This window comes from Bacillus sp. AFS059628 (assembly GCF_002571225.1).
Lineage (GTDB): Bacteria > Bacillota > Bacilli > Bacillales > Bacillaceae_G > Bacillus_A.
On the sequence record NZ_NVEC01000004.1, the window covers coordinates 115,343 to 157,120 of the forward strand.

Consider the following 41,778-nt stretch of genomic DNA (forward strand, 5'->3'; position numbering starts at 1 on the left):
ACGTCTCTCTTCTCGCTCCCCATAATTATATCTTTTTCAAATACTGACTCCTTATGTTTTGGTGTGAGTCTATGTATGCGAGAAGTAAATGGCTCCATATAACCATCAAACAGGCCATCAATTGTAATCTTCACATCGTTCTTCACTTCACTCCACAAAGCTTTTGATACGCCTTCAATAATGCATTGGTTAAGATAGTATAGAATCTCCTTTAACCTAACGTCTCCGTATTCTTCTTTATATGTGTTAATTAAATCAACATGAGAGTCCAAACGAGCCTCCCCGCGTATATACTGCCCGATTAATCCATGTGTTCTAATTAAATCTCGAATAAACAAATACTCAGTAGAGTTTAAGTTTGTCTCTACATGTTCAATAAACTGAATATCACTAAAGATATCAGCAGAACCCTCGTTATGTACGAATAGATTAATCCCGTTTTTCTTCCATTGCTCCCGCTGTTTTAAAGATCCTACCTTTGCAAGCTCACTATACGTTAGTACCTTTTCAATAATACGATATGCTTCTTCATCTAAAGGCAGTCCATCTAACACTTGTAGCGTACGGTGCACATAGTACAACACCGCATCTGTTTTTAATGTTCCAAGTACTTGTACATTCTCATAGTTTTGATGTATCTCCTCTGCCTCGATTAAATACTTTAACCACGTAGGGAGAGTATCGGAAAACCCTTTAATGTATTTATTTAGAATCTCAATGTTTTTCAACTTATTTACCCCCATATATAATCAATATCTGTAGTAAAGTCTGAGACACCTTCTCTAAAAAGATCATCACCCTATGTCCCCCTTTACCATCTAGAACTCTTTCAAATACAAACGCTTCAAACCCAGTCTTTTGCTCTTGTAAAAAAGAATTATCGGGTTTGTAACACATTCTTTTGTTCATCTCTTATTGTAACTTCATCAGGAATTTCGGCGGAATAAACAGTAGGACTCAGCGGATCACTTCTTACATTGATAAACATATGTTGTGATAGAATCAACCGAAAATGGAAACGGCAAGCGGGTGCACTCCACTTGCCGTTTTTTCATAGCTTAGTATGTATTTGAATTTCTTTTGCTTTCTCTTTTTCACTTTTCACGCGTACAATTAAATCATATGATCCGGATTTTGGAGCTTCAAAAGAAAGCAAACCTTCTTTTTGAGAAGTGATTTCTTCTTCATAAATTACCTTATCATCTTTTGTAACTTGTAATAAAATTGTACCTTCTTCAACAGCTGCTTCATAAGGAATTTCCACATTTCCTTTTTCAGCTTTAACCGTTTGTACATCGTAATACCCTTGCAACGAACCAATTTTCAAAGTCGTTTCGCCATTTTTTTGAACCTTTGTGACTTGTGTTGCTGTATTGCATGCACTTAACAATACAACAAGAGTGAGAACCATAAATAAACGTAGTAATTTCATAAAAATTCTCCTTTTTTATGTACATGAATTAAAATTCTAACTCTAAATTTTGTACCATCTTATTTCCCACCTCTTAAAATAGCTTTTTTTACAATCAAATACATAATAGAGAATAGTAAACAAGCTCCCATTGTACCAAAAACTACAATTGAAATTTTACCTGCTAATGTTTCATTTGGATCTAATGCATTAGGTAAGATTGTACCAAAAATTGCAATACCGGCTAATACAACCATAAAATATTTAAATCTTTTTACTTTCTTATTCATACTAATTATCCCCTTTATTCCTTAAACCAAATCCCCATAAACCTACACCAGGACCTAATAGTACATGAAATTTGACTCTACTTTTTCTAGCTTCAAAGAATCCCCCGAGATTCCCAAATTAATATCGCCCAAGTATTATACATACCAATTCATTCATATAGAAAAAGCCCCGTTCAAATCAAACACTTAAACTCCTCTTTTTTATAATACTCAAATAATTCCACACAAACATCTCTATCAATTCATCTTAATACCTCAATTACCTTTTAAGTATATCAATGACAAAATAAATAATCTAATATTTTTTATAATTAAAAACAAACATAGTTACAACAAGAAAATGTTTGTATGCTGATCTGTACTGCATTCCCTTATTCCATGTACTCTTTAAAAAAACCTTACTTTTTAAAAAGTAAGGTTTTTTTGTATTTATTCATTAGCAATATAAGCATTCTTATAAGTATAAATACCACCAAATTGATGCTTTTCAATTCCTTTTACATAATCTTTTTGTACGTAAGCTGAGCCCATTTGATAAAGCGGTGCGACCGCAGCATCCTCTAATAGAATGCGCTCGGCCTCTTGCAATGCTTCCCATCTTTTCTTCTGATTTAATACTAGATCGCTTTTCGCTTTCTTTATTAATTCATCGTAGTGACGGTTAGAATAATTCATTTTGTTATTTTGATTATCCGTTGTAAAGAGTTCTAAATAACTAATTGGGTCTTTATAATCCGGTCCCCAATTTCCCATAGATATATCGTAATCTCCTATTTGTTCTAACTGTAATTTTTGCTTAAATGGCTGTTGTTTAATTTGGATCGCGAGTCCTTGCAAATGCTTTTCTAAGTCACCTTTTATATATTCTGCCATACGTTTTGCATTATCTTGTTCAAATGTTAAAAACTCGAGATTTACTTGTTCTACTCCAAGCTCTTTTTTCGCTTCTTCCCAAATCTTTTTCGCATTTTGCAAATCATATGGAGAAAGATCTCCGTTTTCTTTTCTAAAATCTTTACCAGTCTCTTCATTTATATGACCAGCCGGTACAAGTCCGCTTGCAGACTTTGCCCCGTTATTAATAAAATGAGCAACGAAATCTTCTTTATTTAACGCTAATGAAATAGATTGACGCACCTTTTTATTTGCTAACGCATTATTTTTCTCATTAAAACGTAGCATAGCAATTGCAGGCTCGCTCGACATATGCAATTCCTTACTTCCTTTATACTTGTCTACAAATTGAGAATTAATAGGCACCCGGTCCAAATTACCAGCTTCGTACAAATTAACAGCGGTCATTGTATCCTTTACAATTTGAAAGTTTATTTCGTCTAATTTCACTTTCTTTTCATCCCAATATGTAGCATTCTTCTTTAATTGAAACTCTTGTTCATGCTTCCATTTCTCTAATACAAATGGCCCATTATATATGAGATTACTAGATTCCAATGCATAATTCTTTCCTTGTTCTTTCAAAAATGATTCATGCTGCGGTAAATATATAGGTAGTGCTAACAGCTGTAAAAAATACGGGATTGGCTGTTCGAGTTCCACTTCTAACTTATAATCATTTATAACTTTAACCCCAAGTTCATCAAGAGGCATTGTTCCCTTATTTATTTCTTTCGCATTTTTCACGTAAAAAAGCATGTACGCATATTGAGACGCTGTTTCACGGTTAATTGCACGTTTCCATGCAAACATAAAATCATTTGCTGTTACATTGTCCCCATTTGACCATTTTGCATCTTTACGCAAATCAAATGTATATTTTTTACCATCTTCACTTCTTTTAAACGATTTTGCTACCGCTGGAATAGGCTGATCTTGATCATCTAATACATACAACCCTTCAAATATGTTTTGCATAACGTGTGCTGATGTACCATCCATCGTTTTCGCAGTATCAAGAGAAGGGATCTCTTCTGATACCGTTACATTTAATACTTGTTCTTTTGCCTCTGTGTCACTTTTATTCGCTTTATTATTACAAGCTGTTAATAATAAAGATGTAACAAGTGCCATTACCATTAAATGGCTCTTCTTTCGCTTCATGAGTTGTTCTCCTTAAATATAAAATATTATAAAGCGTAATATATTATAGCAGAAATAATAACAGAAAGATGCGACATTCTTTTGAATATTTATTCGTTCAAGAAAAAAAGCTATCCTTTTAAAAAAAGGATAGCTTTTTCAATTATCTATCTTTGCAAACCTCGTTTATAACGACTTGCTTCAAATATAATACGCTCTTCATCTAACGTTTTACATTCGCTATTCCAAACAACACGTTTTCCGTTAATGATTACATCGCTTATATCTTTTCCACTAGCAGCATATACAAGGTGCGATAACACTTCATCTGCTGGTTGTAAATGAGGCTTATTAGATGGATCAATCGTAATAAAATCGGCACACTTTCCAATCTCAAGTGATCCGGTTTGTTTCATTCCGATTACTTCAGCAGCTCCTTTAGTCGCAAGTGTAAGAGCTGTTTCAACTGGTAGTGCTGTTGCATCTTGGTGAATACCTTTTTGTAGTAAAGTCGCTATACGCATTTCTTCAAACATATCTAAATTGTTGTTTGATGCCACACTATCTGTTGCAATTCCTACTTTCATTCCTGCTTCTAGCATCGCTTTTACATTCGCTATACCAGAACCTAGTTTTAAATTACTATTCGGGTTATGAGCTACTCGAACATCATGTTCTGCTAAAAATGCACGCTCATTTTCATTTAATACTACACCGTGTGCAATAACTGTTGGACGTTTAAACAACCCGCAACTTGCTGCATATTCTACTGGACGTTTTCCGTACTGTGCTTCAATATCACGTACTTCACGCTCTGTTTCCGAAAGATGAATATGAACCATCGTTTGATTTTCTACTGCAATACGTGCGCATTCTTCTAATAATTCTGTGGAACATGTATATGGACTATGCGGTGCAACCATCGTAGTTAACATGCCACTTTCGTTATAGTAACGCTTTACATACTTTTCAGCTTCTTCGATTGCTTTCTTTTCGTCATCTTTCGTTCCGAAGCTAAATAAAGTTCTTGAAACAGCAGCTCGCATCCCACTTCTTGATACCGTTTCCATAATTGCATCTTGATCTACTCCAATTGGATTAAACATGTCAGAGAATGATGTTGTACCACTTTTCACCATTTCAAGTAATCCTAATTCCGTACTAGCGACCGCAAGCTCTGGAGTAAACTGACTTTCAAGTGGCCAAATTCTCGTCTCAAGCCACGGCTGTAATAACATATCATCGCCAATACCTCTTAAGAGACTCATTACAACGTGTGTATGTGTATTGACAAGCCCTGGTAAAACCCACTTTCCTTTCATATCAATTACTTCATCTACTTCAAAATCATTAGCGAATTCTCCGCTCTTTACATGTATAATTTGATCATTTTCTACAATGATATATCCATTTTCTATCACTTCATTTTGTTCATTCATCGTTACGATTGTAGCGTTTACATAAGTTGTTTTCAAAAGTATTTCCCCTTTCAACTCTATGAAGTTCCCTTTAATAAGTTACCACCATTATAGTAACTTATTAAAGATTAAGAGTCAAAAGGTAATTTGAATTCTTTCATTATCTTTTCCTTCAAAATGCTATATTGTTTTTCATTTGTATCTGCAAATGCTTCTTCTCGATTTGATTCCACATCCAAATAATTCAACCTTTCATTGAACTGAGTCTCTGTAAAATCAAACCTCTGTCCAGCTATACAGTTATAAAAATGCCACACCTCCCCTACTTTTGTCTTTTTAATTTTTCCTCCGTATATATCTTGAACGACTAAAGCAGTTACACCACACTGTCCCTTTGCCGGATTCTCAATCGTCCACTTTGAACTTGTTTCAATCGACCATGATTTTATTAGTGATTCATATATCCTTTTTATCTTTACATCATCCATTCTAATCTTCTCCCACTATTAATAGTTTTACACATCATATTTCAAAAGAGGCAGTAAACGATCCTCAAAAACCGTTGATGGTGTCTCTCCTATTAACTTCGCTCCCATCTTCAAGTAAAACCCTTTTGCATTTGGATCACTATCAATCGTAAAACTTTTTATTCCTAATTCATTTGCATGTTGTATTACATACTCCCAAAGTATTTTCCCGTATCCTTTCCCTTTGTAGCGAGGATGAATATATAGAAAATCAAGAGCATTTTCATTACGTAAAAATGAGAAAAATCCAATCATCGTATTATCGTTTTCTAAAACATATACAAAATTATTTTTTATGTACTCTTCGGTAATTGTTAAATCTTCCTTACAAGCAAGTATGAATTCCTCGCTATAGTTCCACGTTGCTTTTGAATGTAGTGCGAATTCACTTAATTCATTTGCTTCACTCAATAACGCTTTTCTTATCTTCATGATCCTTTCTCCTCACCTTCGATATATAAACTCTTAAAATGATTCGAAAAGTAATTTAAAAAACCTCCTATTTCCGTAAATAAGAGCTTACTTTTATAATTCTTCATAATAGGTAACAATTTTTTAAAAGAAAAAAACGCCATTCCTGAAAATTGGCGTTCTTTTCTTTCAATCTTTATAGCATATTCTTTTAAGAATCATTTTTACATTTCTATACAGTTTCTAATACCGTTTCAAGCATTGTTCCATTTTTAGCATAATTCGTATGCCAAGAAAAAGCTTTTTCTAAAACATGAGGGGTCTGTCCGCCTCTCGTTTTAGCTTCTTCGTAATAAGCTCTTAGCTGATCACGATACATTGGATGTGCGCAATTCTCTATAATTAATTCCACTCTTTCTCTTGGCGCCAGTCCTCTTAGATCAACATACCCTTGTTCAGTGACGATAACATCTACATCATGTTCCGTATGGTCTACATGAGATACGAAAGGAACGATACTTGAAATGTTACCGCCTTTCGCAATCGATTTCGTAACAAAGATAGCTAGACGTGCATTTCTTGCAAAATCACCAGAACCACCAATACCATTCATCATTTTCGTACCTAAAACATGAGTAGAGTTAACATTTCCGTATATATCTAATTCTAAAGCGGTATTAATTGAGATTAACCCAAGGCGGCGAATAATTTCAGGGTGATTAGAAATTTCTTGTGGGCGCATCATTAATTTATCACGATATTTTTCAAAGTTAGAAAATACTTTTTGCATTTTCTCTTCAGAAAGCGTGATCGAGCAGCAGGAAGCAAAATTGACTTTCCCAGCATCCATAAGATCAAAGACCGCATCCTGTAAAACCTCAGAATATACTTCTAAATCTTCAAACTCAGAATCTAACATTCCATGAAGAACTGCATTGGCAACTGAACCAATTCCCGATTGTAGCGGCGCTAAACGATTTGTTAATCGGCCTACTTCGACTTCTTTTCGAAGAAACTCTATTAAATGCTGTGCCATAATAACAGTTTCTTCATCTGGAGGGACAATTGTTGATGGCGAATCTAATTGGTTTGTAAATACAATCCCCTTCACTTTTTCAACATCAATCGGAATGCCAAACGTTCCAATTCGATCATCCGTTTTCACAATCGGAATTGGAAGCCTTTCCCCTTGTTTACCTGGTTCATATAAATCATGTAGCCCCTCTAGTTGCGCGGATTGGGCCATATTCATTTCAATAATAATGGACTTAGCATTCAAGGAAAATGCTAATGAATTACCAATTGAAGTCGTTGGAATAATCATTCCGTCTTCAGTAATCGCAACCGCTTCCAAGATAGCGAAATCTATATCCATAACGTCAGCACGAAGTAATTCTGCTGTATGAGATAAGTGCTGATCTACAAATAAAAAGTCTCCGTTATTAATTCCTTTTCGCATAGTCGCATCGGCTTGGAAAGGCAATCTTTTCCCTAAAATTCCTGCCTCAGCAAATAATTTATCTACATCCGAACCTAATGAAGCCCCTGTATAAACATTTACTTTAAAAGATTTATCATTCTTTACTCGGTTCACCAGCGCAAATGGGACTGCTTTTACATCCCCAGCTCGTGTAAATCCACTTAAACCTAATGTCATTCCACTTTCAATCCATGAAGCTGCCTCTTCAGGTGTCACTACTCGATCTTTTAATCGTTGATCCCTAATTCTATCTAAATTATTCTCCATATGTACTCCCTCTCCCAATGAATATTCATAATTATTTTACACATTAACACTATCAAAATAGGGATTTCGGTATACAATGCCGAAAATTCAGATAAAACAGCAAATCTAGGTTCTAAAGCAGAACATTTTAGAATCCTAGAAGCTTACGAAAAAAGCTAGCATATGATTGACTCACTGGTACCCTCTCCCCGTTATCCATTGAAAGTAAAAAAGTAGAGTGGGTATCAGGATAAATCGCCTTAATATGATTCACATTTACTATAAAGGAACGGTGGCATCTAATAAACGAATCTTTCGGAAGTAAGTATTCAAATTCTTGTAGAGAGTACTTATGTGTTCCTGTTAACTCTTCTGAATTCACATACGTTTTTTTATCTTTAGCCTCTAAATACATCACCTTTGAAAAAGGAACTGGAACCCATCCGTCTGTTGTTTTTAAAGTAACGACTGACTTTCCATCCGTTAAAGCTGGATAAATTGCCGTCACGCAACCTTCAATCTTGTCATTATTTGAAAATGGTACCGCCATTCCATGATAAGGAATACCGAAAACATCTCGGTTAATAAACTCGGAGGCTTTTTGCTTCGTTACCATTGCTTTATGAGCAATCGTTCCTTCCTTAATAGGATCCCCGGCGCTAATCTTTAAATCAATACGTTTACTTGGCCGATAGTAAATATATTCTTCCTTATTCGAAACGGCGATTGATATTTCATCTGAAAATAATTCCCCAACAACATCTAGTAGTATACCTAACGTTTTATCTTCCATAGTATGAACACCTCATTTACTATTATAATTTATAAAACCGTTCAACAATTTGAACAGTTTTATAAACAGTTTAGTTCACCTTAGCCCCATAGCATCTAGCTACTGCAACTGCCTGTGCTATATCTAATTTTACATTTTTTAAATCGAAACTTGTAAAGTCAATTCTATCAACTATCGCTCCTTTTAAATTTGCACCGCTAAGCTTCGCCTTCCCTAATTGTGCACCGGTTAAATCCGCTTCACGTAAATCTGCTTTTTCTAAATTACATTCATATAAATCAGCTTCAATTAAACGTATACCTTTTAACATTTGTTTACTTAAGTTCACGAACCTTAAATTCGTGTATGACCAATCACCCGATATGATAGTTATTCCATCTAAATTCGCCTCTTCAAAATCAGAGCCAGTCATTTTACATTCTTCAAACTTCGATACGAATAAATTCGTACCAACAAACTTACAATTTGCAAATGTAGTTCCTTGATGGATAGAAGCGTTAAAAAGAGCGCCGGTAAAATCACATTCGATGAAATTACAATTTTCAGTCGAAACTTCCGATGCATCTATCCCTCTAAAACGGCATTTTATGAATGTACTATTCTTCAATTCCTCTTCTTTAATCAAGACATCTTGAAAATCTATTTCTACATATTCTTTATTTACAAATGCACTCATAACTATTCCTTCATCTCCTTAAAGAAACCTCACTTCAAAAAAGTGAGGTTTCTTCTCATACAATATGCTTATCTAACCAAGAAATCAAATCTTGAAATACTTCATCTCGATTTACTTCATGGAACATTTCATGTCTTCCATTTTCATATAAACGCAGTGTTACATCTTTCACGCCACATTTTTTATAATTCTCATATACTTCCTTTACACCTTTCCCCATATCCCCCACAGGATCACGATCTCCTGAAAAAATATGTATTGGAAGGTTTTGCGGTGTTTTCTTGAACTCTTCTAGTTTATTTACTTCTAATACACCAGAAAATAATTCTCGATAAAAACTAGTCGTACAAATGAATCCACATAATGGATCCGCAATATATTTATCTACTTGATTATTATCTGAAGATAACCAATCAAATTTTGTACGATTTGGTTTAAAGTGTGAATTGAAGTTTCCGAAAGATAAAAAGTTTAGCATCGGACTTTTCGTTTTTTCTCCGCGTAATTTCATCTCAATTGTCGCTACTTTATGACCGATACTTCCTAAAAGTCCTGGATTTCCACCAGTTCCTGAAATAAGAAATCCATCATACAATTCACCCTTCAGTTGTACAGCACGCCTTGATAAAAAAGAACCCATACTATGTCCAAGTAAAAATAACGGGCATGTCTGCTCTTTTCTTATCGTTTCAGATACAAAGATAACATCAGATACAGCCTCATTCCAACCTACATTGGGTTTAAAATGACCATAATCTTCTTCTCTCTTCACCGTTTTCCCATGACCTTTATGATCATGCGCATAAACACCATAGCCCGCTTCTAATAACGCATCAATAAAGTCTGTATAAACACCTGCATGTTCTGTCATACCATGTGCAATTTGAATAATCCCTTTCGGTTCACCTTCTGGTAACCACTTACGTAAATAAATTTCTGATCCATCCTTTGCCGTAACGAAACTTGCCTGTACGTTCATTTCGTCAGCTCCCAACTCTATTATGTATCTCAAAAAATGAATATCCATTCATTATTCTTATTATGTATTATATGCAATTGCCTTCATTATGACAAATGACTCACTTTTCTAATTAGCTCTTAAATTAATATGTTGACGAACCGTAGATGAAATTATATAGTTACTTACATAAAGTAATTATTATATTTTTGGGAGGTTTCTATGATGATGCCATCATTATTTTTAGCACATGGATCACCGATGCTCGCTATACAAGATACAGAATATACAAGTTTTTTAAAAATCCTTGGAGAAACATATAAACCGAAAGCAATTGTTATTTTCACCGCTCACTGGGAAAGCGAAGTATTAACGATTTCTTCATCAGATAACGAATATGAAACAATTTATGATTTTGGAGGTTTTCCCCCTGAGTTATACGAAATCAAATATCGTGCGAAAGGCTCTTCTAACATTGCATCTATGTTAGAAACAAAATTTAAAAATAAAGGTATTCCAGTCCATCATAATATGACGAGAGGTTTAGACCACGGCTCATGGACACTCTTGCACCGTATGTATCCAGAAGCAAATATTCCTGTCGTACAAATATCAGTCAATCCATTCCTTCCTGCAAAAGAGCAATTTAAGGTTGGAGAAGCATTAAAAGGACTTGGACAAGAAGATATTTTAGTAATCGGTAGCGGTGTTACCGTTCATAACTTACGAGCACTGAAATGGAATCAAAGTACACCCGAACAATGGGCAATTGAATTTGATGATTGGATTATAAAACATATGCAGACTAACAATAAAGATGCATTATTTAATTGGGAGAAAAATGCCCCTCATGCTCAATTAGCTGTACCAAGAGCAGAGCATTTTGTTCCTTTATTTATCGCTATGGGAAGTGGTGAAAATAGTGGTGAAGTCATTCACCGCAGTTACGAGCTTGGTACGTTAAGTTATCTTTGCCTCCAATTTTAAATAAAAAGGATGAAGCAATCATTGCTTCATCCTTTTCTTTTTCATTTACCTAGTTAACTAACTTCCAAATGTCGTTTCTCTGATACCTCTTCGTTCTTATTATGAAAATAAACCCAAATGCACGCAATAAATAATAGTGATGATGTAGAGAAGAAAACATATTGGAAGCCTGCATGTGCTGCAATTTGTCCACCAAGTACGGGTCCAATCATATTTCCTAAAAACTGAAACGATTGATTATACCCAAATATTCGTCCCGTTACATGGGTTGGTGTATGTTGTTTTAGTAGAGTTTGTACGGAAGGTAATAATCCTGCTTGTGCGATACCTAATAAAAATCGAAGAATTAATAGTTGCCAAGCTGAGGTTACAAATGCTTGCGGGATAAAAATAATTCCTGCAGCAAACAACGCTACAACTAACGTTTTTTGAGGACCAATTTGATCTGATAATCGTCCGAGTCTTGGTGCTGCCAAAATAACTGCTAACCCTGTCGCTGACATAACTGCACCCGCAATTGTTTCAATATGTGCAGTATGAGGGCCTACTAAATTTTTTACGTATAATGTAACAATTGGTTGAACAGACATATTAGCAAGTTGAATAATAAATGTTGTTACAAACAAACTAATAATTAAATGCTTCGCTGGAACCATCGTCCATACTTTTTTCGGTTGTACTTTTTTTGCTTGAGCGGAGTGATTCTCTTCATGTAGGAAGAAAAAAACGATGAGAAAAGAAAGGAATAAAAAAGCTCCTGTAACAAGAAAAACATGGCGCATTCCAATTAACTCAGACAAATATCCTCCAAGTAATGGACCAAGTAAAGAACCGCTCACTCCACCAGTTGAAATTGTAGAAATTGCCCAGCCTGAATGCTCTTTTGGAGTTTCTGCTGCAATAAATGTCATAGCCGTTGAAAGGAAACCAGATACTGCTCCCATTAAAAATCTTAGTGCGACTAGTTGATATACATCCGTTACAAATCCCATAAGCGTCATAATAATCGCCATACCTAGGCTCGCACGAATAAGCATCAATTTCCGTCCATGTATATCACCAAGTTTTCCCCATATTGGTGATACGATCGCACCCATTAAAAATGTTATACCAAATGCAAGTCCCGACCACTGTGCAATACTTGAAGTGCCAGTTACTCCTAATTCCTCAATATAAAAAGATAAAAAAGGAATTACTAAACTCATACCGGCTGCAGTGGTAAAACAACCTAGCCAACAAATCATTAAATTTCGTTTCCAGCTGGCCATTTTCACACCTTCTTTCTTTAGATACCCATTCTACACCCTTTCTTGTAAAAAGTTTAGTAATTTGCTTTATTTGTAAGATTTACTACAAAACCCGCTATTTTCTAGTAAAAATCACTACATTTCCACATTGTTTTCATAATAAAACCAACTCCACTTAAATGAAGTTGGTTAGTTATCCATTATTGGTATTAAACGCGCATTACAACATCGCTCATAAAACTCAACCGGACCCGCTTGTCCAATAATTGCATATTCATATCCATCTTGCTTCATACTATGTAAACAACGATGCAACAATTGCTTCCCTACACCTTTCACACGATTTTGTTTCGCTGTGCCCATTGGACCAAACAATCCTTTCTTTCCTCTCACTACATCATAGCAAGCGAAACCTACTATCCCTTCTTCTTGTTCTGCTATATAAATAGGTAAATTTTCTTTATATGTACGAAATCCATATTCTATTGAACGTAACCAACGTTCACCAAATTCTGCTTCAACAAAACTTGCTAATTTTTCAAAATCAGAAAGGTTAGCCTTTCTGACAGTACAAGTTAAATCATTATAAGTAGGAACAAAACATTTTAGATCAACCGCTAAATCTCTTGGTTCAGCTATAATATGTAATATACCTTTTTGTATTTGTGCATTTTCAATAAACGTATCCGCGCGAAATAGTGCATACATAACATGCCCTTCATTCATTATTACTTGCTGAAAACGTTCCATACGTTTCTTCGCTATTTGTAAAATTTCTAACACCTTATAAGATAACTTATATTGTCCTATTTCTTTATACCCTTGATCCGTTAAATCGTACTCTTTTCGTATTGAAAGCTTTTCTAAAAAGTCCGCACCAATGTGACGAAACAAATACATATACAACTCGCTGCAAACTCCAGTACCCTCTTTACACATCCCTATAAACAGATGAACTGGTTGAATGATATTATTTTCCGCCTCTTTTGCCCCAATCTTCAATATGCTATGAACACGTTTTGTAAATTGAAATTCCTCCATATGTATCTCCATCCCCCCTACTACTTTACTATTAAACCGTAACCATAAATAAGTGAAACGATTATTCCAACTACCAATATACCTGGCAGTAAATTTGCCACTTTAATTTTAATAATACTAAGTAAGTTCAATCCGATAGCAGCTATCATAATACCACCTGTAGCTGTCATTTCTACTATAAATTGATTCATTAATTCTTTCGGGACCAAACTATTAATTTGTGTTGCAAAAACCGCAATACCTCCTTCGTATAAAATAACTGGAATTGCCGAAAATACTACACCAATTCCTAGGGTTGTCGTTAATATAATAGAAATAAATCCATCGATAATTGCCTTTGTAAATAAAATATCGTGATTTCCACGAATCCCACTGTCGAGTGCACCAAGTATGCCCATCGCACCAATTGCAAATATTAAAGTAGCTGTTACAAAACCTTCTGATATGCTCCCTTTCCCTTTCGATCCAACTTTATTTTCTAGCCAATCTCCTAACTGTTTTAACTTTCCCTCTAATTGTAGCCATTCCCCGATGACCGTACCAATCACTAAACTTAGTATGACAACAAGAAAATTTTCACTTTTCAATGCCATTTGAAGTCCAAGCACAGTAACCGCTAAACCGATTGCATGCATAATTGTTCCCTTCATACTTTCTGGAATCCTACTAAATAATTTACCTAGTAAAGTACCAAGTATTATACAAACCCCATTTACAACTGCTCCTAATATAACCATTTCTCATTCTTCACCCTTCGAATTCTTTATTTCTATATTTTGGTTTATTCATTGATTTACAGGTTATCTATATGTTAACTTAATATTGAGAATATTAACAAATATTTTTTCGCAACATAAACGCAATTTTTTGTAGTTATACATAATGTGAAACTTTAATTAACGTGAGTTTTATTGCCTACAAATTGCGGTATAAATTCAAAAGGGAAGGTATTTATGAAAACTTTACTAAAACGATTTTTGTTAATAGCCTTTTGTATTACACCAATTGTTGTATTAATTAACCACTCTTTTACTTCAAAAGCGAAAGACAAACCCGATTTGCAAAACAAATCTAGTAAAACCGCTTCAACAAGTGAAAAGAAAATAGAGGACCCGGAAATTACACTCACCTTCTCTGGTGATACAATGTTCGATTGGCAGTTACGTCCTGTAATCGAAAAAAATGGGGCTGATTATCCATTCCAACATGTGAAAGAAGAAATAACAAAAGCTGATATTTCTTTCGTGAATTTAGAGTCAGCATTTACAACGAGAGAAAAGAAAGCCCCTGGACAACTGTTTTGGATTAAAAGTGATCCATCCACGCTTCAAGCTATAAAAAACACCGGTTATGACATCGTAAATATAGGGAATAACCATACACTTGATTATGGGCAAGAGGGATTATTGGATACAATCTCCCATGTAGAAAAATTAAAGTTCCCTTACATTGGAGCTGGAAAAAATGCAAAAGATGCATATACCGCGAGAGAAATGACTGTAAAAGGAAAAAAATTCAAATTCCTTTCCTTCGTCCGATTTATGCCTGATTTTACTTGGGTTGCTGATGACAATAAACCTGGCGTTGCGAATGGGTATGATTTAAACCTTGTAACAAAAACAATTAAAGAGCAAAAGAAAGATGCAGACTATTTAATTGTCTATATGCATTGGGGCGTTGAAAAATCAAACCGTCCGGTAGATTATCAAAAACAATATGTAAATAAAATGGTTACAGCCGGAGCCGATGCGATTGTCGGAAGCCATCCACATTGGTTACAAGGGTTTGAATATTATAATAACGTTCCTATCGCTTACTCATTAGGAAACTTTTTATTCCCAAGTTATGTGAACGGAAAAAGCGCTGAAACTGGCGTATTAACTTTAACTTTTAAAGGAGAGGATGTCCAAATGTCATTCAATCCTTACATCATTCGCAACAACCAAGTTTCCCCTGTGAATGAGGAGGAAAAGAGAAAAGCTCTACAATATTTACAAACGATTTCAACTGATGTAGAAATTGATGATGCAGGGAACATAAAAAATAAACGAAGCTAGATAGAACAAGATCGATTTCTCTGTCACATACTTTACAGAATAGGTGATGAACATGCTGAAAGATTTATTAGAAAATGTAAGTTTGTTAGAAAACATTTATAAAATATCTATAGCCGTTCTACTTTTATGTTCATTTTTCTCTGTTAGACTTCTAAAAAAACTAAAACGCGAGCGAAAACTTACTACCTTTGAATTTACTATGTATGTAATCATTCGTATTGCGATACTCTTTTGGTTAACTAGCTTTATCCTTCTTGAATATGGAAAGTATCTCGTTTAACTATAAAAAAGATAGAACAAGCAGCATTTCCCTTGCTTGTATCTATCTTTTTTTATTTGGATGCTAACTCTTTCCTTTCTATTAAATAAGCAAATCAAACAAAACAGGATTTTTATTAAGCTCCATAAATTGAATATTATTTTCTTTAAAACGAGTAATTAATTGCTCATAATCTTCTTTATGTTTTAACTCTACCCCGACTAATGCTGGACCATTTTCTTTATTATGCTTCTTAATGTATTCAAAGCGCGTAATATCATCTTCTGGCCCTAATCCTTTATCAAGAAATTCTCTTAGCGCACCGGAACGTTGCGGAAATTCAATGATAAAATAATGCTTTAACCCTTCGTAAATGAGCGAACGTTCTTTCATCTCTTGCATTCTATCAATATCGTTATTTCCACCACTTAGCGTACAAACAACTGTTTTACCTTTTATTTCATCTCTATATAAATCAAGCGCTGCAATAGATAATGCACCCGCCGGTTCAGCTACAATTGCATTTTTCTTATATAGTTCTAAAATCGTCGTACAAACCTTCCCCTCTGGTACTAAAACAATGTCATCAATTACATCTTTACACGTTTCAAATGTTAACTTCCCTACTTTTTTGACAGCTGCCCCATCAACAAAACTATCTATTTTCTCTAACGCGACATTTTCATTTTGAAGAAAAGCCTCTTTCATAGATGCAGCTCCCATTGGCTCTACACCAATGACTTTTGTAGCAGGACTAACACCTTTTACATATGTACCAACACCTGATGCTAATCCACCACCGCCAATTGCTGTAAAGATATAATCCACTGGTTTCTCCATATCATGCATAATTTCAACTGCAACTGTCCCTTGGCCAGCAACTACATACGGATCATCAAACGGATGAACAAACGTCATTCTATTTCCTTCACAATAGCGCTGTGCTTCTTGGAAAGAGCTATCAAATGTATCACCAACTAATACAATTTCTGCAAAATCACCACCGAAAAATTGTACTTGCGATACTTTTTGTTTCGGCGTCGTTGTTGGCATGAAGATTTTTGATGGAATCTTCAATAAATTACACGTATAAGCAACTCCTTGCGCATGATTACCAGCACTTGCACAAACAACACCGTTTTGTAATTGTTCTTTTGATAAACTTTGAATTAAATTGTACGCACCACGAATTTTGAAAGAGCGAATCAATTGTAAGTCTTCTCGTTTTACATAAACGTCACAATCATATTTCTCAGATAGAACTGTATCACGTTGTAACGGTGTTTTAATAACGATATCTTTCATGCAATTATGTGCCATTAAGATATCTTCAATTTTCACTCTCTCCTTTATCTTTTGCACCATTATATATCATCCTTATCTCTTTTTAATTGGCTCAATCAAAATCCGGGATTTTTAGAACTGCACCTGTATTCGCGGATGTTACCATCTGCGCATAACGTCCAAGCCAGCCCGTTTTCACTTTCGGTTCTGGTCGTTTCCACTCTTTTTTACGCTTATTTAATTCTTCTTCACTAACTCTTACTTCTAACAATCTTTCCTCAACATCGATACAAACGATATCCCCTTGTTCCAGATGTGCAATCGTTCCACCCGCAGCTGCTTCTGGGGAAATATGCCCCACTGAAATACCACGTGAAGCACCAGAGAAACGACCATCCGTTAATAGCGCAACATCTGCACCTAATCCCATACCGGCAATCGCTGAGGTTGGTGCTAACATCTCTGGCATACCAGGGCCGCCTCTTGGTCCTTCATAGCGAATAACAACTACATCGCCTTTCTTCACTTTCCCAAGCATAATGCCTGCAAGCGCCTCATCTTGTGAATTAAAAATAACGCAAGGTCCTTCAAATCGTTTTACTTCAGTTGCTCCGCTTTTAATAACTGCCCCATCTTTCGCAAGGTTTCCTTTTAATATACGTAATCCACCTTCTTCACTATGAGGGTTTTCAAGAGAATGAATTACTTCCTTATCTTTAATCTCTGCCTCAGCAATATTTTCTCTTAACGTCTGCCCAGTAGCAGTAATACGATCTAAATGAAGTACTCCCTCTTTTCGGCTCATCTCTTTCAAAATTGCACTAATCCCGCCTGCTCGATCAATATCTTCCATATGCCAATTGGAAGCAGGGCTTACTTTACATAAATGTGGTACACGTCTTGAAACTGCGTCAATGCGGCTCATATCATAATCTAGTCCTGCCTCATGCGCAAGTGCTAATGTATGCAACACTGTATTTGTCGAACCGCCCATCGCCATATCAAGCGCGAACGCATCATCAATTGCTTCTTCCGTTACAATGTCCCTTGGTTTAATATCTCTATCAATTAAAATTTTTAATTTTTCTGCTGCTTGTTTAATTAATTCTTCGCGTCTTGGGTCAATAGCTAAAATACTTCCGTTACCAGGAAGAGCTAAACCTAACACTTCACATAAACAGTTCATAGAATTCGCTGTAAACATACCAGAACAAGAACCACAAGATGGACAGCCATGATCTTCAATATCCTTTAATTCTTCTTCTGAAATTTTCCCAGATTGATAAGCTCCTACTCCTTCGAAAACAGAACTTAAATCGACAACGTCTCCTTTTGACGTTTTTCCAGCCGCCATCGGACCACCTGAAACAAAAACAGTTGGAATGTTAATACGAAGTGCAGCCATCATCATACCGGGTGTAATTTTGTCACAGTTTGGAATACAAATCATGCCATCAAACCAATGTGCATTTACAACCGTTTCTACTGAATCTGCAATGATTTCACGACTTGGAAGCGAATAACGCATACCGATATGCCCCATCGCAATACCGTCATCTACTCCAATTGTGTTAAACTCAAATGGAACCATACCTGCTGCACGCACAGCTTCTTTAACAAGTTTCCCAAACTCATTTAAGTGCTTATGACCTGGAATAATTTCAATGAAAGAATTACAGATAGCTATAAACGGTTTATCAAAATCTTCATCTTTCAAACCAGTTGCTTTTAATAAACTACGGTGCGGCGCTTTATCAAAACCTTTTTTAATCATGTCACTTCTCATCTTGTCAAATCCCCTCTTACATATTTTTCACTTACAATCACTTACTCTATTTTTTTACTAATTCTTTCGATGCATGAATCCAGCTCATCATTTCACGAAGCTCTGCCCCGACTTTTTCTAACTGATGATTTTGCTCTGCTTTTTTCATCGCATTATATGTTGGACGCCCAGCTTGATTTTCTAAAATCCATTTCTTCGCGAATTCACCTTGCTGAATTTCTGTAAGCACTCGTTTCATCTCTTTTTTCGTTTCATCTGTAACAATTCTCGATCCTGTTACATAATCTCCAAACTCAGCCGTATCAGAAATAGAATGGCGCATGTTCGTTAAACCACCTTCGTACATTAAATCAACAATTAATTTTAATTCATGTAAACATTCGAAGTATGCAATTTCAGGACGATATCCACCTTCTGTTAATGTTTCAAAACCAGCTTTCACAAGTGCAGTTACCCCGCCGCAAAGTACCGCTTGCTCTCCGAATAAATCCGTCTCTGTTTCTTCTTGGAATGTCGTTTCAATTACACCTGCACGTGTACACCCTACACCTTTTGCATACGCAAGTGCTACATGTAATGCGGTGCCTGTTGCATCTTGATGTACTGCGACTAACGCCGCAACACCATTCCCTTCTTGGAATACACGGCGAACGAGATGACCTGGACTTTTTGGTGCTACCATTGCTACATCTACGTAACTTGGCGGGTTAATTTGTCCGAAGTGAATATTAAATCCATGTGAGAAAAGTAACATTTGCCCTTCACGGAGATTCTCTTCTACTTCTGTTTTATACACATGTGCTTGCTGTTCATCTGGCAATAACATTTGTACGACTTGCGCGGTTCGAACCGCTTCTGAAACAGACATTACTTCGAACCCATCTGCTTTTGCTACTTCAAAAGACTTACCAGGTCGAACACCAACTACAACTTCTACACCAGAATCACGTAAATTTTGTGCCTGCGCATGACCTTGAGATCCATAACCAATGACCGCAACTGCTTTCCCTTGTAATAACTCTACATTTGCATCTTTCTCATAATACGTTTTCATATTGGATACACTCCTTATAATTTATTTACTTGCAGTACATCAATTAATTTTTTCAACTGACTAACAAGTAATGTCGCTTCATTTTCAGTACAAACTGCTGTGAGTTTCATTTCAGAAACACCACTAGTATCTCTTTCGTTTAAATGTAAAGAAGAAATATAATAACCACGCCGAGCAAAAATTCCACTTATACGTAATAAGACGCTTGGCTCGTTATGAATAACGAGTGAAAAAGTATGACTCATTCTTCCCACCTCTTCATCATCATTTCGTTATTCCCTTTGTTTGGCGGAACCATCGGAAATACGTTTTCACCTTCTTCTACACAAAAATCAACTACAACAGGACCTTCGTGAGCAAATGCTTCTAACATCACTTGTTTCGCCTCTGTTGAATTTGTCGCCCTTAATCCCTTCACTCCATAAGCTTCTGCCACTTTTACAAAATCTGGTGATCCGATTTTTGACTCTGATAAACGGTTTTCATAAAACATCTCTTGCCATTGCCTTACCATCCCTAAAAATTTGTTATTTATAATAAATACTTTTACAGGAATATTATTTTCAGCAATTGTTTGTAGTTCTTGAATGTTCATTTGAAAAGAAGCATCGCCTGCAATACAAATGACGAGTTCTTCTTCTTTTGCAAGTTGAGCACCAATTGCCGCCGGGAAACCAAACCCCATCGTTCCTAGCCCACCAGATGTTAGAAAAGTCCGTGGATTTTTCGCTTTATAAAAATGCGCAGCCCACATTTGATGCTGTCCTACTTCTGTCGTTACAATCGCTTCACCATTCGTTAATTCACTTACTAGACTAATAACATGCTGTGGTTTTAACTCACTTTCTTTTTGATTGTAGGAAAGAGGGTATTCCGCTTTCCATTCCTCGATTTTCGTAAGCCATTCATCTGTCCGTGCATCAATCGGCATACGTAACAACATATGTAACGCATTTTTCACATCTCCAACAACCGCATATTCCACAGTTACATTTTTATGAAACTCTGAAGAATCTATATCAATATGTACCTTTTTCGAATACGGAGAAAAAAGTTCTAATTTTCCTGTTACACGATCATCAAACCGAACACCCAAAGCAAGTAGTAAATCACATTCTGTTACTGCCATATTTGCAGCGTACGTTCCATGCATGCCGAGCATTCCTAAAAATAATGAATCTCCCGGCGGGTATGCACCCAGTCCCATTAAAGTGGAAACGACAGGAATACGATTCTCCCTCGCAAATTTGATGAGTTCATCAGAAGCACCCGAATGAATGACACCTCCTCCGATATAAAGAAGTGGGCGTTTAGCTTTTGAAATTTCTTTAGCTATCTCTCTAAGTTTTATACTGTCTGGCATAGGCTCTAATTTATATCCTGGAATCTCAATCACTTCATTATAAAAACTTGTTACATTTTCATTTTGAATATCTTTTGGAATATCAATTAATACCGGCCCCGGCCGCCCGCTTTCGGCGATGTAAAAAGCTTCTTGTACAATGCGCGATAAATGATTCACATCACGAACTTGGTAATTATGCTTCGTAACAGGTACTGTAATCCCAACAACATCTGCTTCTTGAAATCCGTCTTTTCCGATGAGAGGTTTTGCAACTTGCCCTGTAATAACAACTAAAGGAATCGAATCCATATAAGCATCCGCTAAACCCGTAACTAAATTCGTCGCCCCTGGGCCAGAGGTAGCAAAGACTACCCCGACCTTTCCAGAAGCTCTCGCATATCCTTCTGCCGCATGAATGGCAGCTTGTTCATGACGAGTTAAAACGTGCTTCACACCACTTCCGTATAACGCATCGTATACTGGCAAAATCGCTCCGCCCGGATAACCGAAAACAGTCGTTACGCCTAATTTTTTCAAACATTGAATAACGTGTCCGGCACCTGTCACTTCTTCACACTGCAATTTCTCACATGCTGTATGCTGCTCCATTTTAATTAACTCCTCTCCCTACCTACAGTAAGCTTTCCACCAGTCCTGGAACACGTACTCCTCTTTCTCTCGTTAATTTTTTAAATTCCTCTGTCAATTGTTTCGTTACACTTCCGGGTTTCCCATCCCCAATCTCTCTTGAATCAACTTTTACAACTGGAATTAATTCTGCTGCCGTTCCCGTTAAAAACACTTCATCTGCTACATATACGTCATGGCGAGTAAATGGCCGTTCCTCACATGGAATATGAAGTCGCTCACATAGCTCGATAACACTATTTCTCGTAATACCTTCTAGCGCTCCTAAATAAGAAGGAGGTGTTAACACCTTTCCATCTTTCACAACGAAAACATTATCTCCAGATCCTTCACAAACATATCCTTGTTGATTTAACATAAGTGCCTCTAGCACTCCTGCTTGCGCCGCTTCAATTTTTACAAGTACGTTATTTAAGTAGTTCATTGACTTAATGCGTGGGTCTAATGCGTCTGGCGTGTTACGTCTTGATGCAACAGATACAACGCTTAATCCATTATCGTAAAATTCCTGTGGGAACAACTTTAATTGTTCTGCAATGATAATAACGCTCGGTTTCACACAACTTCTCGGATCGAGTCCTAAGTCACCCTTTCCTCTTGAAACAATTAACCGAATGTAGGCATCCGCATACTCATTTTTTTGCAATGTTTGTAAAACTGCTTCTTCCATTTCTTTAACCGTCAGCGGGATTGTAAGTAAAATAGATTTTGCCGATTCATATAATCGTTTTACATGTTCTTTTAAACAAAATACATTTCCACCGTAACTACGAATTCCTTCAAATACACCGTCTCCGTATAAAAAACCGTGATCATATACTGAAACAACTGCCTTTTCTTTTTCTACAAATTCCCCATTCATATAAATGTACTGATTTCCCATCTCACATCGCTCCTCTTTTTTTCTCTCTATTTTTGCAATCTATTTCTATATCGATTGCTGAGATGAGTATTTTTAACAGAATATTCAGTATATAAACCTTAAAAATATACTCGTCTCAACAATCGATTACATACATACTTGTAGCGATCCATTGCTGAGACGAGGGAATCGTGGTACCACTCAGCTTCCTTACACTTCTCACGAAATATAAGCTCTGCAAGTCCAATTAGACTTTTGTTTTTCTATCGGAAACAACTCCGCTACTTTTTACTAGTTTTCAAAAATAGTGCTCCGAGGTGATCTTCAATGATGAAATTGTTACCACCCTCACAGCATCTGGGTAGCTCTCTGAAACAATTTTTATCATTTACTCTCCTCTTCTACGCATTCTCTTATTCCATTTTTTAAAATAAAAACTCTCGCCTCAGCAATCAACTACTACAATTTAGTAGCTTTGATTGCTGAGGCGAGAGTTTCGCGTTACCACTCAGCTTCCTTATACTTCTCACGAAATATAAGCTCTGTAGGTCCAATTAGACCCCCGTCCTTTTACCGGAGACGATGCCGTCGCTCTCTACTCAGTTTCCCTTTCGCAAGCGATGCTCCGAGGTGATCTTCAATGATTCGATTGTTACTACTCTCACAGCCTAGGAGCAGCTCTCTGAAACGATCATAACCATCTACTTTCCTCTTCTTTGCATATGCAATATATAAAGTTAGAAAATTCTTAATTGACTTTTATTTGTTAAACGTATTATAGGACGTTGTTCTTTTCATTGTCAACATGTTTTCGAAAAATATTTTTAATAATATACACATTTTCGAATCTTTTTTATTGCGAAACAAAAATTTTTGTATAATACTATATAAAACATATATATTTAGGAGGATTACAGCAATGTCCGAAAAAACATACGAACTCGCAACATTTGCAGGCGGTTGCTTTTGGTGCATGGTAAAGCCATTTGATGAACTTCCTGGTATTCATAAAGTACTTTCCGGCTATGCAGGTGGCTATGTAGAAAACCCAACATATGAACAAGTAAAAGCGGGTACATCTGGTCATTTAGAAGTTGTACAAATTACATTTGATCCTTCTATTTTCCCATATGAAAAATTACTGGATTTATATTGGCCACAAATCGATCCAACTGATGATGGCGGACAATTCTTTGACCGTGGTCCATCTTATCGCACCGCTATTTTTTATCATACCGAAACGCAAAAGGAGCTTGCTGAAAAATCAAAACAAGCTCTTGCAGAAAGCGGGATGTTTAAAGATCCAATTGTAACTGAAATTCGCCCGGCTGCACCTTTTTATGAGGCTGAAGAATACCATCAACATTTCTATAAAAAGAACCCAGAGAAATATGCTACTGAGCAAAAAGAATCTGGCCGTGAAGACTTTATAAAAGAAAATTGGCAAAAAAAATAATAAAGTGAAACTTTANNCCATTAAAGCGGGATAAAAGTACCATACAATGATGAGAACAACCGCTGTTAATGCCCAAAGCGCTATTTCATTTTTCACTCTACTCTTTTTCTTAGTCATTTCATCTCCTCCGAATGGCAATACAGCGTATTCAAGATTTCCTCTGTTTCATTGTCCACCTTATATACGTGAATACATCCTTACAAATCCTTATAACAAGACCACCAATGATTCCGATTGCAATTGAAATTACTAACATCTGTACAAAACTAAGAGTAGTTGTGTATGTTATGTAGATAACAATGCATACAAGTAAAACATCCGGTAAAGAAAGCAAAAACTTTTTAAGCATTTTTTCAGCTCTCCTATGTTGTATTTATAAATTATATCTCTCAAAAAGGAAATCTATTACCATTCTCAAAATAAAAGACCTCCAGTTTCAGCACTAGAGGTCTTCCATTTTATTTCTTTAATCGCTCAATAAAATCATGTAATTTATCAAGTGACTTCATATTGTGATTACAAGCTATACCATCTTTGCAAATATAGTTTCCCTTTTTCACGAAAGTTCCTGGTACATCACCTTTAATTTCAACTAAAAACATTCCAACTTCTTCATGCCCATGACATAATGAACAAATGCTCTTTTTATTTAAGCTTTGGAACGTTCCTTGCAGACCAACAAACTTATTTTTATCATTTTTCGCTATAATAAATTTCCTGCTTGACCCTTTATCAATCCAGCTTAAATAAGATAATTCTTTCATATCCAGTCCTTCCATATCAGGAAGTTTCAACTTTTTCGCTTTAGGAAATAATTTTTTTAATGTTTGCGCTGTAACTTCCTGAAACGGAATGACATACGGATTTATTTTCAGTAAAAACGATTCTGCATCTTCTCTATTTTGAACTGTTAATACGGTATCAATTAACTCTTTCTGTTCATCCGTTAAATTCTCAAATACATGTATTATCTTTTCAATCGCTAATGATTTTAACGCTTGAATGACACCTCTATCATTTGCCGTTGCGTGCCCATTTGCTAAAATATAAGCTTGTGATTTTATAAAATTATATTGATCACTTCTAATAAAAGCTTCCATCTTTATCACTCCATACAAATTGTTGATCTAGTCTTATTGTATACAATGATTCAACTTTTTGATATGTAAAAGATAACTTGGAAACGAATATTACATACCCTGGCTACGTTCTACCGAGTCATTTCCTGACAAAAGAAACCATCGTCTGTTTTCCATTCTGCATATAATACATCCTCAAATTTAGTAATCCCTCTTTGCTTTATTTGCTTATACAGCCATCCTTCATCAAAACCAGCTTCCCTCAAATTATCTTTCACTACTTTTCCATCACTAATTAATGAAATTGGTAAGTATACAGGCTTATGTTTTAAACTTAAATCATTTATAGTAGGAGATTCATATTTGCTCTTTTTCAGAACACTTATGTTTCCGTTAGGTTCCAATATCATATATTCAACTTCTCGAATAGAAAAAATATCTTTTTGTTGTCTAAGCATTTGTTGTAATTGATTAATATCCAAATGATTTGAACTTAATTGTTCTCGATCAATCTTTCCATTACGGATAATAATGGAAGGATACCCTTCAAAAAACCTTCTTGTTCCTCTAATTTTTTGTGTTATCACTTCAATTGAATAAATTAAAATTACCCAAACAAATACTGAATATAAAATAGACCACACTTTAATTTTAGGATCATATATTGAATTTCCAACGAGCTCACCAAGGACGATAGCAGAAATAAAATCAAAGGGTGTTAGCTGAGATATTTGTGTTTTCCCTAGTATTTTTGTAGCAATTAATAGAACAAAGAAACCAATTAAAAGCTCTATCGTTATTTGTCCAATATGATTCATAAATGCTCACCTTTCTGCTTTTCACTCAAATGTTCTATATTCTATTTAGTAAAAAAACGGCACATTTTTCTATTATCTTGTCCATTCATACGCAATATATCCAATACATACAAGACAAAAAAGAGTCTAGTTCAAAATAATATTTGAACTAGACTCTTTTATCTTCATTTAGAGTACACAATCTTTTTAATCGTTTCTCCGGAAAGAAAATACTCCTCTGCAAGTTGATGAATGGAAATCCCGCTTTTAAACGCATCTTTAATGGCTTTGTTTCTTTCATCTAGTTGTTTTCTTCCTCCAGATCGTGTACCCCATTTATAATGTTTTGTTTCTTGTTTTGGAATGTAAATTGTTTCACCTTGTATATACTTTTGAATTTCAGTAATTAAACTTTCTGGTAAAACCGTCGCAGCTTTAACGTATTTCATTTCTGCTCGCCCCTTATTTTTTATGGTTCATTTCAATAAGGTGCAAAGCCAAATATAAAAATGATTCGAGCTCATTTAGGCGATTGTATATTACTTGTCTACCTCACGCAAAGTATCGCCATTTCCATACTTGGCTTTGCATGAGACGCTGCAGTGTCCGGCAATTGAATTGTAATCGCCATTTAAACACCTCCTAATATACCTTTTATATTTTATTATATGACAAATTCCTTCCCCTTGCATCCACATCCTTTTTAAAGCGTGAAATTACTTAATTTGATATAATACTTTTTAGTCCAATCCAAAAATATAGTGAGGTTGCTTTATGAAAAAGAAAATAATCATTACAATCGTTACATTATTCATTATTACTGTAGCATTATTTGGAACATACAAATTGATGAACGCAAGAGGCTTTCAATTGTTTGGAGATTTAACAAACCGAGTAGAAACAAATGAAAAAGTGGTTGCTTTAACTTTTGATGATGGTCCTACGAGCAATGTAAAACAAATATTACCGCTACTAGATACATACAATGCAAAAGCTACCTTCTTTTTAATCGGAAATGAATTAGAAAAAAACCTATCGTTAGGAGAAGCTATCGTACAATCTGGACACCAAGTTGGAAACCATACATATTCTCATAACAGAATGGTTTTTAAAACACCTTCTTATATTAAAGAAGAAATAGAAAAAACGAATGCATTAATCCGCCAAACAGGATATACAGGCGAAATTGATTTTAGACCACCTAACGGAAAAAAGCTAATTGGTCTGCCCTATTATTTAAATAAAAATAATATCGAAACAATCACATGGGACCTTGAACCTGATACTTTTTATAAATCTGCTGCTGATAAAATTAAATATGTTAATAAAAATGTACAACCAGGTTCTATCATTTTATTACACTCTATGTACGATGAGTCTAATGAAAATTTACAGACCATTGAAGGTATTTTAGACTCATTATCTAAGAAGGGATATCAGTTCGTAACGGTAAACGAGCTGCAAAAAAGAGCAAAATAAAAAGGTAGCGTATCATAAAACGATGCGCTACCTTTCTTTTTAAATAATGCCAAGTACATTTAAGAATACGATAATAATCGCAATTGGTGCGATGAAGCGAAGTAAGAATAACCATAATACGAATAATTTATAGCCCTTATTTTTACTTACACCAAGCTCTTTCATTAATACATCTTTCTTCATTTTTAAAGGAACGAAGATAGAAACTAATAAAACACCAAGTGGCATTAGTACGTTACTAACTGCATAATCCGCTAAATCAAAGACTGTCTTTCCGAAAATCTTCAGATCACTTAATATACCAAATGATAATGCTGATGGTACTCCAACAACGAAGATTAGTAATCCTACGATTAAAGCCATTTTTTCACGTTTTCCTTTACCTTTTGCAGTTAAAGATGCAACGCTAATTTCTAACATCGAAATTGCTGATGTAATAGTAGCAAAGAAGAATAGTAATAAGAAAACGATGAAGAATAATTTTCCGAATGCCATTTTACTGAAAATAGCTGGCAGTACGATAAATAATAACCCCGGTCCTTGAGATGGTTCCATTCCAAATGCGAACACTACTGGGAAAATTGCAAGCCCTGCAAGTAATGTAATCACAAGCGTTAAAGCTACGATAGAAAATGCTGAACGTGGTAAGCTTTCTTCTTTCGGTAAGTAAGAGCTATACGTTACCATAACAGCTACACCGACAGATAGGGAGAAGAACGATTGTCCCATTGCATATAATATGACTTCTGATGTTACATGTGAGAAATCAGGTTGTAAGAAGAAACGAACTCCTTCTCCAGCACCATCTAACGTAAGTGCACGAACGATTAATACAAAGAACAAAACGAATAGTGCTGGCATGAAATATTTATTTACTTTTTCAACACCATTTTGTACACCTTTACTTACGATGAAAATAGTAATAAGGATGAATAATAGCTGCGAGCCAACTGCTAAATACGGATTGGAAATGATTTCACCAAACGTAGCTTCATATGCCCCATTTCCTTCCCATAGTCTACCTGTAATTGCATTCCATAAATATAATAAAATCCAGCCTCCTACAACACTGTAGAAAGAAAGTAATATGAAACATGTTACAATCCCTAATTTCCCTAACCATGGCCATAATGTTTTTGGTGCGATTTCTCTATATGCATCAACGGCCTCTTTTTGTGTACTTCTTCCGATAACGAATTCAGCTAATAATAGCGGTAAACCAATTAATAATGTGAAACCGATGAAAATAAGGAAGAACGCGCCGCCCCCTCCAATTCCGGCCATGTATGGGAACTTCCAAATTGCCCCTAGACCAATCGCTGAACCTGCTGCAGCTAATACGAAACCTAATTTCGATGTCCATTGCTGTGAATTCATTTGTTAATCTCCTCTCTCTATCTTTTTCTGTATTACAATCCGGTATTTATATTGTTCTATTCACACTCTTTTCTAATACGTTCACTTCCTCTCCACTAATAAAAAAACGCCCCTACGTAAATACGTAGGGACGATAAAAATATCGCGGTACCACCCTAGTTATGAAGATACAACAAAAGTAAGACCTAAATAAAAAACGCCCCTACGCAAATACGTAGGGACGATAAAATATCGCGGTACCACCCTAGTTATGAAGCCACAACAAAGTAAGACCTAAATAAAAAACGTCCCTACGTAAATACGTAGGGACGATAAATATCGCGGTACCACCCTAGTTGTGAAACAATCTTCACCACTTTATTTGATAACGGTATAAACTACCGTCTTTCATTTCCTCAAAATATGAGATTTATGAAAGATGCTCCAGGACGAACTTCATGAATAATCTATATACTGATTCACACCAACCATCAGCTCTCTGAAATAGGGAGATATTCACTACTATACCCTTTCATTGCCCAAATATTATTTTCCGAATTGATTACTATCATTTTTATCACACATTAAAAATAGTGTCAACTTATATTTTGAATTTTTACGTATTACATTCTATTTAAAAATGTAAAATATGACTTTTAAATGAATAATATTAGAATATTTATGTTCCATACTATATTAACTTCTCTAACAGGTTTATAGTAGTATACGATGAACGCAAGACAGCACGAGTAGGAGGAAAGAATTTTGTCTACTTCAAAAGTTTTAAAAGGAACTGCTTTATTAAGCGGTGCGACAATGATCTCACGTATATTAGGTTTTATATACTTTTTCCCTTTTCAACTATTAGTCGGAACACAAGGGGTCGCTTTATATGGATATGCATACTCTTGGTACGGTATTTTATTAAGCTTTTCAACTGCCGGTATTCCTATTGCCGTTTCCAAATTTGTTGCAAAGCATAATGCGCTTGGTGATTATAGTACAAGCAAAAAATTATACAACTCTAGCGTAAAATTAATGCTGTTTATGGGCTTTTTAGGGTTTTTAGTTTTATTTATTGGAGCACCATACATATCACAATTTATTATTCGCTCGAAAACGCCAGATCCACAATTTATCTCTGACGTAACACTTACGATGCGAGCATTAAGTTTCGCACTTATTATCGTACCAGCAATGAGCGTTACACGTGGTTATTTCCAAGGATTTCAACATATGAAACCAAGTGCTGTTTCTCAAGTCGTAGAACAAATTGCACGCGTTGTTTTCATTTTAGTTGGTAGTTTCATCGTCTCAAAACTATTAGGGGGTTCCGTAGCTTCTTCTGTTGCAGTTGCTACGTTTGGTGCTGTTATCGGGGCACTTGCCAGCGTCTCTATTTTAATGATGTACTGGAAAAAATATAACCGATTAAAACCTCCCGAAGGAGAATTAAAGTCAAGGGCATCGAATATCCCATTAAAAAATATTTATATAGAATTACTTCGATATGCTATCCCAATTGTATTTGTCGGTATCGCAATACCGCTCTATACGTTAGTAGATCAATATACTGTAGCTGATGTCCTTAGAGCGATGGGAGAGCCTTTAGAAACAGCGAATGCAGTGTTCGCTTATATAACGAACTACGCCCAAAAGTTAATTATGATTCCAGCTTCACTTGCTACTGGATTCTCATTAACGATCATTCCGGCTATAACGAAATCTTATACAAGCGGAAAACTAGAAGAATTACAAGAACAAATTGCAAAGATATTTCAAGTCTTGTTATTCTTCACTATCCCCGCTGCATTCGGTCTTGCTAGCATCGCTTACGATGCATTCCGTACGGTTTATGTAAATCCTGAAATTGCACTCGGGGGATCACAATATTTAATTTCATTTGCACCTTCTGCTATATTAAGTGCGGTTTTCACAGTTTCAGCAGCTATTTTACAAGGAATCGATTATCAAAGAAAAACGATGATCGCTTTCTCATTCGGTATTCTCGTTAAAGTTTTAGTAAATACACCGCTCTTACATTTATTTGGCGGACACGGTGCTGTACTTGGAACCATTCTTGGATACCTCGTTTCCAATGTTATCATGTTGTACTGCATCGTTAAGTTTGCGAAATTTAACATTGGTGAAACAGCAAAAACAGTATTTCTTATTACGATTTACTCCGCAGCGATGTCTGCTGTTGTAATAGCATTAAAAGCAATTTTAAAATGGTTAATTCCTGGACAATCTTATATGGAATCACTTCTCATTGTTGTTATTTGCGGCACTATAGGAGGAATTGTTTACCTTTTATTCGTCCTAACGAGCGGACTTGCTTCACATATTCTCGGTGATAAGATTCAACGGTTACCCGTAATAGGTAAATTAATTAAATAAAAAAGAAGAGATGTAACGCATTGTTACATCCCTTCTTTTTTACTTCGCATATTGCATACGTTTTTGTTGTTCGGCAATATGTAATTCTGGATCATGTTGTTCTACTAAATGGAATAGTTCTTCAATTAACACTTCTAACTCCTGTACACTATACTCCGGTTTCCCTATTAATGTATTCGCCATACGCTCATATAAGTTTTCAGGCTTAATACTCATTCGTTCCACATTATATGGCATCCATTTAAACGCTGGGTGATGTACATACATTTTATTCAAACCAAATAAGACCCCCAATATATTCCTTTGTGCTTCACAAATAACATCATATAACATAAGCCAGTCTTTTCGTTTTAAAAGCGCCTCTCGATTATGCCAGCGATTGCTTAACCAAAGGTTTTCTGAAATCATCCGTTTCGCTAGGTCTTCTGGATATGCTACCACTCTACCTTTTAATTCATATACTTTCTCTTCTCCATACAAACTAACACCATCATGAACGGATGATACGATACATTGTTTTTCATAACTTATATCATATTGAACCACGACATCCTCAATAACTTTCTCTACTGTTTCTGTTAAAAAGTTACTAATCTCTAATTTAATTCCTTCTTTCGTCAAATATGTTTCCGACCATTCTTCTTCCTCGTAAGGATGGTATGACAAAATTGTTCCACCAATATAGTTAATAGGCCCTTTACGATCTTCATCCTCTGGTGGCATTGACCATAAAATATGTAGTTCTATATCTGAATGTTCATCTTCTAGCTTTCTAGCTACTGAACCCGCTAAAATAATAGCCTCTACTTTTGGATTTCTCCTATAAATCTCCGACATTTCTATTGCTTTCTCTTTTAATCCCACTTTATTTCCCCCTAAAATTGCAGTACATCATTACTTTTTTATTTATCTATTTCGATATTACTTTTTCGAATTCCTACTAAATCATATCTCCACCCAATAACGCTGAACAATTTCACTTGTATGAGAAGAAACTACTTCATCTTCTAACACACCGCCAACCTTTTGAATCGTTTTAGCAGAGCCGATATTCGATTTATCACAAGTTATTAACACTTTCTTCAATCCTAATTTTTGCGCTTCACCCAATGCAAGTTTCAATTGTTTTGTCGCGTAACCTCGGCGACGTTTATCCGGATGTACACTATATCCAATATGACCACTTTCCCGCAATAATTCTTCGTTTAATCGATGTCTAATATTCACAAAACCTATAAGTTCCCCTTGTTCAAAACTTAAAAATTGGCTAGATGGTACTCGATTAGCTTTTAAGTTTTCTCCCACTTCTTGTATACTCACTTTTTCAAACCATTCATCGAGAGAATCAAAATTTTGTAAAGAACTACTGCCGTGTGGTTGTTCTCCTGATTGTAAAAACGCATGTTTATATTCCATAATTTCTCCACTATATTCACGTATTGGTTTTAATAGTTTCATTGTTATTCTCCCCCTCTTTACAACCTAAAACAAACACCTTACTCGTAACAATTTCACGAGTAAGGTGTTTTTATCATTTTCATTCAAATAATCCCATACTCAAATACCGCTCACCTGTATCAGGTGCAATACATAAAACTTTTTTACCAGCGCCTAATCGTTTTGCGATCATAATCGCTGCGTAAACAGAAGCGCCTGAAGATGGCCCAACTAACAATCCCTCTTGTCTAGCTAAGTTTCTCATCGTCGTTAAAGCCTCTTCGTCTGCAATTTGAATAATTTCGTTATACACTTCCGTATTTAAGTTTTTCGGGATAAACCCTGGACTTGTTCCGACTAATTTATGAGGACCTGGAACACCGCCTGATAAAACGGGAGATCCTTTCGGTTCTACTACTGCAATATATAAGTTTGGTATTTTCTCTTTTAAAGTTTCCCCAGTCCCTGTAATAGTTCCACCAGTTCCAGCCGTCGCTACGAATGCATCAAGCTCGCCATCCATTTGTTCATAAATTTCAAGTGCAGTTGTATAACGATGAATATTCGGGTTTGCTGGATTTTCAAATTGCTGCGGAATAAAACTATTCGGAATTTGCTTTTGCAGTTCTAACGCCTTCACAATTGCTCCTGGCATTCTTTGTTCTGCTGGTGTTAATACTACTTCTGCACCGTATGCTTTCAATAAATTTATACGCTCTTTTGACATATTGTCCGGCATAATTAAAATCGCTTTATATCCTTTCGCAGCCGCGTTCATCGCTAAACCAATTCCTGTATTACCACTTGTCGGCTCAATAATGGTATGTCCTGGTTTGATAAGACCATTCTCTTCTGCAACGTGCAATAAATTATAGGCAGCACGGTCTTTCACACTGCGTGATGGATTAAACATTTCTAGTTTTACATACACATCTGCTGCTTGTTCTGGAATAAATTTAGATAATCGGACGACAGGTGTATCTCCTATTAATTCTGTTACGTTTTCACATAATTTCATGGCGCATCCCCTATTCTATCGTTTTCTTATCACTTGGTAATAACCAAGAAGTAAGTCCAATTAATGGTAGACAACTACATAGTAACATAATGAATTGTAGACTATATATGTCCGCCAATTTCCCAAGGACTACAGATCCTAAAGCGCCGAGTCCAAACGCAAGCCCTACAATTAATCCAGATACCATTCCTACTTTTCCAGGAACAAGCTCTTGTGCATAAACAACAATTACACTAAAACTACTTGAACTAATAAAACCGATACATAAAAATAACGGTACGACCCACACGAGCGAAACATGTGGTAATAGCAAGGCAAGTGGCGCTGAACCTAGCATTGAAAATACAATAATTGTTTTCTTTCCAAATCGATCTGCTAGTGGACCACCAAAGAAAGTTCCTAATACACCAGCAATCATAAATGCGAATACGAAATACTGGGCATTTTTTATAGATAAACCGTAATGCTCAATTAAGTAAAATTGATAAAAATTCCCGATACCTGCACCGTACCAAGATCGTACAAAAGTAAGAAAAACAAGAAGTAAAATAACAAATTTAATATGTGTGCTGACAATCGCATTTTCCGCCTCAAGCGCAGCCCTCTTTTTTCTTCTCACAGCACCAGTTGCTAATTCATTCCTATACCAATTTGATACGAAAATTAATAATACAATTCCTACCGCTGCAAAGGCTGTAAAACCTAAAGAACCAATTTGGCCGAGCGGAACGAAAATTAAAGCTGTAAAAATAGGAGCTAGGGAATTCCCTGTATTTCCTCCCACTTGATAAATCGCTTGTGCTAAACCTCGTTTTGCACCGGCTGCCATATAAGCAACTCGAGCCCCTTCTGGATGAAAGACTGCGGAACCTAATCCGATAAATAAAACAGAAATAATGACAATAATAAAGTTCGGTGCAAATGCAAGTCCGATCATCCCAAGCATACTTGAAAACATACCGAGAGGTAATAAAAATGGTGATGGCTTCTTATCCGAATACATACCAAAAACCGGCTGCATAATCGATGACGTCATATTTAATGCAAACGCAATCCACCCTACTTGCATATAGGATAAATTCATCGTTTTTTCCAAAATAGGAAACAATGCCGGCACAACTGCTTGCATCGAGTCATTTAAAAAATGACCGAAACTAATCGCAAATAGTATTCGATATATCGTCGGTGTTTCTATTGTATTTTTTTTTGAAACTGCCTGCATATATGAATCTCTCCTTCCTGTACAAAATAGATATTTATTACAGTAGATGTAATAAATTCTGACTTTTGAAACATTTCTATTCTATACTGGTTTCATTTCTTTTTCCAGAAATATCACTTCTTACATAATATATTTTTTCTATACGTTTTATCGGATTTATTTATGGAAATTTTCTATATTTTCTTTTATACTAAGGCAGAGATGAAGGGAAGGTTGACAAATATGAAGAAAAAAACAAAAGGAATCGTTGCACTCTCAATCACATTATCTATATTTTTAACAGCATGTGGACAAAAACAAGAGGCAACAACTACCGGAGAAAAGAAAAAAGAATCTTCAAAACAAGTATTAAACATTGTAGAAGCTGGGGAAATTTCTACACTTGATTCATCTATCGCAACTGATGGGTTTTCTTACGCTGCATTAAACAACGTAATGGAAGGATTATATATGCCTGGTCCTGACAATAAACCTGTTCCTGCAGCAGCTGAATCATACAAACTGAGCGAAGACGGAAAAACATATACATTTACATTACACGATTCAAAATGGTCAAATGGCGATCCAGTAACTGCTCATGATTTTGAATATGCATGGAAACGGGCCGTAAATCCAGAAACTGCTTCTGAATACGCACATATTATGTTCGATATTAAAAACGCAGAAAAAATAAATAAAAAAGAATTGCCAATTGACTCGTTTGGTGTAAAAGCAATTGACGATAAAACACTTGAAGTACAGTTAGAACACCCTGTTCCATACTTTTTAGGATTAATGGGATTCGCAACATTTTATCCTCAAAACCAAAAGGTTGTTGAATCACAAGGGAAAAATTACGGACTTGAAGCTGCAAATGTAGTTTATAACGGGCCGTTCCAATTAAGTGAATGGAAACATGATACAAGTTATAAAATGACAAAAAACCCGAACTACTGGGATAATAAAAATGTGAGGTTACATGAAATTAATGTAAATATCGTAAAAGATACTTCAACAGCCGTTAATTTATTTGAAAGTAAACAAGTAGACCGAATTACGATTAATTCTGAGTTTGTTGATAAATATCAAAAAGATCCGAGCTTAAAGAAAATGGAACGTCCTTCTGTGACGTTTTTCCGATTTAGTCAAAAGAATCCTTTACTAGCAAACAAAAATGCTCGAAAAGCGATTTCGCTTGCTTTTGATAAACAAGGAATTGCAACAACGATTTTAAATAATGGTTCTATACCTGCAAATGCATTCGTTCCAAAAGGATTCGTAAAAGGACCTGACAATAAAGATTTTCGCAGTACAAGTCATGTAAAAGTAGAAACAAACGTGAAAGAAGCTAAAACACTATGGGAAACTGCGAAAAAAGAAACAAATTTACAAAATGCTTCTCTTTCAATCATAACAACTGATGAATCTAACGATAAAAAAATTAGCGAGTTTTTAAAAGGTGAACTGGAGAAAAACTTACCTGGATTAAAAATCACATTACAACCACTTCCAGTAAAAGCATTTTTAGATCGTGAAGGAAATGGCGATTTTGAAATTTCACTCTCTACTTGGGGTCCAGATTATCCTGATCCTACAACATTTTTAAATATGTTCGTCACAGACGGACCGTTTAATAAGATGAGTTACTCAAACAAAAAATACGACGAATTAATTGAGAAAACGAGCTCTACTTTAGTAACTGACTTACCAGCACGTTGGAAAGCGTTCCAAGATGCTGAGAAAATCTTACTTGAAGATGATGCAGCCATTGCTCCAATCTTCCAATCAGGTCTTGTGTATTTAGAGCGTCCAACAGTAAAGGGTGTTGTTATTCGTCCATTTGCAGGAATTTATTCTTATAAGTGGGCCTCTATTACAGAATAAAAAAAGGCGATCCTAACATATGTTAGGATCGCCTTCTTTATTAAATCGCAAAACGCTTATACTTTTCGTAATCACTCGTCTTACATTCTACTTCTAGTTTCGTACCTTCGTTTTCATAACTCGTAGATAAAACGTGCGCATGAGTATTGAAATAAGAAACTACCTGCCCTTGATCATACGGAATTAGCATTTCACACTTCGTATACTCTTTATAAATGTGTGAGCGAATCATTTCGACAAGCTCTTTTATTCCAACATGTTTCTTCGCTGATAAATAAACGCGGTCTTCTTGTACTTTCGGAATTTCAACATCTACCATATCTGATTTGTTATAAGCATAAATAGTTGGGATATTTTCTACTCCAATTTTCTTTAACGTTTCATTTGTAATATCAATTAATTGTTCGTAATTTGGATTTGCGTAATCGACAACGTGAATAAGTAAATCTGCTTCCGCTACCTCTTCTAATGTTGAACGGAACGCCTTCACAAGATGATGCGGTAATTTACTTACAAATCCAACTGTATCTGTTAATAAGAATGATTTGTTATCTGGCAAATCAATATTTCGCACAGATGTTTCTAACGTCGCGAATAACATATCTTTTTCAAATACTTGTTTTTCTTCTGTACCATTGTAAATCTCAAGCATCGCATTCATCGTCGTTGACTTTCCTGCGTTCGTATAACCTACTAATGCTACAACAGGTACTTCATTTTTCTTACGTTGCTTTCGCTGCGTTTGACGCTGGGCAACAAGTGCTTCTAGGTCTTTATTTAAAACTGAAATCTGTTCTTCAATTTTACGACGATCTAACTCTAATTTTTTCTCACCGACACCTTTATTTTTTGTACCAACTCCGCCGCTCTGTCTTCCTAACGATTCACGAAGACCGATTAAACGTGGCATCATATATTGAAGGTGTGCTACTTCTACTTGCAACTGCGCTTCTTTCGTTTTCGCACGTTGCGCAAAAATGTCTAAAATTAATATGGTACGGTCAATTACTTTACAATCTAAATCTGCTTCTAAATTTCGAATTTGAGAAGGCGATAATTCGTCATTAAAGATTACCATATTCGCACCTACTTCATTTACATAGGCTGCTACTTCTTCAATCTTTCCTTTTCCAATATAATGTGACGGATTTACTCGTTGTAAATTTTGCGTCACTTGCCCAATTACCTCTACATCACAAGCTTCTGCAAGATTTGTTAACTCTTCCATCGAATACACAAAGTCATCTTCATTACCTAAATTTACTCCAACTAAAACTGCTCTTTGTAATAATTCTTCCATATATTTATTCCTCCATTTCGATTACGTAAAATAAAAAACACAGGTCACTGCCTGTGTTTTCGTAAACGGATCAGGGTTCACCAAAGAAACAGGAGAAAGCGATACTTTCATCCTATCTCATAGTCAATAAGTCCCAAGATCATATACGTATCCACAATAAGTGTTCACCTATACGATCCCATTCTATTTATAAAGGCAAAACAAAAAGAGGGTGTATTCGTCCCTCCCTCTTTTTCACATATAAGCTTAATAAAGGGTTCCTTTAAAATAGGCAGACCAATCCCATTCACTCTGCACACAGACAGAGCCTTTGAGCGCTATTCAATTATTGGCACAAAGTATTGAGACGTAATCTGATTAAGATCAAAGGAAGCCCCTCCGTTCATTTTAAGTTACATAAAGTGTAGCATAAGTAATTCGCTTTCACAAGATGAAACCACCTATAGAAACAGAAAGAAATTCTCTATACTTTTACTTTAATCGTCATTTTTTGCGCATTCTTCTTACATTAAAAATCACAAGAGCTACAATCAGTAACATGCCTATAGAAATGGTAACAACTTTCCACCAACTGAAACCACTGACCATCTTCCCTTTTAAATCGACTTTCTTCGTCGGAACAGATTCTTTTGCAATTTGACTTAAAGCCACTTCGTCCGCCCCTGCCTCATCTAGCTTTTTCGTACCACTGCAACTATGTGTGAATAATTGTTTCTCTTCCCCTCTTTGAGAAGAAAACACTAAGTACTCTCCTCCCTCTACAAAGTGAAACACACAATCACCACCATTTGTATATACAATAATTTGCGAAGATGTTGTCCCTTTCCAAATGCCCTTCACTTCAAATAATACTTCAATTCCAACACTTTCTTTCCTTCCAATCTCAATCACTCTTCCCTTAAACACTACATCGTTTTTTTGAAAAGCATCTTCTGCTGATACATTAATACAATCACAAGCATAAGATTTCTCTGAAAAAATAATAAGAATAAAGCTACAAATAATGACAACAGAAAATATATACAAAATCCTTTTCAAGGAGCTCAACTCTCTTCATTATCAATTTTAAAAACTTCTTGTATATGATTTTTACAACACTCGCCAAATTCCTTCATAATAAGTTAAGCATTATCACTTCAATACAATAAAAGTCTTTATTGACATTTTTATAACCTGATATTAGTATCAGGTTATAAAAATAAAGTTAGGAGCTGTTCCTATGAATTCTAAGTCCCGTATTACTGCAATTGGTACTCATGTTCCAAATCAAATATTATCTAATAATGATTTAGAAAAAATAATCGATACGAATGATGAATGGATTGTACAAAGAACAGGAATGAAGGAAAGAAGAATCGCTAGCGAAGAAGAATACTCCTCAAACTTAGCCATTCAAGCAATTGAAAATTTATGTACAACATATAAGAAAAACTTAGAAGATGTCGACTGTATCATTGTCGCTACTACTACTGCTGATTACGTTTTCCCTAGTGTTGCTTGCCAAATCCAACAATACTTCAACATACCTCATACAATGGCATTTGATTTAAATGCCACTTGCGCTGGTTTCACATATGGCTTGCATGTCGGTAATAGCTTGATTACTTCTGGATCACATAAAAAAGTACTTGTCGTAGCGACAGAGACATTATCAAAAGTTACTGATTACACCGATAGAACGACCTGCATTTTATTCGGCGATGGTGCTGGTGCTATTTTATTAGAAAGAGATGAAAACAAACCAAGCTTTATTGCCGCTCACATGGGAACAAATGGTACCGGTGGCATTCATCTATACAGAACAAACTTATCTACTACTATGAATGGCATACCACTGCAAACAAATGAAAAAATCGTTCAAAATGGGAGAGAAGTATATAAATGGGCAACACGCACAGTGCCAGTAGGTATAAAAGAACTGTTACATACTGCAAATATGAAAATGGATGATATAGACTGGTTCATTCCTCATAGCGCTAACTTACGAATGATTGAATCTATTTGTGAAAAATCTCAAATTCCAATACAAAAAACATTAACGAGCGTGGAATATATGGGAAATACATCTTCTGTCTCTATTCCAATCGCTCTAAATTCAGCTAGAAAAGAAGGGAAATTAAATAATGGAGACAAACTTTTACTGTACGGATTTGGAGGCGGTCTTACGCATTTAGGGCTTATTGTGGAGTGGGATTTGAGTTAAAAACGGATGAAAAAGAGGTTCTAGTCAATAACTAGAACCTCCCTTTAACTTCTTTCTCCTTTTCGAGACCATATCACAACAGGAATCAGCATGAAAGCTAAAACGCCCCCGGCTAATGACAATGCCGCATAACTTGAATTCGCCACTACCATACCTGACATCGCTCCGCCTGAAGCTCCAGCTAACGCAATAAACACATCTATTTTCCCTTGTGTTTTTGCACGTGTGGAAGGTATAGTTGCATCAACAATTTGAGCCGTACCACTTATTAAACCAAGGTTCCATCCTAACCCAAGTAAAGACAAAGCAACGATTAATAGTATTAAAGAATCACTCGGCGCTAGCGCCGCTATGACACCTGCTGCTAGTAAAATTACTCCGCCAGCTATACTCATCGTAGTTCTTCCAATTTTATCAATTAGCATTCCCGTAACGAGAGATGGAAGGTACATTGCACCGACATGAAAACCAATTACAAGACCTACTGCACTTAAATCGTGACCGTGGTGTCCCATGTGAACTGGCGTCATTGTCATAATTGCAACCATCACGATTTGAGTAAGTATCATTACGATAGCTCCAACAGTAATACCTCGCTTGTTTTCTATTGCCTCTTCTGTTATTGGTTGCCCTTTATATGCATGCTCTTGTTTATATGTTTCTATCATATTAGCAATAAGTAATGGATCTGGACGAAGCATAACAAATAAAACAAGACCCGCCAGTATAAATGCCGCTGCTGATAAGATGAACGGACCAGCAAGTTCAGGAATTCCAATTGAATGAGCAAACCTTCCCATTACACCTACTAAATTGGGACCTGCGACTGCACCAAAAGTCGTCATTACCATCGTAATACTAATAGCGGTTGCTCTTTGCTTCTTATTCGCTAAATCCGTTCCAGCATAACGCGCTTGTAAATTTGTAGCTGTGCCCGCGCCATATATAAGTAAAGAAACTAGTAAAAGAATAATACTATTTGTTAAAGCTGCCATCACAACTCCAATAGCCCCTAACCCGCCTACTATAAAACCTCCTGCAAGCCCTACGCGGCGACCATACTTTTGCGATAACTTCCCAACAAAGAAAGCTGCTACCGCAGATCCCATCGTAAACATAGCTGCCGGTAATCCTGCATATGCATCTGTCCCAAGCATTTGCTGCGCAAGAAGTGCACCTACTGTAATCCCAGCAGCCAACCCAGCTCCGCCGAACATTTGTGAAATGCTTACGATTAGTAACGTTCGTTTATATAATTTTTTTTGTTCTTCTTCTGTATACATACGATTACTTATTGAAACATCGGCTGTATCAATCATTTCCTCACCCTCTCTATAAAGTGAAACTTTAA

At 35.8% G+C, this 41,778-nt stretch carries 40 protein-coding genes and 3 other annotated features (1 of these 43 running past the window's edge); of the genes, 8 read left to right on the plus strand and 32 right to left on the minus strand.

Annotation, left to right across the window (positions count from 1 at the left end):
* From COL05_RS03680 to COL05_RS03730, 11 genes are all read right to left on the minus strand, one after another.
* Window positions 1–743 carry the 5' end (the start) of a class I SAM-dependent methyltransferase gene (locus tag COL05_RS03680; protein WP_098667625.1) on the minus strand. Its footprint begins 1,303 nt before the window's first position, so the window shows 743 of its 2,046 coding nt (coding positions 1–743); it begins with the start codon at window positions 741–743; its stop codon lies beyond the left edge, outside the window.
* Window positions 744–1,051: 308 nt separating this feature from the next.
* A complete protein-coding gene (locus COL05_RS03685; protein ID WP_098667626.1) occupies window positions 1,052–1,432 on the minus strand; it encodes a BA_1872 family lipoprotein in 381 nt (126 codons plus the stop codon).
* A gap of 59 nt (window positions 1,433–1,491) precedes the next feature.
* A complete protein-coding gene (locus tag COL05_RS03690) occupies window positions 1,492–1,701 on the minus strand; it encodes a hypothetical protein (RefSeq protein ID WP_098667627.1) in 210 nt (69 codons plus the stop codon).
* 429 nt (window positions 1,702–2,130) lie between these two features.
* Complete coding sequence (locus COL05_RS03695; RefSeq protein ID WP_098667628.1) at window positions 2,131–3,759, minus strand: peptide ABC transporter substrate-binding protein; 1,629 nt, start codon at window positions 3,757–3,759, stop codon at window positions 2,131–2,133.
* Window positions 3,760–3,905: 146 nt separating this feature from the next.
* Window positions 3,906–5,231 carry a bifunctional S-methyl-5'-thioadenosine deaminase/S-adenosylhomocysteine deaminase gene (locus tag COL05_RS03700; RefSeq protein WP_142337339.1) on the minus strand — a complete coding sequence of 442 codons (1,326 nt, stop codon included), beginning with the start codon at window positions 5,229–5,231 and terminating at the stop codon, window positions 3,906–3,908.
* Window positions 5,232–5,284: 53 nt separating this feature from the next.
* Window positions 5,285–5,644, minus strand: a complete 360-nt coding sequence (locus COL05_RS03705) for a YunG family protein (protein WP_098667630.1) — start codon at window positions 5,642–5,644, stop codon at window positions 5,285–5,287.
* Window positions 5,645–5,671: 27 nt separating this feature from the next.
* Complete coding sequence (locus COL05_RS03710) at window positions 5,672–6,115, minus strand: GNAT family N-acetyltransferase (RefSeq protein WP_098667631.1); 444 nt, start codon at window positions 6,113–6,115, stop codon at window positions 5,672–5,674.
* Between the two features lie 211 nt (window positions 6,116–6,326).
* Window positions 6,327–7,841 (minus strand): succinyl-CoA:acetate CoA-transferase ScpC, encoded by a 1,515-nt coding sequence (gene scpC, locus COL05_RS03715; RefSeq protein WP_098667632.1) that lies wholly within the window; start codon window positions 7,839–7,841, stop codon window positions 6,327–6,329.
* A gap of 127 nt (window positions 7,842–7,968) precedes the next feature.
* Entirely contained in the window at window positions 7,969–8,613 is a 645-nt protein-coding gene (locus COL05_RS03720; RefSeq protein ID WP_098667633.1) for a LytTR family DNA-binding domain-containing protein, read from the minus strand.
* Between the two features lie 70 nt (window positions 8,614–8,683).
* The gene (locus tag COL05_RS03725; protein WP_098667634.1) at window positions 8,684–9,289 is read right to left on the minus strand and encodes a pentapeptide repeat-containing protein; all 606 of its coding nucleotides are present in this window, start codon (window positions 9,287–9,289) and stop codon (window positions 8,684–8,686) included.
* 55 nt (window positions 9,290–9,344) lie between these two features.
* Complete coding sequence (locus COL05_RS03730; protein ID WP_098667635.1) at window positions 9,345–10,268, minus strand: alpha/beta hydrolase; 924 nt, start codon at window positions 10,266–10,268, stop codon at window positions 9,345–9,347.
* A gap of 204 nt (window positions 10,269–10,472) precedes the next feature.
* Between COL05_RS03730 and COL05_RS03735 the strand changes: the two genes are divergently transcribed.
* Entirely contained in the window at window positions 10,473–11,234 is a 762-nt protein-coding gene (locus tag COL05_RS03735) for a DODA-type extradiol aromatic ring-opening family dioxygenase (RefSeq protein WP_098667636.1), read from the plus strand.
* A gap of 53 nt (window positions 11,235–11,287) precedes the next feature.
* On the opposite strand, the gene COL05_RS03740 is transcribed toward COL05_RS03735, so the two are convergent.
* The 3 genes from COL05_RS03740 to COL05_RS03750 form a co-directional block, all read right to left on the minus strand.
* Window positions 11,288–12,502, minus strand: coding sequence for a multidrug efflux MFS transporter (locus tag COL05_RS03740; protein WP_098667637.1), 1,215 nt, complete (start codon window positions 12,500–12,502; stop codon window positions 11,288–11,290).
* A 168-nt stretch (window positions 12,503–12,670) separates the two neighbouring features.
* Complete coding sequence (locus tag COL05_RS03745; protein WP_142337340.1) at window positions 12,671–13,522, minus strand: GNAT family N-acetyltransferase; 852 nt, start codon at window positions 13,520–13,522, stop codon at window positions 12,671–12,673.
* A gap of 20 nt (window positions 13,523–13,542) precedes the next feature.
* Window positions 13,543–14,259: a DUF554 domain-containing protein gene (locus tag COL05_RS03750; RefSeq protein WP_098667639.1), complete on the minus strand. Its 717-nt coding sequence runs from the start codon at window positions 14,257–14,259 to the stop codon at window positions 13,543–13,545.
* A 216-nt stretch (window positions 14,260–14,475) separates the two neighbouring features.
* On the opposite strand from COL05_RS03750, the gene COL05_RS03755 reads away from it, so the two are divergent.
* Window positions 14,476–15,579, plus strand: a complete 1,104-nt coding sequence (locus COL05_RS03755) for a CapA family protein (protein ID WP_098667640.1) — start codon at window positions 14,476–14,478, stop codon at window positions 15,577–15,579.
* A 52-nt stretch (window positions 15,580–15,631) separates the two neighbouring features.
* Window positions 15,632–15,859, plus strand: a complete 228-nt coding sequence (locus COL05_RS03760) for a hypothetical protein (protein ID WP_098667641.1) — start codon at window positions 15,632–15,634, stop codon at window positions 15,857–15,859.
* A gap of 81 nt (window positions 15,860–15,940) precedes the next feature.
* On the opposite strand, the gene ilvA is transcribed toward COL05_RS03760, so the two are convergent.
* The 6 genes from ilvA to ilvE are packed head-to-tail and all read right to left on the minus strand — an operon-like array spanning window position 15,941 to window position 22,838.
* On the minus strand, window positions 15,941–17,203 hold the full coding sequence (ilvA, locus tag COL05_RS03765; protein WP_098667642.1) for a threonine ammonia-lyase IlvA: 1,263 nt from the start codon (window positions 17,201–17,203) through the stop codon (window positions 15,941–15,943).
* A gap of 31 nt (window positions 17,204–17,234) precedes the next feature.
* The gene (gene ilvD, locus COL05_RS03770) at window positions 17,235–18,908 is read right to left on the minus strand and encodes a dihydroxy-acid dehydratase (protein ID WP_098667643.1); all 1,674 of its coding nucleotides are present in this window, start codon (window positions 18,906–18,908) and stop codon (window positions 17,235–17,237) included.
* Window positions 18,909–18,954: 46 nt separating this feature from the next.
* The gene (gene ilvC, locus COL05_RS03775) at window positions 18,955–19,962 is read right to left on the minus strand and encodes a ketol-acid reductoisomerase (RefSeq protein ID WP_098667644.1); all 1,008 of its coding nucleotides are present in this window, start codon (window positions 19,960–19,962) and stop codon (window positions 18,955–18,957) included.
* A 14-nt stretch (window positions 19,963–19,976) separates the two neighbouring features.
* The gene (locus COL05_RS03780; protein ID WP_000019916.1) at window positions 19,977–20,207 is read right to left on the minus strand and encodes an ACT domain-containing protein; all 231 of its coding nucleotides are present in this window, start codon (window positions 20,205–20,207) and stop codon (window positions 19,977–19,979) included.
* Window positions 20,204–21,916, minus strand: coding sequence for an acetolactate synthase large subunit (ilvB, locus tag COL05_RS03785; RefSeq protein ID WP_098667645.1), 1,713 nt, complete (start codon window positions 21,914–21,916; stop codon window positions 20,204–20,206). The genes COL05_RS03780 and ilvB overlap by 4 nt, the downstream gene beginning before the upstream one ends.
* 22 nt (window positions 21,917–21,938) lie before the next feature.
* Complete coding sequence (ilvE, locus tag COL05_RS03790) at window positions 21,939–22,838, minus strand: branched-chain-amino-acid transaminase (protein WP_098667646.1); 900 nt, start codon at window positions 22,836–22,838, stop codon at window positions 21,939–21,941.
* Window positions 22,839–22,990: 152 nt separating this feature from the next.
* Window positions 22,991–23,230: a binding site (T-box leader), on the minus strand.
* Between the two features lie 67 nt (window positions 23,231–23,297).
* Window positions 23,298–23,543: a binding site (T-box leader), on the minus strand.
* 193 nt (window positions 23,544–23,736) lie between these two features.
* Here ilvE and msrA point away from each other — a divergent pair.
* Window positions 23,737–24,273: a peptide-methionine (S)-S-oxide reductase MsrA gene (gene msrA / locus COL05_RS03795; RefSeq protein ID WP_098667647.1), complete on the plus strand. Its 537-nt coding sequence runs from the start codon at window positions 23,737–23,739 to the stop codon at window positions 24,271–24,273.
* A gap of 148 nt (window positions 24,274–24,421) precedes the next feature.
* On the opposite strand, the gene COL05_RS03805 is transcribed toward msrA, so the two are convergent.
* The 4 genes from COL05_RS03805 to COL05_RS03825 all read right to left on the minus strand — a co-directional run bounded on the left by COL05_RS03805 (window position 24,422) and on the right by COL05_RS03825 (window position 26,598).
* Entirely contained in the window at window positions 24,422–24,622 is a 201-nt protein-coding gene (locus tag COL05_RS03805) for a hypothetical protein (RefSeq protein WP_098667649.1), read from the minus strand.
* 109 nt (window positions 24,623–24,731) lie between these two features.
* Window positions 24,732–25,373, minus strand: coding sequence for a FusB/FusC family EF-G-binding protein (locus COL05_RS03810; protein WP_098667650.1), 642 nt, complete (start codon window positions 25,371–25,373; stop codon window positions 24,732–24,734).
* A 110-nt stretch (window positions 25,374–25,483) separates the two neighbouring features.
* A complete protein-coding gene (locus COL05_RS03820; RefSeq protein ID WP_098667651.1) occupies window positions 25,484–26,170 on the minus strand; it encodes a DUF421 domain-containing protein in 687 nt (228 codons plus the stop codon).
* Window positions 26,171–26,334: 164 nt separating this feature from the next.
* Window positions 26,335–26,598: a CD3324 family protein gene (locus COL05_RS03825; RefSeq protein ID WP_029440850.1), complete on the minus strand. Its 264-nt coding sequence runs from the start codon at window positions 26,596–26,598 to the stop codon at window positions 26,335–26,337.
* Window positions 26,599–26,923: 325 nt separating this feature from the next.
* Here COL05_RS03825 and COL05_RS03830 point away from each other — a divergent pair, with 325 nt between their 5' ends.
* The gene (locus COL05_RS03830) at window positions 26,924–27,628 is read left to right on the plus strand and encodes a polysaccharide deacetylase family protein (RefSeq protein ID WP_098667652.1); all 705 of its coding nucleotides are present in this window, start codon (window positions 26,924–26,926) and stop codon (window positions 27,626–27,628) included.
* Between the two features lie 39 nt (window positions 27,629–27,667).
* Here the strand turns inward: COL05_RS03830 and COL05_RS03835 are convergent, their stop codons facing one another.
* On the minus strand, window positions 27,668–29,005 hold the full coding sequence (locus tag COL05_RS03835; RefSeq protein WP_001088183.1) for a sodium-dependent transporter: 1,338 nt from the start codon (window positions 29,003–29,005) through the stop codon (window positions 27,668–27,670).
* 301 nt (window positions 29,006–29,306) lie between these two features.
* Window positions 29,307–29,529, minus strand: a binding site (T-box leader).
* Window positions 29,530–29,749: 220 nt separating this feature from the next.
* On the opposite strand from COL05_RS03835, the gene COL05_RS03840 reads away from it, so the two are divergent.
* On the plus strand, window positions 29,750–31,384 hold the full coding sequence (locus COL05_RS03840) for a putative polysaccharide biosynthesis protein (protein WP_098667653.1): 1,635 nt from the start codon (window positions 29,750–29,752) through the stop codon (window positions 31,382–31,384).
* A 39-nt stretch (window positions 31,385–31,423) separates the two neighbouring features.
* On the opposite strand, the gene COL05_RS03845 is transcribed toward COL05_RS03840, so the two are convergent.
* The 4 genes from COL05_RS03845 to COL05_RS03860 form a co-directional block, all read right to left on the minus strand.
* A complete protein-coding gene (locus COL05_RS03845; RefSeq protein ID WP_098667654.1) occupies window positions 31,424–32,248 on the minus strand; it encodes a DUF4037 domain-containing protein in 825 nt (274 codons plus the stop codon).
* 81 nt (window positions 32,249–32,329) lie between these two features.
* Window positions 32,330–32,842 carry a GNAT family N-acetyltransferase gene (locus COL05_RS03850; RefSeq protein WP_098667655.1) on the minus strand — a complete coding sequence of 171 codons (513 nt, stop codon included), beginning with the start codon at window positions 32,840–32,842 and terminating at the stop codon, window positions 32,330–32,332.
* Window positions 32,843–32,921: 79 nt separating this feature from the next.
* Window positions 32,922–33,839 (minus strand): cysteine synthase A, encoded by a 918-nt coding sequence (cysK, locus tag COL05_RS03855; protein ID WP_098667656.1) that lies wholly within the window; start codon window positions 33,837–33,839, stop codon window positions 32,922–32,924.
* A 10-nt stretch (window positions 33,840–33,849) separates the two neighbouring features.
* Window positions 33,850–35,061, minus strand: coding sequence for an MFS transporter (locus COL05_RS03860; RefSeq protein WP_098667657.1), 1,212 nt, complete (start codon window positions 35,059–35,061; stop codon window positions 33,850–33,852).
* Window positions 35,062–35,283: 222 nt separating this feature from the next.
* Between COL05_RS03860 and COL05_RS03865 the strand changes: the two genes are divergently transcribed.
* Window positions 35,284–36,924 carry a peptide ABC transporter substrate-binding protein gene (locus COL05_RS03865; protein WP_098667658.1) on the plus strand — a complete coding sequence of 547 codons (1,641 nt, stop codon included), beginning with the start codon at window positions 35,284–35,286 and terminating at the stop codon, window positions 36,922–36,924.
* Between the two features lie 40 nt (window positions 36,925–36,964).
* Here COL05_RS03865 and hflX read toward each other — a convergent pair whose 3' ends face one another.
* Window positions 36,965–38,224 (minus strand): GTPase HflX, encoded by a 1,260-nt coding sequence (gene hflX, locus COL05_RS03870; protein ID WP_098667659.1) that lies wholly within the window; start codon window positions 38,222–38,224, stop codon window positions 36,965–36,967.
* Between the two features lie 483 nt (window positions 38,225–38,707).
* Window positions 38,708–39,262 (minus strand): cobalamin biosynthesis protein CbiN, encoded by a 555-nt coding sequence (locus tag COL05_RS03875; protein ID WP_142337341.1) that lies wholly within the window; start codon window positions 39,260–39,262, stop codon window positions 38,708–38,710.
* Between the two features lie 181 nt (window positions 39,263–39,443).
* Here COL05_RS03875 and COL05_RS03880 point away from each other — a divergent pair, with 181 nt between their 5' ends.
* Window positions 39,444–40,427, plus strand: coding sequence for a ketoacyl-ACP synthase III (locus COL05_RS03880; protein WP_098667661.1), 984 nt, complete (start codon window positions 39,444–39,446; stop codon window positions 40,425–40,427).
* A gap of 44 nt (window positions 40,428–40,471) precedes the next feature.
* Here COL05_RS03880 and COL05_RS03885 read toward each other — a convergent pair whose 3' ends face one another.
* The gene (locus COL05_RS03885) at window positions 40,472–41,746 is read right to left on the minus strand and encodes an MFS transporter (RefSeq protein ID WP_098667662.1); all 1,275 of its coding nucleotides are present in this window, start codon (window positions 41,744–41,746) and stop codon (window positions 40,472–40,474) included.
* Window positions 41,747–41,778: the final 32 nt, after the last annotated feature.

Excerpts from the sequence above, each read along its gene's own strand:
- COL05_RS03685 (WP_098667626.1), bottom strand. The coding sequence starts at position 1,432 with ATGAAATTACTACGTTTATTTATGGTTCTCACTCTTGTTGTATTGTTA.
- COL05_RS03690 (WP_098667627.1), bottom strand. The coding sequence starts at position 1,701 with ATGAATAAGAAAGTAAAAAGATTTAAATATTTTATGGTTGTATTAGCC.
- COL05_RS03695 (WP_098667628.1), bottom strand. The coding sequence starts at position 3,759 with ATGAAGCGAAAGAAGAGCCATTTAATGGTAATGGCACTTGTTACATCT.
- COL05_RS03705 (WP_098667630.1), bottom strand. The coding sequence starts at position 5,644 with ATGGATGATGTAAAGATAAAAAGGATATATGAATCACTAATAAAATCA.
- COL05_RS03710 (WP_098667631.1), bottom strand. The coding sequence starts at position 6,115 with ATGAAGATAAGAAAAGCGTTATTGAGTGAAGCAAATGAATTAAGTGAA.
- scpC (WP_098667632.1), bottom strand. The coding sequence starts at position 7,841 with ATGGAGAATAATTTAGATAGAATTAGGGATCAACGATTAAAAGATCGA.
- COL05_RS03720 (WP_098667633.1), bottom strand. The coding sequence starts at position 8,613 with ATGGAAGATAAAACGTTAGGTATACTACTAGATGTTGTTGGGGAATTA.
- COL05_RS03725 (WP_098667634.1), bottom strand. The coding sequence starts at position 9,289 with ATGAGTGCATTTGTAAATAAAGAATATGTAGAAATAGATTTTCAAGAT.
- COL05_RS03730 (WP_098667635.1), bottom strand. The coding sequence starts at position 10,268 with ATGAACGTACAGGCAAGTTTCGTTACGGCAAAGGATGGATCAGAAATT.
- COL05_RS03735 (WP_098667636.1), top strand. The coding sequence starts at position 10,473 with ATGATGCCATCATTATTTTTAGCACATGGATCACCGATGCTCGCTATA.
- COL05_RS03740 (WP_098667637.1), bottom strand. The coding sequence starts at position 12,502 with ATGGCCAGCTGGAAACGAAATTTAATGATTTGTTGGCTAGGTTGTTTT.
- COL05_RS03745 (WP_142337340.1), bottom strand. The coding sequence starts at position 13,522 with ATGGAGGAATTTCAATTTACAAAACGTGTTCATAGCATATTGAAGATT.
- COL05_RS03750 (WP_098667639.1), bottom strand. The coding sequence starts at position 14,259 with ATGGTTATATTAGGAGCAGTTGTAAATGGGGTTTGTATAATACTTGGT.
- COL05_RS03755 (WP_098667640.1), top strand. The coding sequence starts at position 14,476 with ATGAAAACTTTACTAAAACGATTTTTGTTAATAGCCTTTTGTATTACA.
- COL05_RS03760 (WP_098667641.1), top strand. The coding sequence starts at position 15,632 with ATGCTGAAAGATTTATTAGAAAATGTAAGTTTGTTAGAAAACATTTAT.
- ilvA (WP_098667642.1), bottom strand. The coding sequence starts at position 17,203 with ATGGTGCAAAAGATAAAGGAGAGAGTGAAAATTGAAGATATCTTAATG.
- ilvD (WP_098667643.1), bottom strand. The coding sequence starts at position 18,908 with ATGAGAAGTGACATGATTAAAAAAGGTTTTGATAAAGCGCCGCACCGT.
- ilvC (WP_098667644.1), bottom strand. The coding sequence starts at position 19,962 with ATGAAAACGTATTATGAGAAAGATGCAAATGTAGAGTTATTACAAGGG.
- COL05_RS03780 (WP_000019916.1), bottom strand. The coding sequence starts at position 20,207 with ATGAGTCATACTTTTTCACTCGTTATTCATAACGAGCCAAGCGTCTTA.
- ilvB (WP_098667645.1), bottom strand. The coding sequence starts at position 21,916 with ATGGAGCAGCATACAGCATGTGAGAAATTGCAGTGTGAAGAAGTGACA.
- ilvE (WP_098667646.1), bottom strand. The coding sequence starts at position 22,838 with ATGGGAAATCAGTACATTTATATGAATGGGGAATTTGTAGAAAAAGAA.
- msrA (WP_098667647.1), top strand. The coding sequence starts at position 23,737 with ATGTCCGAAAAAACATACGAACTCGCAACATTTGCAGGCGGTTGCTTT.
- COL05_RS03805 (WP_098667649.1), bottom strand. The coding sequence starts at position 24,622 with ATGCTTAAAAAGTTTTTGCTTTCTTTACCGGATGTTTTACTTGTATGC.
- COL05_RS03810 (WP_098667650.1), bottom strand. The coding sequence starts at position 25,373 with ATGGAAGCTTTTATTAGAAGTGATCAATATAATTTTATAAAATCACAA.
- COL05_RS03820 (WP_098667651.1), bottom strand. The coding sequence starts at position 26,170 with ATGAATCATATTGGACAAATAACGATAGAGCTTTTAATTGGTTTCTTT.
- COL05_RS03825 (WP_029440850.1), bottom strand. The coding sequence starts at position 26,598 with ATGAAATACGTTAAAGCTGCGACGGTTTTACCAGAAAGTTTAATTACT.
- COL05_RS03830 (WP_098667652.1), top strand. The coding sequence starts at position 26,924 with ATGAAAAAGAAAATAATCATTACAATCGTTACATTATTCATTATTACT.
- COL05_RS03835 (WP_001088183.1), bottom strand. The coding sequence starts at position 29,005 with ATGAATTCACAGCAATGGACATCGAAATTAGGTTTCGTATTAGCTGCA.
- COL05_RS03850 (WP_098667655.1), bottom strand. The coding sequence starts at position 32,842 with ATGAAACTATTAAAACCAATACGTGAATATAGTGGAGAAATTATGGAA.
- cysK (WP_098667656.1), bottom strand. The coding sequence starts at position 33,839 with ATGAAATTATGTGAAAACGTAACAGAATTAATAGGAGATACACCTGTC.
- COL05_RS03860 (WP_098667657.1), bottom strand. The coding sequence starts at position 35,061 with ATGCAGGCAGTTTCAAAAAAAAATACAATAGAAACACCGACGATATAT.
- COL05_RS03865 (WP_098667658.1), top strand. The coding sequence starts at position 35,284 with ATGAAGAAAAAAACAAAAGGAATCGTTGCACTCTCAATCACATTATCT.
- hflX (WP_098667659.1), bottom strand. The coding sequence starts at position 38,224 with ATGGAAGAATTATTACAAAGAGCAGTTTTAGTTGGAGTAAATTTAGGT.
- COL05_RS03880 (WP_098667661.1), top strand. The coding sequence starts at position 39,444 with ATGAATTCTAAGTCCCGTATTACTGCAATTGGTACTCATGTTCCAAAT.
- COL05_RS03885 (WP_098667662.1), bottom strand. The coding sequence starts at position 41,746 with ATGATTGATACAGCCGATGTTTCAATAAGTAATCGTATGTATACAGAA.